Annotated in this window: 54 protein-coding genes (1 of these 54 running past the window's edge); 27 read left to right on the top strand and 27 right to left on the bottom strand. The window is 71.6% G+C overall.

The features are described from left to right. The 3 genes in view from BLU79_RS21380 to BLU79_RS21370 are tightly spaced (each overlapping or abutting the next) and all read left to right on the top strand, a layout consistent with a single transcriptional unit that may run on beyond the window. A protein-coding gene (locus BLU79_RS21380; protein WP_093907451.1) for a GntR family transcriptional regulator crosses the window boundary here: on the top strand, positions 1–424 show its 3' portion. 20 nt of this gene lie to the left of the window's left edge; 424 of the gene's 444 nt are visible here — the last part of the coding sequence; its start codon lies off the left edge, out of view; it ends in the stop codon at positions 422–424. Beyond that, positions 421–711: an ATP-binding cassette domain-containing protein gene (locus BLU79_RS50025; RefSeq protein WP_371131904.1), complete on the top strand. Its 291-nt coding sequence runs from the start codon at positions 421–423 to the stop codon at positions 709–711. The genes BLU79_RS21380 and BLU79_RS50025 overlap by 4 nt, the downstream gene beginning before the upstream one ends. After that, positions 597–1373, top strand: a complete 777-nt coding sequence (locus tag BLU79_RS21370; protein WP_093907450.1) for a class I SAM-dependent methyltransferase — start codon at positions 597–599, stop codon at positions 1371–1373. The genes BLU79_RS50025 and BLU79_RS21370 overlap by 115 nt, the downstream gene beginning before the upstream one ends. Positions 1374–1386: 13 nt before the next feature. On the opposite strand, the gene BLU79_RS21365 is transcribed toward BLU79_RS21370, so the two are convergent. The 11 genes from BLU79_RS21365 to BLU79_RS21315 form a co-directional block, all read right to left on the bottom strand. Beyond that, the gene (locus tag BLU79_RS21365; RefSeq protein WP_093907449.1) at positions 1387–1965 is read right to left on the bottom strand and encodes a hypothetical protein; all 579 of its coding nucleotides are present in this window, start codon (positions 1963–1965) and stop codon (positions 1387–1389) included. After that, the gene (locus BLU79_RS21360) at positions 1962–3344 is read right to left on the bottom strand and encodes a hypothetical protein (RefSeq protein WP_093907448.1); all 1383 of its coding nucleotides are present in this window, start codon (positions 3342–3344) and stop codon (positions 1962–1964) included. Before BLU79_RS21360 ends, BLU79_RS21365 begins: the two co-directional genes overlap by 4 nt. Beyond that, positions 3341–4150 carry an ABC transporter ATP-binding protein gene (locus BLU79_RS21355; RefSeq protein ID WP_256333410.1) on the bottom strand — a complete coding sequence of 270 codons (810 nt, stop codon included), beginning with the start codon at positions 4148–4150 and terminating at the stop codon, positions 3341–3343. Before BLU79_RS21355 ends, BLU79_RS21360 begins: the two co-directional genes overlap by 4 nt. A gap of 29 nt (positions 4151–4179) precedes the next feature. Beyond that, the gene (locus BLU79_RS21350; protein ID WP_093907446.1) at positions 4180–5001 is read right to left on the bottom strand and encodes a hypothetical protein; all 822 of its coding nucleotides are present in this window, start codon (positions 4999–5001) and stop codon (positions 4180–4182) included. Continuing rightward, on the bottom strand, positions 4998–5501 hold the full coding sequence (locus BLU79_RS21345) for an RNA polymerase sigma factor (RefSeq protein WP_371131911.1): 504 nt from the start codon (positions 5499–5501) through the stop codon (positions 4998–5000). Before BLU79_RS21345 ends, BLU79_RS21350 begins: the two co-directional genes overlap by 4 nt. A 132-nt stretch (positions 5502–5633) precedes the next feature. Further along, positions 5634–7361, bottom strand: coding sequence for a dolichyl-phosphate-mannose--protein mannosyltransferase (locus BLU79_RS21340; protein WP_093907444.1), 1728 nt, complete (start codon positions 7359–7361; stop codon positions 5634–5636). Positions 7362–7370: 9 nt separating this feature from the next. After that, positions 7371–7712 carry a hypothetical protein gene (locus BLU79_RS21335; RefSeq protein WP_093907443.1) on the bottom strand — a complete coding sequence of 114 codons (342 nt, stop codon included), beginning with the start codon at positions 7710–7712 and terminating at the stop codon, positions 7371–7373. Positions 7713–7722: 10 nt separating this feature from the next. Continuing rightward, positions 7723–8238: a SigE family RNA polymerase sigma factor gene (locus tag BLU79_RS21330; protein ID WP_093907442.1), complete on the bottom strand. Its 516-nt coding sequence runs from the start codon at positions 8236–8238 to the stop codon at positions 7723–7725. 101 nt (positions 8239–8339) lie between these two features. Next, a complete protein-coding gene (locus BLU79_RS21325; protein ID WP_143052515.1) occupies positions 8340–9323 on the bottom strand; it encodes an RNA polymerase sigma factor in 984 nt (327 codons plus the stop codon). Positions 9324–9406: 83 nt separating this feature from the next. Continuing rightward, a complete protein-coding gene (locus BLU79_RS21320; protein WP_093907440.1) occupies positions 9407–11086 on the bottom strand; it encodes a hypothetical protein in 1680 nt (559 codons plus the stop codon). Beyond that, a complete protein-coding gene (locus tag BLU79_RS21315; RefSeq protein ID WP_177001118.1) occupies positions 11083–11460 on the bottom strand; it encodes an ATP-binding protein in 378 nt (125 codons plus the stop codon). Before BLU79_RS21315 ends, BLU79_RS21320 begins: the two co-directional genes overlap by 4 nt. A 353-nt stretch (positions 11461–11813) precedes the next feature. Here BLU79_RS21315 and BLU79_RS21310 point away from each other — a divergent pair, with 353 nt between their 5' ends. Together BLU79_RS21310 and BLU79_RS21305 are read left to right on the top strand one after the other, a co-directional pair. Beyond that, positions 11814–14654 (top strand): ATP-binding protein, encoded by a 2841-nt coding sequence (locus BLU79_RS21310; protein WP_093907438.1) that lies wholly within the window; start codon positions 11814–11816, stop codon positions 14652–14654. 320 nt (positions 14655–14974) lie between these two features. After that, entirely contained in the window at positions 14975–16801 is a 1827-nt protein-coding gene (locus BLU79_RS21305) for a S8 family peptidase (RefSeq protein ID WP_256333409.1), read from the top strand. Between the two features lie 135 nt (positions 16802–16936). Here BLU79_RS21305 and BLU79_RS21300 read toward each other — a convergent pair whose 3' ends face one another. Then, positions 16937–17416 (bottom strand): MarR family winged helix-turn-helix transcriptional regulator, encoded by a 480-nt coding sequence (locus tag BLU79_RS21300; RefSeq protein ID WP_093907437.1) that lies wholly within the window; start codon positions 17414–17416, stop codon positions 16937–16939. A gap of 45 nt (positions 17417–17461) precedes the next feature. Here BLU79_RS21300 and pip point away from each other — a divergent pair, with 45 nt between their 5' ends. Continuing rightward, a complete protein-coding gene (gene pip / locus BLU79_RS21295) occupies positions 17462–18421 on the top strand; it encodes a prolyl aminopeptidase (protein WP_093907436.1) in 960 nt (319 codons plus the stop codon). Between the two features lie 22 nt (positions 18422–18443). On the opposite strand, the gene BLU79_RS21290 is transcribed toward pip, so the two are convergent. Then, a complete protein-coding gene (locus BLU79_RS21290) occupies positions 18444–19598 on the bottom strand; it encodes a L,D-transpeptidase (RefSeq protein WP_093907763.1) in 1155 nt (384 codons plus the stop codon). Positions 19599–19884: 286 nt separating this feature from the next. On the opposite strand from BLU79_RS21290, the gene BLU79_RS21285 reads away from it, so the two are divergent. The 5 genes from BLU79_RS21285 to BLU79_RS21265 are packed head-to-tail and all read left to right on the top strand — an operon-like array spanning position 19885 to position 25513. Further along, on the top strand, positions 19885–21096 hold the full coding sequence (locus tag BLU79_RS21285) for a lipid II:glycine glycyltransferase FemX (protein ID WP_093907435.1): 1212 nt from the start codon (positions 19885–19887) through the stop codon (positions 21094–21096). A gap of 8 nt (positions 21097–21104) precedes the next feature. Next, positions 21105–22715 carry a murein biosynthesis integral membrane protein MurJ gene (murJ, locus tag BLU79_RS21280; protein ID WP_093907762.1) on the top strand — a complete coding sequence of 537 codons (1611 nt, stop codon included), beginning with the start codon at positions 21105–21107 and terminating at the stop codon, positions 22713–22715. A 58-nt stretch (positions 22716–22773) separates the two neighbouring features. Next, entirely contained in the window at positions 22774–23457 is a 684-nt protein-coding gene (locus BLU79_RS21275) for a response regulator transcription factor (protein WP_093907434.1), read from the top strand. Beyond that, the gene (locus BLU79_RS21270) at positions 23454–24932 is read left to right on the top strand and encodes a sensor histidine kinase (RefSeq protein WP_177001116.1); all 1479 of its coding nucleotides are present in this window, start codon (positions 23454–23456) and stop codon (positions 24930–24932) included. Before BLU79_RS21275 ends, BLU79_RS21270 begins: the two co-directional genes overlap by 4 nt. Beyond that, a complete protein-coding gene (locus BLU79_RS21265; RefSeq protein ID WP_093907432.1) occupies positions 24929–25513 on the top strand; it encodes a hypothetical protein in 585 nt (194 codons plus the stop codon). Before BLU79_RS21270 ends, BLU79_RS21265 begins: the two co-directional genes overlap by 4 nt. 28 nt (positions 25514–25541) lie before the next feature. Here BLU79_RS21265 and BLU79_RS21260 read toward each other — a convergent pair whose 3' ends face one another. The 3 genes from BLU79_RS21260 to BLU79_RS21250 all read right to left on the bottom strand — a co-directional run bounded on the left by BLU79_RS21260 (position 25542) and on the right by BLU79_RS21250 (position 31045). Further along, on the bottom strand, positions 25542–27293 hold the full coding sequence (locus tag BLU79_RS21260; RefSeq protein WP_093907431.1) for a SulP family inorganic anion transporter: 1752 nt from the start codon (positions 27291–27293) through the stop codon (positions 25542–25544). Then, positions 27293–30022: a cation-translocating P-type ATPase gene (locus tag BLU79_RS21255; protein WP_093907430.1), complete on the bottom strand. Its 2730-nt coding sequence runs from the start codon at positions 30020–30022 to the stop codon at positions 27293–27295. Before BLU79_RS21255 ends, BLU79_RS21260 begins: the two co-directional genes overlap by 1 nt. A gap of 63 nt (positions 30023–30085) precedes the next feature. Further along, on the bottom strand, positions 30086–31045 hold the full coding sequence (locus BLU79_RS21250; RefSeq protein ID WP_093907429.1) for a polyphosphate kinase 2 family protein: 960 nt from the start codon (positions 31043–31045) through the stop codon (positions 30086–30088). Positions 31046–31200: 155 nt separating this feature from the next. On the opposite strand from BLU79_RS21250, the gene BLU79_RS21245 reads away from it, so the two are divergent. Beyond that, on the top strand, positions 31201–31788 hold the full coding sequence (locus tag BLU79_RS21245) for a hypothetical protein (RefSeq protein ID WP_093907428.1): 588 nt from the start codon (positions 31201–31203) through the stop codon (positions 31786–31788). After that, on the top strand, positions 31785–34475 hold the full coding sequence (locus BLU79_RS21240; protein WP_093907427.1) for a hypothetical protein: 2691 nt from the start codon (positions 31785–31787) through the stop codon (positions 34473–34475). Before BLU79_RS21245 ends, BLU79_RS21240 begins: the two co-directional genes overlap by 4 nt. A 27-nt stretch (positions 34476–34502) precedes the next feature. Here BLU79_RS21240 and BLU79_RS21235 read toward each other — a convergent pair whose 3' ends face one another. The 3 genes from BLU79_RS21235 to BLU79_RS21225 all read right to left on the bottom strand — a co-directional run bounded on the left by BLU79_RS21235 (position 34503) and on the right by BLU79_RS21225 (position 36379). After that, entirely contained in the window at positions 34503–35024 is a 522-nt protein-coding gene (locus BLU79_RS21235; RefSeq protein WP_093907426.1) for a DUF5994 family protein, read from the bottom strand. A 111-nt stretch (positions 35025–35135) separates the two neighbouring features. Then, positions 35136–35549: a DUF5994 family protein gene (locus tag BLU79_RS21230; protein ID WP_093907425.1), complete on the bottom strand. Its 414-nt coding sequence runs from the start codon at positions 35547–35549 to the stop codon at positions 35136–35138. 251 nt (positions 35550–35800) lie between these two features. Next, the gene (locus tag BLU79_RS21225; RefSeq protein WP_256333408.1) at positions 35801–36379 is read right to left on the bottom strand and encodes a DUF5994 family protein; all 579 of its coding nucleotides are present in this window, start codon (positions 36377–36379) and stop codon (positions 35801–35803) included. 881 nt (positions 36380–37260) lie between these two features. Between BLU79_RS21225 and BLU79_RS21220 the strand changes: the two genes are divergently transcribed. From BLU79_RS21220 to BLU79_RS21195, 6 genes are all read left to right on the top strand, one after another. Continuing rightward, entirely contained in the window at positions 37261–37806 is a 546-nt protein-coding gene (locus tag BLU79_RS21220) for a hypothetical protein (RefSeq protein WP_177001115.1), read from the top strand. Positions 37807–37948: 142 nt separating this feature from the next. Then, the gene (locus BLU79_RS21215) at positions 37949–38293 is read left to right on the top strand and encodes a MerR family transcriptional regulator (RefSeq protein WP_093907760.1); all 345 of its coding nucleotides are present in this window, start codon (positions 37949–37951) and stop codon (positions 38291–38293) included. A 238-nt stretch (positions 38294–38531) separates the two neighbouring features. Further along, complete coding sequence (locus tag BLU79_RS21210; protein WP_093907424.1) at positions 38532–38735, top strand: cold-shock protein; 204 nt, start codon at positions 38532–38534, stop codon at positions 38733–38735. Positions 38736–38908: 173 nt separating this feature from the next. Beyond that, a complete protein-coding gene (locus BLU79_RS21205; protein WP_093907423.1) occupies positions 38909–39202 on the top strand; it encodes an SCO5918 family protein in 294 nt (97 codons plus the stop codon). Between the two features lie 106 nt (positions 39203–39308). Next, the gene (locus BLU79_RS21200) at positions 39309–40469 is read left to right on the top strand and encodes a ferredoxin reductase (protein ID WP_093907422.1); all 1161 of its coding nucleotides are present in this window, start codon (positions 39309–39311) and stop codon (positions 40467–40469) included. Continuing rightward, on the top strand, positions 40466–41554 hold the full coding sequence (locus BLU79_RS21195; protein ID WP_371131903.1) for a fatty acid desaturase family protein: 1089 nt from the start codon (positions 40466–40468) through the stop codon (positions 41552–41554). Before BLU79_RS21200 ends, BLU79_RS21195 begins: the two co-directional genes overlap by 4 nt. A 28-nt stretch (positions 41555–41582) precedes the next feature. Here the strand turns inward: BLU79_RS21195 and BLU79_RS48305 are convergent, their stop codons facing one another. Beyond that, positions 41583–41996, bottom strand: coding sequence for an STAS domain-containing protein (locus tag BLU79_RS48305; protein WP_177001114.1), 414 nt, complete (start codon positions 41994–41996; stop codon positions 41583–41585). A gap of 220 nt (positions 41997–42216) precedes the next feature. Beyond that, on the bottom strand, positions 42217–42966 hold the full coding sequence (locus BLU79_RS21185) for an SDR family oxidoreductase (RefSeq protein ID WP_093907420.1): 750 nt from the start codon (positions 42964–42966) through the stop codon (positions 42217–42219). 149 nt (positions 42967–43115) lie between these two features. Here BLU79_RS21185 and BLU79_RS21180 point away from each other — a divergent pair, with 149 nt between their 5' ends. After that, a complete protein-coding gene (locus tag BLU79_RS21180) occupies positions 43116–43994 on the top strand; it encodes a helix-turn-helix transcriptional regulator (protein WP_093907758.1) in 879 nt (292 codons plus the stop codon). Between the two features lie 26 nt (positions 43995–44020). Here the strand turns inward: BLU79_RS21180 and BLU79_RS21175 are convergent, their stop codons facing one another. The 3 genes from BLU79_RS21175 to BLU79_RS21165 form a co-directional block, all read right to left on the bottom strand. Continuing rightward, the gene (locus BLU79_RS21175; protein WP_256333407.1) at positions 44021–45787 is read right to left on the bottom strand and encodes a SpoIIE family protein phosphatase; all 1767 of its coding nucleotides are present in this window, start codon (positions 45785–45787) and stop codon (positions 44021–44023) included. A gap of 205 nt (positions 45788–45992) precedes the next feature. Further along, positions 45993–46265, bottom strand: coding sequence for a hypothetical protein (locus BLU79_RS21170; protein ID WP_093907757.1), 273 nt, complete (start codon positions 46263–46265; stop codon positions 45993–45995). A 140-nt stretch (positions 46266–46405) separates the two neighbouring features. Continuing rightward, the gene (locus BLU79_RS21165; protein ID WP_093907418.1) at positions 46406–46930 is read right to left on the bottom strand and encodes a DUF5994 family protein; all 525 of its coding nucleotides are present in this window, start codon (positions 46928–46930) and stop codon (positions 46406–46408) included. A gap of 342 nt (positions 46931–47272) precedes the next feature. Between BLU79_RS21165 and BLU79_RS21160 the strand changes: the two genes are divergently transcribed. From BLU79_RS21160 to BLU79_RS21145, 3 genes are all read left to right on the top strand, one after another. Beyond that, entirely contained in the window at positions 47273–47887 is a 615-nt protein-coding gene (locus BLU79_RS21160) for a DUF5994 family protein (protein ID WP_093907417.1), read from the top strand. A 427-nt stretch (positions 47888–48314) separates the two neighbouring features. Further along, positions 48315–48695, top strand: a complete 381-nt coding sequence (locus BLU79_RS21150; RefSeq protein ID WP_093907416.1) for an STAS domain-containing protein — start codon at positions 48315–48317, stop codon at positions 48693–48695. Then, the gene (locus tag BLU79_RS21145; RefSeq protein ID WP_177001113.1) at positions 48692–49372 is read left to right on the top strand and encodes a hypothetical protein; all 681 of its coding nucleotides are present in this window, start codon (positions 48692–48694) and stop codon (positions 49370–49372) included. Before BLU79_RS21150 ends, BLU79_RS21145 begins: the two co-directional genes overlap by 4 nt. Before the next feature lie 30 nt (positions 49373–49402). Here the strand turns inward: BLU79_RS21145 and BLU79_RS21140 are convergent, their stop codons facing one another. Beyond that, positions 49403–52729, bottom strand: coding sequence for an AfsR/SARP family transcriptional regulator (locus BLU79_RS21140; protein ID WP_256333405.1), 3327 nt, complete (start codon positions 52727–52729; stop codon positions 49403–49405). A 106-nt stretch (positions 52730–52835) separates the two neighbouring features. Between BLU79_RS21140 and BLU79_RS21135 the strand changes: the two genes are divergently transcribed. Both BLU79_RS21135 and BLU79_RS21130 read left to right on the top strand, forming a co-directional pair. Beyond that, entirely contained in the window at positions 52836–53168 is a 333-nt protein-coding gene (locus BLU79_RS21135) for a hypothetical protein (RefSeq protein WP_093907415.1), read from the top strand. Then, positions 53165–53893 (top strand): Crp/Fnr family transcriptional regulator, encoded by a 729-nt coding sequence (locus BLU79_RS21130; protein ID WP_177001112.1) that lies wholly within the window; start codon positions 53165–53167, stop codon positions 53891–53893. The genes BLU79_RS21135 and BLU79_RS21130 overlap by 4 nt, the downstream gene beginning before the upstream one ends. Positions 53894–53964: 71 nt before the next feature. On the opposite strand, the gene BLU79_RS21125 is transcribed toward BLU79_RS21130, so the two are convergent. Further along, positions 53965–54621 (bottom strand): TetR/AcrR family transcriptional regulator, encoded by a 657-nt coding sequence (locus BLU79_RS21125; RefSeq protein ID WP_093907414.1) that lies wholly within the window; start codon positions 54619–54621, stop codon positions 53965–53967. Positions 54622–54727: 106 nt separating this feature from the next. On the opposite strand from BLU79_RS21125, the gene BLU79_RS21120 reads away from it, so the two are divergent. Both BLU79_RS21120 and BLU79_RS21115 read left to right on the top strand, forming a co-directional pair. Next, on the top strand, positions 54728–55759 hold the full coding sequence (locus BLU79_RS21120; RefSeq protein ID WP_093907753.1) for a medium chain dehydrogenase/reductase family protein: 1032 nt from the start codon (positions 54728–54730) through the stop codon (positions 55757–55759). A gap of 51 nt (positions 55760–55810) precedes the next feature. Next, a complete protein-coding gene (locus BLU79_RS21115) occupies positions 55811–56470 on the top strand; it encodes an SRPBCC family protein (RefSeq protein WP_093907413.1) in 660 nt (219 codons plus the stop codon). Here the strand turns inward: BLU79_RS21115 and BLU79_RS21110 are convergent. Further along, a partial coding sequence (locus tag BLU79_RS21110; protein WP_143052513.1) for a polysaccharide deacetylase family protein occupies positions 56464–56951 on the bottom strand: 488 nt, incomplete at its 5' end. The genes BLU79_RS21115 and BLU79_RS21110 overlap by 7 nt on opposite strands.

The raw sequence follows: 56951 nt of genomic DNA, 5'->3' as shown, positions 1-56951 counted from the left end.
TGGCATCCCCTTCCTCATTGGCATCGACCGTGGCAGCGGCGTACCGGCCTACGTGCAGATCGTCGAGCAGACCGAACGGGCGCTCCGGATGGGCACGTTGAAGGTCGGGGACAAGTTGCCCACGGCCAAGGAGGTGGTGGCCGCGACCGCCATCAACCCCCACACCGTGCTGCGGGCCTACCGCGACAGGGAGCAGGCCGGACTGGTCGAACTGCGCCGCGGGCTGGGAACTTTCGTGACGCGGTCGCTGGCGCGGCCCGAAGCGGAGGACGACTCGCCCCTGCGTGCGGAACTCGGCGACTGGACAGCACGCGCAAGGGCGGTGGGTCTGGAGCGGGCCGACATCCTGGCCCTGGTCACAGCCGCTTTGGACGCCACCGACAGCGAGCAGGACAGCGGGGACGGAAAGAGGAGGACGCGATGACCGGGCCTGACGCGCCGGCCGCGCTGCGCGCCACGGGACTCGGATTCCGGTACCGGGCGCGGGGCGCCTGGACCCTGCGGGACTGCGGGTTCACCGTGCCCGGCGGCCGGATCACCGCTCTCGTCGGGCGCAACGGCGCCGGCAAGAGCACCCTGCTGCAGCTGGCCGTGGCCTGCTGCACGCCGGTGCCGGGGAGCTGCGCGTACTGGACGCCGACGCCCTACGGCACCCCGGCCGGGTCACCCCGTACATCCGCCGGGCCGGCCGGGACGCCTGGCTACGCCTGAAGCACGCCGACCACGTCGGCTCCTACCGCGCCGTGATGGCCTCGGACACCCGCCGCAACCCGGAGGCCGCCGTCGGCAGCCAGACCCACGAACGCTGGCTGGCGCTCGGGCAGACGCAGTTCGACTACCTCGTCGAGCACGGGCTGCGCCCCGAACACCGCATGCTCGACATCGGCTGCGGCAACCTGCGCGGCGGCTGGCGGTTCATCAACCACCTCGACACCGGCGACTACTACGGCATCGACATCTCGCCCGACATCCTGATGGCCGCCAAGAAGACCCTCGCCGAGCGCGGCCTCCAGGCCAAGCTGCCGCACCTGACCATCACGAACGACCTCACCCTGGACTTCCTGCCCAGCGACCACTTCGACGTCATCCACGCGCACAGCGTCTTCTCCCACTCGCCGCTGGACGTCATCGAGGAGTGCTTCGCCCACGTCGGCCGGGTGCTGTCCGACACCGGGTACTTCGACTTCACCTTCGACCGGACCGAGGGCACCGAACACCAGGTGCTGCGCGAGGACTTCTACTACCGCACCGAGACCCTCCTGGCCCTGGCCGAGAAGCACGGCCTGCACGCGCGCTTCATGGAGGACTGGGAGGAGCGCCCGCACGGCCAGTCGAAGATACGCGTCAGCCGCTCACTCATGGCCGTCGTGTAGGCCGGTCACGGTCCTACGGCCGTCTCGGCCCCGCGACCGCGTAGGCCGCGGTGCCGGCGATCGCGAGGACCAGGGCCGTCCAGGTGCCCGCGGCCGTGCCGGGCGGCAGCATCATCCAGGTCATCACCTGCGTCGGCACATCCGTGGGGGACGGGGCGAAGAGGGGCAGCGCCAGCCAGCCGACCGGCAGCGTCCACGCGTGCTGTGCCCCGCAGATCGTCGCCCCGATGGCGCAAAGGCCCGTCAGGCCCGCGCAGTTGCGCACGACGAACGCGGTGGTGGCCAGGTCCTCGCCCAGCGTCTGCACCGCCAGCAGTACGGCGCCGACGACCGTGCCGATGAGCAGCACGTGGACCGCCCTGCGGGGCATCCAGCGGATCGCGGCCGTGCGGTCCAGCGCGAGGTCCTGACCGCCGAGCCCGATCGAGGCCGCCATCGCCCCGGCGGCGAGGACGAGCGTGGGCAGCCGCGGATCGGCGGGCCCCGCGCCGTTGCCCCGGGCGAGTGCCCAGACCGCCACGGCGCTGGTCACGACCACGGCGAACGCGGCGGGCACCTGCCGCGAACGCGCGTACAGCGTCAGCCATCTCACCGGGACGCACCGCCGTCCAGGATGTCGAGGGGGTCGCCCTGGCAGGAGAGCGCGGCCGTGTGCATCGCGTTGATCCGAGCGCGCTGCTCGGAACGCGGCAGCGCCTTGAGTTCCTTCCACACCGGGCGGGCCACGTCGAGCTGGTCGCGCGCGGAGTGGACACTGCCGTCGAGCGGTTCGAGGTCCCCGAGGACCCAGCCCGCCGCGACGCTCTGCCCGGCGATCTCGCCGAGCGTGCCGCTCTCGTTGGCGCTGCGGGCGAAGCAGACCGGGGCCATGCCCTGGGCGAGCAGGGCCCGGGTCAGGTCCTGGCCCTCGGCGCCGGCGATCACCCGGTCGTCGAAGTCGATGAGGACGGTGTCGCGCGGCCGTTGGGGCGTATCGCCGAGTCCCCGTACGGCGGTGCTCTCACGGATCGCGTCCGGCGCCCGGTCGCCCAGCGCGTCGTGCAGCAGGGCCAGCGCCTTCCGGCCAGGGCCCGCGAGGTCGTCGAGCTGTGCCTGGTGCGCCTTGGTCACGCACACCGGGCCGTCGCACACCATCGCCGCGGCGGCCTCGTCGACGACGTACGTCCGGCGTGGGTCGGAGGGGACGACCAGCAGGGCGAGCGCCGCGCCTGCCAGGACGGGCGTCAGGGCGAGCAGCCGGGCGCGCCAGGTCGCGACGGCCAGCAGGGCGAAGCCCGTCGCGGCCATGCCGAGCAGCCAGAGCGTCTGCCCGAGGTGCACGGAGGCGGGGAGCGTGAGGAACACGTCGCGCACCTCTGACACCGCCGGTGACAGCAGCGCGATCCGGTTCGGCACGATGGACGTGGGCGTCCCCGACTCCAACGACATCCGCAGCAGGTTGACGAACACGAAGGCCGTCACGGCCAGCGCGGGCGGGGTCAGCGGGGACGGCAGCATCCGCCCCATTCCCATGCCCAGCACGGACCCCGCGACCAGGGCGAGTGCCCCCACCAGCGAGATCGGCAGCCATCCGAGGTGCGTGTACGCGGTGTCGCCGAGCATCACCTGGGCCGCGCCCAGGAGGACCAGGAGCGCGAAGGCCGAGGCAAGCGTGAGGGCGAGGGTGCCCGCCAGTGTGGCCGCGCGGTGCCAGGCGGGCCGCGGCGTGCTCGTCAGCAGCTCGGACATCTTCGAGCGGTGGTCGCGCAGCCCCTGGAGCGCCCCGAGCGCCACGACCAGCGGCCACAGATAGACCAGCAGGAGGCGCGTCCACAGGGCCATGGACGTCCACTGGGCCGTCCACAGGGCGGTGCCCTTCCACCACGGGCCGCTCAGCAGGTACAGGAACGCCAGTGCGGTCGTCAGGACCACCGCCCCGGCCCACGGGGCGACGGAGCGCCTCAGTTCGATGCGCAGGACGCGGACGTTCACCAAGTACCCTTTCCCTGCTTCGGGTTGAGAAGCATGGCCGAGTAGCCGCGCTCCAGCGGGCTGTCACCCACGTGCTCCGGGCCGCCCACCGAGGCCAGCTCGTCCGGCGGGCCCTGGAAGACCAGCCGGCCCTCGGCGAAGAGCACCACGTCGGTGCAGGCGGCGGCGACGTCCTCCACCAGGTGGGTCGAGACGACCACGCAGGTGTCCGTGCCCAGTTCCTGAAGCAGTCCGCGGAAGCGGAGCCGCTGCGCCGGGTCCAGGCCGACCGTCGGCTCGTCGAGGAGCAGGATCGCCGGGTCGTTGACGATGGCCTGGGCGATGCCGACGCGTCGCACCATGCCGCCCGACAGGGCTTTCATCCTCTCGTCGGCCCGGTCCGCGAGACCCACCCGCTCCACGGCACGCTGCACGGCCGCGGGGATGTCCGCCTTCGGCACCTCCTTCAGCCACGCCATGTACTCGACGAACTCGCGCACCGTGAAGCGCTTGTAGTAGCCGAACTCCTGCGGCAGATAGCCGATCCGGCGGCGCAGCGCACGGTGCTCGCCCATGCCGCCCGCGGGCTCGCCGAGCAGTTCCAGGGTGCCCTCGGTGGGACGGAGCACGGTGGCCAGCGCCCGGATGAGGGTGGTCTTGCCCGCCCCGTTGGGCCCGAGCAGACCGTGTACGCCGGTGCCCAGCGACAGGTCGAGCCCGTCCACGGCCATCCGTTTCCTTCCGACCCTGACCTTCAGCCCGGTGGCCCGGATCTCCCAGGCGTACCGCGTAGGTGCGATGTCGGCCGAGCTCACGGCGGACGTCATGTGGTGGTCCTTTCCGACCTTTCGGATGGTCATCGATGGGCTCCCAGCACGGCGTACGCGTCCCTGCGGACGATCACGACACCGATGCCGAGCGCGAGGATGAGCCCCCATACGGGCAGCCCGTCCGTCTGCAGGGCGAAGGCGGTACGGCCGGCGGCCAGGCTCGGCGCCACGATCACCGCGGCCCATACGGCCACCAGCGCGACGGCGGCGCGGGTCACGCCGACGACACCGCCGAGCGCCAGGGTCGTCGAGGTGAAGGCCAGACAGGGCAGCAGCCACTGCGCGGCCGTCACCCCCGTCACCCAGCCGCCCGCCAGCAGCGCGGGGACGACCACGACGAGCACGGAGGCGGTGCGCCGCAGCACCAGGTGGAGCCCGGCCCTGGGCACGGAGGCCGTCAGTTCGTACGCCGGGTCCAGACCGCGCGACCACGACGCCGCGACACCGAGCACGGGCAGGACCGGGGCGAGCAGCAGCACCAGCGACACCTCGCCGGTGCCGCTGTCGACCACGTCCAGCAGCAGTGCGAGCAGCGTCACGCTCATGACCATGGCCAGCCACGGCACCATCACCGGCGTCATCCACACCGACAGCCGCGCCGACCAGCGTCGGCGGGCCGGCACCGGACCGGCCGTGGCCAGCTGCGGCTCCAGGTCCGACCACACGGTGTCGACCAGCGCCGCCACGCCGGGCACTTCGGCGGCGACGACGGCCGCCAGCCGCTCCCGGCACATCCCGCACGCCTCCAAGTGGGCCTCCAGGGCCCACACTTCGTCGGCGGCGAGGCCCGTGTCGTCACCGCGTGCGTAACCGTCGATGATCCGCATCGACGCGTGCTCCCCACTCATGCCAGCGCCTTCCGCATCGCGTGCCGGGCCCGCCGGGCCCGGGTCTTGACCGTGCCCTCGGGCAACCCGAGCAGGACCGCGGTCTCCCGGACGGACAACCCGTCGAGGACCATGGCCTGCAGTACCTGCCGGAGCTCCGGCGCGAGGCGCCGCAGCGCGTCACCGACGTCACCGCCGACGGTCGCCGCGAGCGCCTCGTCCTCGGCGGCGGGCACCGCGTCGGGGAGAGCGGCCGCCGCGGGCGGCTCGGCATGGTGGGCCCGGCGCCGGAAGGCGTCGACGAGGCGGCGCGCCGCGATCGTCCACAGCCAGCCGACGGCCGTCCCGCCCACCGAGGCCCCCGCGAACGCACCCGCCGCGCGCCACACCGCGAGATACGTCTCCTGCATGACCTCGGCGACGATCTGCTCGTCCGCGCAGCGCCGCCGCAGCCGCACCGCCATCCACGGCGACGTACGCCGGTACAGCTCCTCGAACGCGGCACGGTCGCCTCTTGCCACGAGCCGGACGAGACGCTCCTCGTCCAACTCGCCCGCTGCCTTCCTGACTGATCTCACACCCTCTAGACGCCCGCCCCCGACGGCAGGTTTTCCCTTCGGTGTGATCCCCGTCATAGCGTGCGAGCGGCTGGGCTAGCCCCAGGTGTCGAGCCACATCCGGGCTCGCCAGGCGTCCACGGGAAGCGTGCCGGCCGTGTACAGCGGGAAGAAGTAGATGAAGTTCCAGACGATCAGCAGCACCAGGACGCCCGCGCCGACCGCGCCCCGCATCCGCCGTTGCCCGTCCGACCCCGGCGGGCCGAGGATCGCTCCGATCATCATCGCGACCGCCAGGCAGAGGAACGGTACGAAGGCGACCGCGTAGAACAGGAAGATCGTGCGCTCCTGGTACAGGAACCACGGCAGATACCCGGCGGCGACCGCGCACAGGACCGCGCCCGCGCGCCAGTCGCGACGCAGGCCCCAGCGGTAGAGCAGATACAACAGCGCGAAACAGGCCGCCCACCACAGCAGCGGTGTGCCGATGGCCAGCACCTCGCGGACGCAGCCGGCCGGCGCCGTGCAGCCGTCCTGGCCGTACTCGGGGGTTTCGCGGTGGTAGAGGACCGGGCGGCCGAGGACCAGCCAGCTCCAGGGGTTGGACTGGTAGCCGTGCGGTTTGGTCAGGCTGACGTGGAACGCGTAGACCTGAGACTCGTAGTGCCACAGGCTGCGCAGCGCGGCGGGTACCCAGGTCAGGTCGAACTGCGGAAGGTCGAACCGCAGGCCGAGCAGCGCGAGATGGTCGGGGGAGCGGCCCTGGCGATCGGCGGCCCACTGGCGGCCGTATCCGTCGCGGGACGCGAACCAGCCGGTCCACGACAGGAGATACGTCGTGATCGCGACGGGTATCAGCGAGAGGAACGCGAAGCCGGCGTCCTTGCGCAGAGTGGACAAGTAGGGGCGCTCGGCGCCGGCCACCCGACGTGCGCCGATGTCCCACAGCACCGACATCAGCCCGAACGCGGCCAGGAAGTACACGCCGCTCCACTTGGTGGCGCAGGCCAGCCCCAGGCACACCCCGGCGGCGATCCGCCATGGTCGAAGGCCCATTCCGGTCCGGTCGCCGGCCGCACGGTCGGGGACCGCCTTCCCGTCCCCGCCGACCGGCAGCGCGGCGGCCAGCCGGGCTCGCGCCCGGTCACGGTCCAGCAGCAGACAGCCGAACGCCGCCACCACGAAAAAGCTCACGACCAGGTCGAGCAACGCGGTCCGGCTCATCACGAAGTGGAGACCGTCAACGGCCAGTAGGACACCGGCCAGGCAGCCGAGCGCGGTGGAGCGGAACAGCCGCCGGCCGATCCGGCACAGCATCAGCACCGACAGGGTGCCCAGCAGGGCGACCATGAACCGCCAGCCGAACGGATCGAGGCCGAAGGCCCACTCGCCGAGACCGATGACCCACTTGCCCAGGGGCGGGTGGACCACATACGCGGGATTCTCCGACAGCGGAACGGCCTGCGGATGGGCGAGCAGCTGCGGATTGGCGACCTCGGGCGGGGGCCAGACGCCCTCGTAGCCGAGCTTGAGGAGCGACCAGGCGTCCTTGGCGTAGTACGTCTCGTCGAACACCACCGCGCGCGGACTGCCCAGGTGCCGGAAGCGGATCAGCCCGGCGAACAGCGCGACCAGCAGCGGACCGCCCCAGCCGGACCAGCGGCCCAGCAACTGCCCCGCAGCAGGGCTGAGTCCGAGACAGCGCCAGAGGCGGTCACCTCCCGGTTCGGGGAACGGCGGGACCAGCCGGTCGCGGGTATCGGTGCGCGGCTGCCCGGCGTAGCCGAAGCGGCGCAGCCGAAGCATCCATGGCGTGGGGGTCATCCCGCTCGTCTACTCGGCGGTCGAGGAACTGGTCACTCGGGGACCGGGCTCGGGCGGGGTGGGCTGCCGCCAGGGAGCCGGCACGATGCTCGTCGCCGGCACCGGCGTGGCGGAGGTGGGACGGTGCTCGCGGCCAGGGGGCCCGTCCTGTGCCAAGGCGCCCGGGAGGAACACCAGCCCGACCCCGCATACGAGAACGGTCAGTGCGGAGCCGGTGACCATCCAGACCGTACGAGCCTCCCGGCGCGCACGGATACCGGCCCGCAGCCGGCGCCGATCCCCGTCCTCGAAGGGGGTGTCCTCCTCGGTGTCGCGCATCATCCGCGCGAGTTCCCGTTCGAAGTGATCCATGGCCTCTCCTTCACTTCACCGGCTCGGCGGCCTCGGACAGGAGCTGCCGCAGTCGCGCCACGCCCCGCGACGCGAGGGAGCGCGCGGTGCCCACCGGGCACCCCAGTTCCCCGGCCACCTGCCGCTCGGACAGGTCCTGGTAGTAGCGCAGCACCACGGCGGCCCGTTGCCGTGCCGGCAGGAGCGCCAACGCGGCCTCCAGCCGGGTCCGTTCATCCACGGCAGCCGTGACATCGCCCGCCTCGGGCAGCTCGGGCAGCCGGTCCACCGGGCGTTCGCCCCACCAGCGGCGCTGCGCCGAGCGGGCCGCCGAACGTGCCAGTACTTTGCGCACATACGCCTCCGGTGCCTGCTCGGCCACCTTCGGCCAGGCGAACCAGAGTTTGACCAGAGCCTCCTGCAGCAGGTCCTCGGCCCGGTGCCGGTCTCCGCCGACGAGCAGACGCGCCAGATGGAACAACGCCGACCATCGAGCCGTCACGAACCGGTCGAAGGACGCCCGGCCCTCGACCCGTGACTGACTCATCAACGTCGTCCTTCACCTCGACATGCGCCTACACCCTCACAAAGACACTGACCCCCACCCCGCTATGCACCCCCTGTGTGTGAGCTGCCTCACGCCCCCGGTCATCGCAGAGCGGTCAGCAGGAGCATGCCCACGCTGATGCCGGCCAGGAAGCCCGCGACCGCGACGGCGGCTCCGGTTTGGTGCGGAACAACCACCCGTCTCCTGCGTCGATGCCGCCCCGGTGCTGTGGCCTGCGCGGCCTTCGTGGTCGTAGGCCCGTCCGAGCGAGCGGGGGCATCGGCGCGGACCCGCTCCAGAAGCCTTGCCAGGAACGGGGGTTCGCCCATCGGTACGGGGATGGCGGCCTTCGCCCGCAGGTACGGTTCGCCGGTCCACCAGCCCAGCATCCGCACCGGCAACTGCGTCTCCACCTGTTTGTCCAGACGGGCCAGGTCCTTGTAGACGCCCCAGCAGGAGGGACAGAAGCCGAGATGGTCCGTGAGTTCCGCGTCCGGCGGAGTCTCGGGCCGTGCTGCCAGCCGCCTGATCGCATCCCTGCAGTCCTGCCGCTCCAGCCGGTCGAGATACAGGTCCATGCGGGCCTGCCGCAACGCGCCTCTGGCCTCGTCGCACGCGGCCGGAACCGCATGGGGGGCCAGTCCTGTGATGCGGGCGGTCAGTGCGGGGGCGTCCCGTTCCACCACCGAGTGCCACAGCAGACGCTGGGTGCTCGCCGGAAGACGCTCGAAGGCGAGAGCCAGCTGTCCGTCCTCACCCCAGGGCCAGCGGGATCCCGCCGCGACCCATTCCCGGAACTCCGTTGACAGGGCTTCCGGTTCCCGGTGCCAGCGCATGACAGCGGTCGTACGCACGTTGCCCAGTAAGTGGGGGCGCAGGCAGCCGGGATAACGGCGCTCGACGAGGGACTCACCGGCGAGCGTCTGTTGCAGCAGGCCGGCGAAGACACGCGCGGTCACGTCCTGCGCGTGCAGCGGTCCCGCCATGCACTGAAAGGCGTACGCCTGCACGGCGGCGTAATGGCGGCGGTAGAGCTGTCGAAAGGAGTCGACCTCCCCCTTGCGTACCGAGAGCATCAGGGCCATGTCGGAAAGAGGCTGCTGGGGCGGACGCAAGCCCAGGAGCAGGTGCATCGAGGAGCCTTCCGGTCACATGTTCCGGTGACGTGTCAGGGAGTCACGGCTGCGGCGAAGTACCGGAGCTGGGGGCTGTTGTAGTAGTTGAACGTCAGCGCGACCGGGGCGTTCGTCTCGGGCGGCGGGCCGCCCTCCACGTACCAGTCCAGCATCCCGAGTTGCATCTCGTTCCAGGGCTTTCCGGGGGCGCGTTCGGCGCGAACGAGGAAGCTGTGGTCGCCGCCGGTGAACGGGTCGAAGCGGAACAGCTGTCCTTCTCCCGAGCGTCGGCAAGGCCCCATCACCACGGCCACGTTGGCGGAGTTCCCGTACATCCGCTGAGGGCTGTCGAGGTAGTCGACGCACTCGCCGGTGGCGCCGTTGCGCAGCCATCCGTAGCCGGGCTTCCCCTCGAACGCCACGGACTTCCAGACCTGCCCCGGACGGCCGTCGCAGGTGTTCTGGACGACTGTCGTGCCGAGGGACTCGACGCACTTGGTGGCGAGTCCCGCATTGCGGAGGGTGCCCGTCCAGGTGACGGTGCCGAGGGGAGCGGGGTGGGAGGCGGACGGGGCGTGCGACGTCCGTGCTGTGGGCGGCTCGGTCGGGTGCGGCGAACGGGGCGCGGAGGGCCTGGCCGTGACGGTGACGGTGACGGGCGGCTGTTCGGTCTGCACCGTGCGGGTCCGCACGGCCACGGGCTGCGCCGACGAGGGTTCCTCACTCCGATCGTCCGGCCGGATCGGCAGGACCAGGACGGCGAGCCCGACGGCGGCGACCATGCCGCCGGCCACCGCGCCCGAGCGCAGCGGGGAGGCCGTGGTCCAGGACCGCCACCTCGTATCTCCGTCCGTGGGGACGCCATCGCCGGGTGCGTCGGACGCCGCGCCGACGGCCCCCGCACCGGCTTCGGTCATCCTGGCCGCCCCATACGCCGTGCTGCCCCAGGGCAGAACCGCCGCGGACAGCACCGGGCCCAACCCCTCGTCGAGGGCGTCGAGTTCGTCCAGGCCCGTGCGGCAGCGTGGGCACCGGGAGAGATGCCGGTCGAAGTCCTCGGTCCGGCGGCGCCCTGTGCGGCGTACGACCGCGCCGAGCATGGGGCCGTAGCGGCGGCATTCATCCGTACCCGCCTGGTTGGCGATCACGGCCAGACAGGCTTCCCGCAGGCCGCTCCGGGCGCGGGAGGCGAACGGGGCGACATCGTTCTCGTCCAGGCCGAGCAGGCGACCGACGAACCGGGCCGGTTCCCCCTCCACCTCGGTGTGCCACAGGACGGTCTGCCGCCGTTCCGTCAGCGACCGGAACGCCCGCAGGACAAGGCTGCCGTCCTCCATGCGGCGCATCCGCGCCTCAACGCTGTCGGACTCCGGGCTTTCGGGCAGGTCGGCGAGCCAGCGCTCGAATTCGGGCGACAGTCCGGTGCGGCCTTCCGCGTCCGCCCACTCGGCGGCCCTACGGCGGACGGCGGTGAGCAGATACGGCCGCCAGGCAGCCCTGGGGCCGCTCCCGGACCGTACGGCGATCAGGGTTCGGGCGAACACCTGCGAGGTCAGCTCCCCGGCGCTGTGCGGAGTGCGGCAGCAGGCGTAGGCGTAGGAGAGAACCGCCGAACGATGCCGTCGGTGCAACTCCGCCACCGGGGCGTCGGATCCCGGACTCCGCACCAGGTCGGCGAGTTCGGCGTCGGAGGGGTGGCCGGCGGTGCTCGGGTCCGTTGGTCTGCCTCTCACCGATCGGCTCCGGACTCGACGACGGGGAGCCGGGCCACCACGCTGGTACCCGCTGGCGAGAGGTGAATCGTGCACCAGCTGGTGCAGGCCCTGACCAGGTCGAGTCCTCGTCCGAAGGCGGCGTCCTCGTCCTCCGCCATACGGCGGTCGGCGTCCCGGCCCAGCCAGCGGCCGGAGTCGGTGACCTCGACGGTCAGCGCGACGCCGTCGAAGACGATGCGGGTCGTGATGTCCGTGCTGCCGCTGTGGAGCACGGAGTTCGTCACCAGTTCGCTGACGACGAGCGCCAGCGTGTGGCTCACCTCCTCGGGAACGGCCCACTGCCGGGCGGTACCGCGTGCGAAGCGACGTAACTCCGGCACGCTCTCGGTCACCGCCCTGGCGGTGCACTGGGCCCGTAGCTGGGTCGGTCCAGGTCTTGTTGCCCGGCTCTGCCGTGGGCGGTCGGTGGTGGCGGGGAAAAGGCCGTCGATGAGGGCCATACCGGTTTCTCCCGGAGTGGTCGCTGATGTGCTGTGCGAGGCATCGCTTCGACCGTGGCCGCCGTCGTACCGCGGGGACAAGCAGGGGACCCGACCTTACCTATACGTAATAACTCTGAGTACGCACCCTGTGACCCCGGTCTCTGCTTCGATGAGACCGGGGCGCCGCGAATCGGCCAAGGTGTTGAACCAGCCGTGGCGGGACAGCGTCCTGCAAAGCGCCGATCAACACAGGGGGACCCGTGATGCGTGAGCGGGAGTGGGAGACGGCCGTACGCGGGCCTCTGGCGTCGACGCCGCCGGACGCGACGGTGCTGGTGCTGGTCGACGGGGCGGCGGGGACGGGCAAGACCCGGTTCGTGAAGTGGCTCCTCGCGCTGCCCGAACTCGGCGCGATGCCACGCCTGAAGGTGACGTTCTCGGCCTCGGGCAACGTTGTCCTCCAACAGCAGGCCCCCCTCAAGGGGCCCGCATCCGAGCTGCCGAGGACCGGGGCCGTACGCCGCCCCGCGGTTGCCCGGCCCATCACTCTGGCGCAGCCGGGGCCCGCCGCGCTCGCGGCCTCCTCCCTGGGAGAGTTGGCGGCCCCGCTCGAAGCCGGCGGCCCGGTGCTGCTCGTGGCCGAGAACGTGCACCGCGCGGACGAGCCGGACGCACACGCGTTGCGTACCCTCCTCGCTCACCCGCCGGCCGGGTTACGCGCCGTACTGACCCATCGCCCCGAGGAACTGGCCCGTCCCGGACTGGTGTTGGGCGCCCCCGTGGGCTACCCCGCCGAGATGAGCCTCGTCCGGCTTCGGCTCGGGCCGCTCGACGAGGCGGAGGTCCACCGGATGGCGGTGGAGGCCTTGGGCGAGGACCGCTGTTCGGCCCAGTTCGTCACCAGGCTGTACGAGCGTTCGGGCGGCATAGCGCAGGCGGTGGCCGATCTCGTCACCGAACTGAAGGCGGCCGGCGCGCTCCCGGCCGGCCCCGACGCGGCCGGCCCGGCCCGGCTCACCGCCCGGCATGTGGACGAGGCCGCGGTGCCCGTCCGGCTCACGGAGCTGGTGGTCGGCCGGATGGCGGCGCTGGACGTGGAGACACGGCGTCTGGTGTGGGCGGCGGCCGTGGTCGACGAGGCCGCGACGGAGGACGAGTTGGCGTCGGTCGCCGCCTTGTCGGCGGAGAGCGGGCGGGCGGCGCTGACGGCCGCGTTGTCCGAGGCGGTGCTGCACGAACTCGGGCTCGGTCGGTACGGGTTCCGTATGCCCATGGAGGCCGCGGCCGTGTATCAGCTGCTGCCCGGCCCGGTGCGGCGGGAACTGCACGCTCGCGCGGCCGAGGTGTCGGCGGTCCGGCGCCCGGTGCCGTGGGCGCGGCTGGCCCGCCACCAGTTTGCGTCCGGCCGGATCGCCCAGTGGCTGGAGAGCATGGAGAAGGCCGCGTCCGAGGCCGTCGAGTCCGGGCGCCACCAGCCGGCGATCTCGCTGCTCGAAGAGGTGCTGGCACATCCCGAGGTCCGGCAGGCCGATCGGGTCCGGCTGACGTTGATGCTGGCCCGCAGCGCCTACAGCGGGCTGCGCTCGGACCAGACCGTGAGGGTTCTGCGGCGGCTGGTCGACGACCCCGAGCTCCCCGCCGCGGTCCGCGGTGAGATCCGGCTGGACCTCGGGCTGCTCATCGGCAACCAGGTGGGGCGGCCCAGCGAGGGACGTACCGAACTCATCAGAGCCGTACGGGAGTTGGGCGCACACCGAGCGCTGGCGGCGCGGGCGATGTCGGCGCTGGCGCTGCCCTACTGGCCGGCCGGCCCACTCGCGGAGAATCTTGCCTGGCTGGCGCGGGCCGAGGCGACGTCGGTCGAGAGCGGGGACGCGGCGATCCGGGCGGCGGTCGCCGCGAACCGGGTGACCGTGCTGCTCAGTGTGGGTGAACCGGACGGCTGGCGGGAACTGGAGGACTTGCCCCGGGAGAGCGACGACCCGCGGATTCTCCATCACACGGCCCGCGGCCTGTTCAACGCCGCGGATTCGGCGGTCTGGCTGGGCGAGTACACGCGGGTGCGTGAGCTCCTGGCCGAGGCTTCCGATCTGGCTGCCCGAAACGGGGACGTGTACCAGCAACAGGGGACACAGGGCACGGCGCTGCTTCTGGACCTGGCGACCGGCCACTGGGCGGGGCTGGCCGCTCGGGCCCGCACGTTCGCCGCGGAGGCGGGCGAGATGCCGTACATCGCCTGCGACGGCATGATCGTGCTCGGCCGGCTCGCCGTGGCGAAGGGCAACTGGAGCCAGATGCGGGACTGGCACTCCGGCTTCCTGGCCGGGGACGACTGCCCCGTACCGGTGGCCGCGGCCACCGCGGGCTGCCGGATCAGGGTGGCCCTCGCTCGCGAGGACACCGAGGGCGCGGCCCGGGAGGCGGCCGACGCGTGGGCCAGGCTCCGGGCCAAGGCGGTGTGGGTATGGGCCGCCGAGCTGGCTCCGTGGGCTGTCGAAGCGACCGTCCGCGCCGGGGAGTCGGACCTCGCACGGGACATGGTGGACGAGTTCGCCGCGGGCATCGAGAGCAGACGGGCACCCGCCGCCACGGCGGCACTCACCTGGTGCCGGGCGCTGCTGGCCGAGGCGGACCGGGCGCTGCCGGAGGCGGCCGACGGCTTCCGGCACGCCCGGACCCGCTACCAGGAGCTGCCCCGGCCCTATGAGGCGGCCCTTGCCGCGGAGGCGGCCGGCCGCTGCGCCGTGGCCGGGAGTCCGGGGACGACAACCACGGGAATCGCCGAACTGGCTGCAGCCGCCCATGAGTTGGAGAACCTCGGGGCGACCTGGGACCTGGCGCGGGTACGGGCGGAGCTGCGCGCCCATCCCGGCGCCGAGCGGCGCCCGCCGGGCCGCCCCCGATACGGTGAGCGGCTCTCGCCCCGCGAGCAGGAGGTGGCCGAGCTGGCCGGCGCCGGGCTGAGCAACCGCGAGATCGCGGCCACCCTGCATCTGTCCCCACGCACCGTGGAACAGCATGTCGCCCGTGCGCTCAAGAAGTCGGGTGCGACGTCCCGGCTCGACCTGGCGGTCCCGGACCGTGGCGGCAAGCCGGGGCGGTGAGCGGGCCGGGCGCCCCTGATCCGCGTGGTCCATCCGTGGTCCGCGCGTTTATGTACGTACCCGTAATGCGCCGCCACGGATAGGTAACTCCCTTTCAGCGAGCCTAAGTTCGTCACTGTTCACCGCACCCGGCGACGCGGGGCGGGGGACACACCCACCCGGTGCGGTCACGGTCACCCCCCTGTCCGCCGGCAACGGCGGAAGCCCGACCGCGCCGGGTGGCCGGCAGTCGGCTCTTAGCCGGACATCGCCTTCACATCCCGGCTCTTCACGCCCCGGCTTTCGGCATGCCCGAATCAGGTACACGCGAAAGGCACACAGTGCAGCAAACGCATCGAAAATCCCGCCGCGGCCGCATACTCGTCGCCGCCGCACTCGGCACCACGCTCCTCGGCGTCAGCGCCGTAGCCATGGCAGGGCAGGACCCGTCGGCGCCATCGGCTACCAACTCCCCCGCCTCGCCGAAGTCCGGATCGCAGACCGCACTGCGGGCCGAGCGGACGTCCGGTCTCATCGTCGGCTACAAGTCGAAGGCGAAGGAGACGCGTTCGGCCGAATCGGTACGCGAGGGCATCGAGGCCGCGGGCGCGGGGACGGGCGAGAAGCCGTCGTACCAGCGCCGTCTGGGCAATGGCGCGGCGCTGGTGGACCTGGGCGGAGTACGGCCCGCCGAGCGGGTCGCCGAGCTCATGGACCGGTTCCGGGCCGATCCGGACGTCGCCTATGTCGTCCCGGACCGCCGGATGCAGGCCCAGTCCGTCACCTCGCCCAACGACCCGCGCATCCCCGAACAGTGGAACCTGTCCGAGGCCGGGGTGGGTTTCGATGTGCCGGACGCATGGGGGATCTCCACCGGCCAAGGGGTGACGATCGCGGTGCTGGACACCGGCATCGCAAACCACTCCGACCTGGCTGCCAACATCGTCCCCGGGTTCGACTTCGTCTCCGACGACTTCGCGGCGAAGGACGGCGACGGCCGCGACAGCGACCCCTCCGATCCGGGCAACGCCACCAAGGCGGGTGAGTGCGGCACCGACGCCGAGGGGAAGCCGGTTCCGGAGCAGGACCTCGGCTCCAGCTGGCACGGCACGCACATGGCGGGCATCGCGGCCGCCGCGTCCGACAACGGCCAGGGGATCGCGGGTGTCGCGCCCGGCGCGAAGGTGCAGTCGGTACGCGTGCTGGGGCGGTGCGGCGGGGCGAACTCCGACATCATCGACGCGATCACCTGGGCCTCCGGCGGAAACGTCCCCGGCGTCGCCGACAACGAGACCCCCGCCGAGGTCATCAACATGAGCCTGGGCGGCCCGGGCTCCTGCGACCCGGCCACGCAGAGCGCCATCGACGGAGCCGTTCAGCGCGGGAGCACCGTCGTCGTTTCCGCCGGCAACAAGGGCGGTGCGCCCGCGCCGCGGGACGCCGCCGAGTTCACTCCGGGCAATTGCCGGAATGTCATCACCGTGGCCGCCACCGATCGCGAGGGCGACAGGGCCGAGTACTCCAACTTCGGCAGCGTGGACGTCGCGGCCCCCGGCGGTGACACGAGGACCAACCCCGCGGACGGCATCCTCTCCACGTTCAACTCCGGCGGTGACGCGCCCGCTTCCGAGAGCTTCGCCTTCGAACTGGGCACCAGCCAGGCCGCCGCGCATGTCTCCGGCCTCTCCGCCCTGTTGATCGCCGCCGATCCCGCGCTGACACCGGCGGACATCGAGCAGGCCGTCAAGGACAACGCGCGCCCTGTGCCCGGCACCTGCCCGGGCGGTTGCGGCGCCGGGCTCGCCGATGCCGCCAAGACCGTCGAGGGCGTCTCGAAGGGCGAGGCACTCCCGGCACCCGGCTCGCCCTCGACACCGCCCGGCACCGGACAGCCGACGGACGGCACGGACCTCGGCGCGTGCCTCGACAACGCCTGCGAGGTCGAGGTGACGGGCGGAGACACCATCCGGCTCGACGGTACGGCAGGCGTCGGCGAACTCAAGATCGACAGCGTCGCCGACAACACACTGACCATGACCGGGTCCTCCGACAACGGCACCCAACAGTCCACCGCCAGCCAGACCGCCCCGGGCCGGTCGACCATCAACGACCTCGTCGTCGACCTCATCAGCACCGACGGGGACCGCGCGGTCATCCGCCTTTCCTGATCCGGCTCGTTGACCCAGCTCGTTGCGGGGAGACACCACGGTGACGTCGACGTACGGAAATCCGCCCCTGAACGAGCTGGGTCCTGCAAGGACCTGGACAGCACCGCCAAGGACCTGGACAGCGCCGCCGGACGGTCACAGGCGCCGGGATGCCGCCACGATCCGATCCCGGAACGGACGTCGACGCACCGCTTCCACCACCTCCGCCAGCAAGGGCCCCAGCGGCAGCGAGAGTTCCGCGTCCAGCTCCGCCATCGCCGCCGCCGTCGCATCCCACTCGGCCTCGATCACCGGGAGCAGGGAGTGGGCCTTGGGTGTGAGCTCGATCAGCCGGCGGCGTGCGTCTTGAGGGTCGGGGGAGTGGGTGACCAGTCCCGCGCGGGCCATCTGGGCAGCGGTCTGGCTTGCGGCCGAGTGTGTGACGCCCACCGCTGCGGCGAGGTCGCGGACGGAGAGCGGACCATCTGTCAGGAGTGCCCGTACGGCCGGGGAGAAGCGAGGCCGGTACTCGGCGAGCCCCTGCTCTTCGTAGAACTTGGCCACGTCGCCGTCGAGGAGGTCAAGGACGTGGCGGAGCAGGGTACCGACGGCGACGGGGTCCGGGAGGTTCTTCACCCTGATAATCTAACAGCGCTGTTGGATTACGGAGGTGCACCCGGCATGGCCGAGCTCTACCCCCTCATCGAGCCGTACGAGCACGGCACTCTCGACGTCGGCGACGGCAACCACGTGTACTGGGAGACCTGCGGAAACCCCGCGGGCAAGCCCGCCCTCGTTCTGCACGGTGGACCGGGATCCGGCGCGGGACCGTTCTGGCGCAGGCTGTTCGATCCCTCGGCGTACCGCATCGTGCTCTTCGACCAGCGCGGGTGCGGACGGAGCACCCCCGATGCCGCCGATCCGCAGACCTCGCTCGCCGCCAACACCACCGCCCATCTGATCGCCGACATCGAACTGCTCCGGCAGCGCCTCGGCATCGAGGAGTGGTTGGTCATCGGCGGTTCCTGGGGCGTGACCCTCGCGCTGGCCTACGCCGAGCAGTACCCGGCTCGCGTGTCCGAGCTGGTGCTCTTCAGCGTCACCAACACCACGCGCCCCGAGGTGGAATGGGTCACCCGACAGATGGGGCGGATCTTTCCCGAGGAATGGGCCCGCTTCCGTGACGCCGTACCGGAGCGCGAACGCGACGGCAGCCTCGTGGAGGCGTACGCCCGGATGCTCGCCGACCCCGACCCGGCCGTACGGGAGCGGGCGGCGCTGGAGTGGTGCCGATGGGAGGACGTGCACGTGTCCACCCACCGGGGCCACAAGCCCGACGCGCGCTACGAGGACCCGCGCTTCAGGCTGCGCTTCGCCCGCCTCGTCACGCACTACTGGCGACACGCCGGGTTCCTGGAGGACGGGGTGCTGCTCCGCGACGCCGGGAAGCTGGCCGGCATCCCCGGCGTGATGGTCCACGGACGGATGGACATCAGCGGTCCCCCCGACGTCGCATGGCGGCTGGCCCAGGTGTGGCCGGACGCGGAGCTCGTGCTGATCGGCGAGGAGGGACACGGGCTGTCCGGGGACGCCACGACGGATGCGGTGCTGGCGGCGACGGACGGGTTCCGGCCTTCCTAGCCCGACTTCCGTGGGCCCCTCCTCAGCCCAACGCGCTCTTCCCCTGCCACTCACCCCACGAGAGGTTCCACGCCCCGAAGCCGTTCCCGGGCGCCACCACGCCCTTGGTGTCCTTGCCCGTGATCTCGAACGGGTCGCCCGGCCGCACCTGCCCGTAGAACCAGGCCGCGTTCGCGTCGCTCATTCCTATGCAGCCGGAACTCCGGTTGGCGTTGCCGAAGTAGCGGGCGTTCCACGGGGCGGCGTGTGCGTACATGCCCGACCAGGTCAGCCGCATCGAGTAGTCGACCATCTTGTTGTACGCGTCGGCCAGGCCCACCGTCTCGGAGTTCATGTTGATCGTGCCCTCCTTGGCCATGAGGACGGCGGTTCCGCGCCAGGAGCGCTTGTCGCCGCCGGGTGTGCCGCCGGAGACCGGTATGCGGCGGACCGTCTCGCCGTCGCGGACGAGGGTGAGTTGGTGGCTGTCGAGGTCGACCTTGACGATCTGCCGGGAGCCGATGGTGAAGGTGGTCGTGTAGTCGCGTACGAACCAGCCGCCGTCCGTGCCCGAGTCCGTGCCGTTCAACTCGGCGTTCAGCGTGACTTTCGTCCCCGGCTTCCAGTACGTCCTGGGCCGCCAGTCCACCCGGTCCCGGCCCGACCAGTCGGAGATCCAGCCCCAGGAGCCCTCGGTGTCGTTCGAGGTGGTGATCTTGAGCTGCTTCTCCACCTCGGCCCGGTTCTTCACCGGGTTGTCGAAGACCAGGGAGATCGGCTGGGCGATGCCGACGGTGGCATCGGCTCCCGGCCGCCAGTCGACCTTGTTGACCTTGTCCGCCGGGGCCGTGGTGAAGGCCGCCTTCGTGGTCTTGGCGGTTCCGGCCTCGGTCCGGGTCGCCGCCGTCACCGCGTACGACGCGCCGGGTACGGCCTTGCGGTCGGAGATCCACGACCGGCCGTCGGCGGCGACCTTGCCGGCGAGCCGGTGGCCCTCGGCGTCGGTGACGGTCACCGAGGTGAGTCTGCCGCCCGAGGCCGTGACCCGTACGGGCTTGCCCGCCGGGACCCGTTCCCCCTCGGGCGTGACGGTGACCGTGACCGGGCGGTCCTCGGCGCTCGGCTTCCCCTCGTTGTCCGGGGCGTTGGAGGAGCCGTTCGACGAGCAGGCGGCGAGCAGGCCCAGCAGGGCGGCCATGGCGGTGGCCACCACGGCGGCCCGGACGGCCCGGACGCGGGGATGGGCGAGTGCACGAGTGCGCGACAACAGGACCTCCGGGAGGGCGATTACGGGTTGGGCGAGTCGGCGATGTCGTGACTGTAGAGCGGGAAAACCCGAGGTCAGCCGCTATGGGGCTGTGTGACGGCGTCTGGTGAGGAACGGTCATGGTCCGGTCACATTCGCCGCGCGGAGCGGTCATGGGCCGCTGTGAGCCTGCTGTGTGTCCCCGCGACAGGTCCGGGGAGAAGGAGAGGCTCAGACTGTGTCAGCGCTGCTCGTGCCGCCCAGCCGTGTGTGCCAAGCACGGGACCGGGGCGTGGTCCTGCGAACCATCACCGCGGAGACGTACCGCGCCTTCCTCGCGTCCCCCGACGGCGCGGCCCTCGGCGCCGGATTCCTGCAGTGCCCGTCCTGGGCCGAGGTCAAGGAGGGCTGGCGCGCTCAACTGCTCGGCTGGGGGCCGGATCCGGAGGCGGGCGCGCTGACGGGCGTGGCGCTGGTGCTGCTGCGGCAACTGCCCGGCACCCGCAAGTACTTCGCCTACCTTCCCGAAGGGCCCGTCGCCGACTGGAACGACCCCGACATCGACGGCTGGCTCGGTCCGCTGCTGGAACACCTGCGCCGCGCGGGCGCCTTCGCCGTGCGCATCGGCCCCTCGCCCGCCTACCGGCGCTGGGACGCCGCCCTGCTCAAGCCGCTCACCGGTCCGGGCCGGCGTCTGGGCGACGTCCTCGCCAGTGAGGTCGACCCGCTCGGCACCGCCGTCGCCGAGCGGCTGCGGGCCCGGGGCTGGCGCCGCTGCGGTGGTGACGGCACCGCAGGGGAGGGGACCGGAGGGGACGCGGACGCCCAGCCCCGGCACGTCTTCCACGTGCCGCTCGCCGGACGGACCACGCAGGACCTGTGGTCCGGGCTCAACCAGGAGTGGCGACGCAATGTCCGCCGAGCCCAGAAGGAGGGCGTGGAGGTGGTGGTGGGCAGTGCCGCCGAACTCCCCGAGTTCTACCGGCTGCTCGGCATCACCGAACGACGCGACGGCTTCCGGCTCGGCCGTTCGCTCGCCTACTACGAGCGTCAGTACGCGGCGCTCAACGCCGAGGAACCGGGCCGGATGAAGCTGTACCTCGCCCGTCACCAGGGAGAGATCCTCGCCGCCCACACGATGATCACGGTGGGCCGCCGGGCCTGGTACCAGACCGGCGCCTCGGCCGACCACCGCCGCGAGGTCCGCCCCTCCAACGCCCTGCAGTGGCGGATGCTGCAGGACGCCCATGCACTCGGCGCCGACGTGTACGACATGCGCGGGGTACCCTCCACCCTCGATCCAGGCGAACGTGCGTACGGACTGCTGCGGTGGAAGCTCGGCACCGGGGGACGGGTCGTCGAGACGTTGGGGGAATGGGAGAAACCCTTGGGCGGCAGCGCCAACCACACGCTTTACCGCGCCTTCCAGGCGTACCTGAACCGCCGATGAAGCAGCAGATGACGAAGGAGGCCCCTGAGGCCTCCTCCGCGGCGCGCGGCACCGCCGTCATGGCCGCCGGGTCCATCGTCGGCCGGGCCACCGGTTTCGCCCGTTCCGCCGTGGTCGCCGCCGCGCTCGGCACCATCGGGCCCACCGCCGACGGCTACGCGGTCGGCAACGCCCTGCCCACCATCGTCTACATGCTGCTCCTCGGCGGCGCCCTGAACGCCGTCTTCGTGCCCGAGCTGGTCAAGGCCGCCAAGGAGCACGACGACGGCGGTACGGCGTACACCGACCGGCTGGTCACCGTCTGCGTCGTCGCCCTGCTGGCGATCACCGCGACCGCCGTATGGGCGGCCCCCGCGATCGTCGACGCGTACACCGACTACACCGGCCCGCAGGCGGCCATGACCACCGCGTTCGCCCGCTACTGCCTGCCCCAGATCTTCTTCCTCGGCCTGTTCACGCTGCTCGGGCAAGTACTCAACGCACGGGGCCGGTTCGGCGCGATGATGTGGGCGCCGGTCCTCAACAACCTCGTCGTCATGGCCGTGTTCGGGCTGTACCTGGCCCTCGCCATGGGCGGCGGCGACACGCTCACCCCGACCGAGACAGCCGTCCTCGGCTGGGGCACGACCGCCGGTATCGCCGCCCAGGCACTCGCCCTCGTCCCCGCCCTGCGCGCGGCCCGCTTCCGCTGGCGGCCCCGCTTCGACTGGCGCGGCAGCGGACTGACCCGCCCCCTGCGCGCGGCCGGCTGGCTGGTGCTGCTGGTCCTGGCCAACCAGGCCGCCTACTGGGTCACCACCCGGCTGGCCACGACCGCGGGCCTCGACGGCGGCCCCGGCTACGGCGCGTACAACAACGCCTATGCCCTGTGGGTCGTACCGCACGGCATCATCACCGTCTCCGTGGTGACCGCGCTGCTGCCCCGGATGAGCGCGGCCGCCGCCGACGGGGACACCGCCGCCCTGCGGCGCGACGTCTCGCACGCCCTGCGGGTCTCCGCCTCCGCCGTCGTACCCGCCGCCTGTGCGCTGTTCGCCCTCGCCCAGCCGGTGATGGCCCTCGTCTTCGGATACGGCAGGACCAGCGCCGCCGACACGGCCGCCATGGCCGGGATCCTGATGGCCTTCGCGCCGGGACTCGTCGCCCTGTCGGGCCAGTACGTCCTGTCCCGCACCTTCTACGCGCTCTCCGACACCCGTACGCCGTTCCTGCTCAACCTCGTGATCGTCGCCCTCAACGCGGGACTGTCCCTGGCCGCCGCACACCTGCTGCCGGCCCGCTGGGCCGTGACGGGCATGGCGGCGGCGTACTCGCTGGCGCTGTGCGTGGGCTGGGCGGTGACCGGCCTGGTGCTGAGCCGCCGGCTCGCCGTCGCCCGCCCCCTGCGCTCGTCCGCGGTCGGCGCCCACGTGCGGCTGATGTCGGCGGCCGTCCCCGCCACCGTGCTGGGTTACTTCGCGGTCCTGGGAACCGCACCGGCGGGGGCGGTGGTCTCCGTGGTTGCCGGTGCGACCGCCGTCGTCCTCACCTTCGCCCTGCTCGCCCGTCCGCTGCGGCTCGCCGAACTCGAAGCGCTGCTCTCCGGCGCACGCCGGCGATGGACCCGGACCCGGACCTGACCACCACCGCCGGACCCGACCACCGCCGGACCCGACCATCACCGAGGGAGAACCACCGATGCCCCGCGTGCTCCTCATCGAGGACGACCCCTCCGTACGCGAGGGGGTCGAGCTCGGTCTGCGCCGCCGCGGCCACGACGTACGTGCGGTCGCGACCGGCGAGGCCGGCCTCGCCGCGATGGCCGAGTTCCGCCCCGATCTGCTGTTGCTCGACCTGATGCTGCCCGGCATGAACGGGGTGCAGGTCTGCCGCCGGGTCCGTGAGCGCAGCCAGCTGCCGATCATCATGCTCACCGCGCGCGGCGACGACTTCGACGTGGTCGTCGGCCTGGAGGCTGGTGCCGACGACTACATCGTCAAGCCCGCCCGCACCGAGGTGATCGAGGCCCGCATCCGTGCCGTACTGCGCCGCCTGGACGACGGCGGCGCGGGCCGCCCGGCCATCGAGGTCTACGGCGAACTCACCATCGACCGGGTCGGGCTGACCGTCACCAAAGCCGGCCGGCCGCTCGCGCTCGCTCCCTCGGAGCTCAAGCTCCTGCTGCACCTCTGCGCCGCCCCCGAGCAGGTGTTCAGCAGACAGCAACTGCTGGAGCACGTCTGGGAGCACAGCTACCACGCCGACGCCCGGCTGGTCGACGCCTGCGTCCGCCGTCTGCGCGGCAAGATCGAGGACGAGGCCGGCAGCCCCCGCTACGTCCAGACACTGCGGGGCTTCGGCTACCGCTTCGGGCCGCTGTGATCACCGGCCCTCGTCGGTCGCGGTTCCTGGCGTTCGGCCTGCGTAGGCGGCTGCTCCTCGCCTTCCTGCTGGTCGCCGCCGTCAGCGCCGGCACGACGGCCGCGCTGACCTACCGTGAGGCCCGCACCGCGGTGCTGCAGACCGCCCAGGACACGGCGGTCACGTCGTTCCGTGACCAGGTCCAGCAGACGGGCTTCGACCTGCCCGTGCAGGGAGGGCAAGACCTGGAGGAAGTCCTGCGTTACATCGCTCGCAAGGGCAAGCCGCACCCCTGGGTGGTGTTCGCCGAGTACGGTTCCGTCCGCGCCTCCTCGGGCGAGAACCCCGTCTCCACCGTCATCACACCCGAACTGCGCCGCGCAGCACGGGCCAACCCCCACGGCAGCTTCGAGCGGGTCGTCAAGGACGGCGTTCCCTACCTGACCATCGCCATGCCCATGGTCTTCAAGACAGGCCCCTACAGCGAGCTGCCCAGCGGGCTCGTCCTCTACGCCGTCATGCGGATGACCGACGAACAGGTCAACGTCGACGCCCTCCTCATGGCCGCCCGGGACGGCGCCCTGCCCGGCCTCGCCGTCGCGCTGATCCCCGGCCTGATCGCCGCCCGCAGCGTGCTGCGCCCGGTGCGGGAACTGCGCCAGGCGGCCCGGAGCATGGGCAGCGGCCGACTGGACACCAGGATCGCGGTACGCGGCAGCGACGAACTGGCGGACCTGGCACGCACCTTCAACGAGTCGGCCGCCCAACTGGAGAGGTCGGTGCGGGAACTGCGCGAGGCCGAGGCCCGCGCCCGCCGCTTCGCCTCCGACGTCTCGCACGAACTGCGCACCCCCCTCGCCGGAATGCTCGCCGTCACCGAGGTCCTCGACGAGGACGCGGATCACCTGGACGCCGACACCGCCCGGGCGGTCCGGCTGGTCAGCGCGGAGACCGGAAAGCTCGCCGTACTCGTCGAGGACCTGATGGAGATCTCCCGCTTCGACGCCCGCGCGGCCGAACTGAACGCCGACGAGGTCGACGTGGCCGAGGCCATCCGTAAAACCCTCGACAACCGGCACTGGACCGACGACCGGGTCCGCACCGAACTCCCCGACGGCATCCGCGCCCGGCTCGACCCGCGCCGCTTCGACATCGTGATCGCCAACCTCGTGGGCAACGCCCTACGGCACGGCAGCGAGCCGGTCACGGTACGCCTGCGCACCGAGGCGCCCTCCCCGGGCGCACCCGTGCTGCTGATCACGGAGGTCGCGGACAGCGGCCCCGGCATCCGCCCCGAATCCCTCCCGCACATCTTCGACCGCTTCTACAAGGCCGACGCGGCCCGCACCCGGTCGGCGGGCAGCGGCCTCGGACTGGCGATCACCCTGGAGAACGTGAAGCTGCACGGCGGAACGATCCATGCGGGGAACCGGCCCGGGGGCGGCGCCGTCTTCACCGTCGAGATACCGCTCCAAGCGGAGGAGACCGGCGGATGAGGCGTGCGCGGACGCGCGGACGTGCGGCGGCGGTCGTCGTTGCCGTCGCCTTCGCGGCCGTACCCCTGTTCGCCGGCTGCGGCATTCAGGAGACCGACGTCATCGAGGCGGGCGGTCCGGCCAGCTTCCAGGCCTTCTTCGACCGCGACTACGAAATGCTGCTCTTCTTCCGTTCCCCCGACGGACAGCTGACCCCCGTGATCCGGTCGACCGAACCCCCGGCCGGGTTCGGCGACGGATACAGCGAGTCGGGCTCAGGGGACCAGAACTCCGACGACCCGGCCGGACCGGTGCCGACGGAGAAGGTCGTCCTGGCACTGCTCGGCGGCCCCCAGCAGAAAGACCGAGCCGCCGGCCTGACCACCGCCCTCCCCACCGCCCGCCCCGGCGCAGCCGTCAAGGTCGAGCGCGCTTCGGGCAAGGTCACGACCCGCCTGCCCCTCGCCCTGGAGGGCCTGTCCAGCACCGCGCTGCGCCAGCTGACCTGCACGATCGCCTACAGCCAGGAAGCCGACGGCCAGGTCGTCGTGCACCTGATGGGGCAGGACGGGGCATCGAGGTCCGGCACGTGTGGACAGTGACGGGTGCCCACTCCGTCCTCTCTGCCCTCTACGCTCTCTCCTCCCTCTCCGTCCCCTCCGTCCCCTCCGTCCCCTCCGTCCACTCCGCCCCGGTCCGCAGCCGGAACGCGGCAACGGCCGCCTCCACGGTGGGGAAGAAGTGCCGAGGATCGATCGTCCGGGTGAGCCCGTACCGTTCGATCTTGCGCCGCACGGGGTCCTTCAGCTCGGCGAACACCAGGTGCACGCCCTTCGCGTTGAGGTGCTCGTCGAGTTCCTCCAGGACGTCGGCGGCGGTGGTGTCCACGTCGGTCACGGGCTCCGCCGCGATCAGGATCCAGGTCGGCCGCGGGTCCGCGTCGGCCAGTCGCCTGATCTCGTCGCGGAAGGTCTTGGCGTTGGCGAAGAAGAGCGGGGCGTCGAACCGGTGGATCACCAGGCCCGGCAGCTGTCGGGCCTGCGGGTAGGAGCGGATGTCGTGGTAGCCCTCCAGGCCCTGCACCCGCCCCAGCACGGTGTTGTACGGCCACCAGGCGCGCCGGAAGACGTTGAGGACGGACAGGGCCACGGCGATGGCGATCCCGGGCAGTACGCCGAGCAGCGCCACCCCGGCGAAGGCCGCGAGGCACAGGAGGAACTCCGCCCGGCGCTGTCGCCACAGCCGTACCACTCCTGGGATGTCGGCGAGGGAGAGTGACGCGGTGATGACCACGGCCGCGAGGGCCGGCTGGGGGAGGTTGCGGAACAGGCCCGGAGCCAGCACGAGCATGAGGACGATGAGCGCGGCTCCGACGACCCCGGTGAGCTGGCTTCTGGCCCCCGCGCGCTCCGCGACCGCCGTACGGGACCCGCTCGTGCTGACCGGGAAGCCCTGGAAGAGGCCGGCCGCCAGATTAGCGACACCGACTCCGGTCATCTCCTGGTTGCCGCGGACCTCCTGCCCCGTGCGGGCCGCGAAGGCCGACGCGTTGGAGATCGTGTCGGCCAGGGACACCAGGGCGATGCCCAGCGCACCGGCGAACAGCGGTGCGAGGTCCGAGAGCCGGATCTCCGGGATGGTGAACGGCGGGAATCCCTCGGGCAGTTCACCGACCAGGCTGACGCCGTGCTCGCCGAGGTCGAAGACGGTGGCCGCGGCGATCGCCAGGACCACCATCGCGAGCACGGCCGGGATCTTCGGCATCAGGCGCTGCAGGACGAGGATCACGACGATCCCGCCGACGCCCACCGCGGCGGCGGCCGGCACCGCCGCCCCGTCGGAGAGTTTCTGCACGAGGCCGACGCACTCGCCGATCAGGTTGTCCGCGTCGACCTTGAAGCCGAGCAGCTTGGGCAGCTGACCGATCAGGATGGTCAGGGCCAGGCCGTTCATGTAGCCGATCATCGTCGGTTTGGAGATCAGATCGGCGATGAAACCGAGCTTCGCCACCGAGGCCAGGATCATGATCGCGGCCACCATGAGCGCGAGCACCGACGCCAGCGCGACAGCCCGTTCGGGATCCCCGTCGGCCGCCACCAGGGGCAGCACGGTGGCGGCGATCATCGGCCCCAGCGAGGAATCCGGGCCCAGCACCAGGATCCGGGACGGCCCGCACACGGCGTATCCGAGCAGGCAGAGAATCGACGTGTACAGGCCGGTGATGGGCGGCAGGCCCGCCAACTCGGCGTACGCCATGCCCTGCGGGACCAGCAGCGTGGTCAGGACGACTCCCGCGACCAGGTCCTTGACCAGCCATTCCCGCCGGTACGACGACACCGCACGGATCCCGGGAACGGCCCGCAACCGCCCCGCTGCTCGCATCAGGTGCCTCTCGACCTACGTGCCAGGAGCTTGCCCAGTTCCCACAGGAGCAGAAGCGCCAGGGCGGCCAGCACCGCCCAGCCGAACTGCCGCGCGTTGATCTCGGTCGTCCCGAGGACGCGGCGGAAGCCGTCCATCTGGGTCACCAGCACCGCGAGCACGAACTGGGTCAGCGCCACCCAGTTCATCTGCCTGCTGTCGAAGGTGGACGTCGTCAGCACCGACTCCGTCTCGCTGCGGCACTCGAACGCGGCCACGACCAGACAGAGGGCGAAGGCGGTGAACGCGATCGACTGACCGATCTCGACGCTGTCGAACAGGGCCTGACCGAGCTTGATCAGCCCGAGCAGGAGGACCGTGATCGCCAGCCCGCCGAGTCCGACCGTGACCAGGACGGGCCGGGTCAGGACCGACTCCCCTCGCGGGCGCGGCCTGCGGCGCATGAGCCCGGGGCTCTCCCGGTCGAAGCCCAGCGCGAAGCCGAAGGAGGCGTTGACCACGAAGTGGATCCAGAGCACCTGCGGCGGGGTGAAGGGCTCACCGGCGGCGATGTTGAAGACGGTGGCCCCGAGAAAGGTCAGGACGAACGTGACCAGCAGGAGCAGGACGAACCGGATGTACTTGGTGAGGTTGTCGTAGAGCCTGCGGCCCTGTTCCACGGCGTAGACGATGGTGGCGAACCTGTCGTCGGAGAGGATCATGCGTCCGGCGTTCTTCGCCACGTCCGTTCCGCTGCCCATCGCGATACCGATGTCGGCGGCCTTGATGGCGGGCGCGTCGTTGACGCCGTCCCCGGTCATCGCCACGACATCGCCCTTCTTCTTGAGCGTGTCGGCGAGCAGCACCTTGTGCTCCGGCGCGACGCGCCCCACCACGCCGATGCCGTCGATGCGGGCGAGCTGCTCCTCCTCGCTCAGGGCGGCGAAATCGGCGCCGAGGACCGCCTCGCCGGGGATGCCGAGCTGCCGCGCTATCGCCGCGCCGGTGGTGACGTCGTCACCGGTCACCATGCGGACCCGGATGTGACCCGCCTGCGCGTCGGCCACGGCGGCTCTGGCGTCCTCCCGGGGTGGATCGACCATGCCGACGAGGCTGGTCATCCGCAGGTCGGTGACGTACGCGAGCAGGTCGCCGTCCGGATCGAAGCCGGCCGGGTCCAGATCTCGGGTGGCCGCGGCCATCACCCGGCGCCCCTCGCCGCCCATCCGCTCGGTCTGCGTCTCGGCGCGCGCGACCAGTTCGGCGTCCCACGGGATGGTCTCGCCCGCCGCGAGCGCGGTGGCGGCACGCGCCACCACCGCCGGGACCGCGCCCTTGACGAAGCACCGGACGACCTGCCGCCCTGAGGCGTCGACCACCGAGTTGAAGGTGGCCATCAGCTTGTACTCCGGGTCGAACGGCAGCGTGGCGAGCCGGGGAAGACCTTCCCTGGTGGCGTCGACGTCCAGCCCGGCCTTGTGCGCGAGCACCAGCAGCGCGCCCTCGGTGGGATCGCCCACCACCTCGCCGTCCACCAGCTTCGCGTCGCTGGCCACCACATACGGCAGGATCGCGTCCTCGATGCCCGCGGCGGAACCCGCGGCATGGTGGACCTTCCCGGCGAGCCCGTAGCCGGTGCCCGAGACGGTGTACCGGTCGGTGGGACTCACCACTTCGACGGCGGTCATCTGGTTCATCGTCAGGGTGCCGGTCTTGTCCGAATTGATCGCCGACGTGAACGCCAGGGTCTCGACCGACGGCAGTTCCTTCACGATGGCGTTCCGCTTCGCCAGGTTGAGGCTGCCGACGGACAGGATCGCCTGGGTCACGGTCGGCAGGGCCTCGGGGATGGCGGCGATGGCCAGCGAGACCGCGCTGACGAACAGGACGTCCCAAGCCTGGTCGCGTTGGCGTCCCAGAGCGAACATCACGATCATGGTCAGAGCCGCCGCGCCCGTGATCCACAGCGTCAGGGTGTCGAGCTCCTTGGTGAGCGGCGGTACCTCCTTCTCGGTGGCCGACAGCATGCCGGAGATCTTGCCGACCTCGGTTCCGGCGCCGGTCGCGGTGACGACGAGTACGCCGCTGCCGTGGGTGACCGGGGTGTTCATGAACGCCATGTTCGTCCGGTCGCCGGGCGCGGGCAGAGGGCCCTGCAGTGTGCCGGCGTCCTTCGCGGCGGGCACGCTCTCGCCGGTGAGCGCCGACTCGTCGATCTGCAGGGCACTGGCCTCGATGATGCGTCCGTCCGCCGCGACCTGGTCCCCGGCGGCGATGAGCACGATGTCGCCGACGACAAGCTGCTCGGCGGGGATCTCGGCCTCCGTCCCGTCCCTGCGCACCCGCGCCGTCGCCTTCATCATCGACTGCAGCGCGTTCATCGCGCTCTCGGCCTTGCCCTCCTGGCGTAGGCCCACGACCGCGTTCAGCAGAGTCAGGACGATCAACAGGATCGCGGTGGTCCACTCCTTGATGAGCAGCGAGACGACCGCCGCGACCACGAGGACGATCTGCATGTAGCTGCGGTACTGCTGGAGAAACCGGCGCCAGGCCGGAGTTCGCTTCTCCTCGGGCAGCGAGTTCGGGCCGCGCTCGGTCAGGAGCTGTGCGGCCCGTGCCGTGGAGAGACCGACCGCCGGATCGACGCCGAACGCCGCCACGACCTCCTCGGGAGCGCGCGTGTACCAGGCGTCCTCCGAAGGCCGACGCGGCCGAGCTTGTTCTCCCACGGGATTCGAACGCGTCGTCATCGTTCTGCCTCCGATCCGTGGCCACGGACGGGTCCGGGGCGGTCGCGCACCGGTCCGACAGGTCTAGCCGCGCTTCTTCTTGGCCGACGGATGCCGGTCGGCGTACGGATCCGCCGGCGCCCCGGCGGGGGCTTCACGCTCCAACTCCCGTTTGGTGACGAGCAGTTCCTTCCGTGCCGCTTTCCCCACGTCGGGGTACTGCGGATCGATGTCCATCAGGGTGTGCGCGAGGATCGCCGCTGCGCAGATCCGCGCGAACCACTTCCGGTCCGCCGGTACGACGTACCACGGTGCCCACTTCGTGCTCGTGGCCGACAGCATCTCGGAGAACGCGTGTTGGTAGTCGTCCCAGTGGCGCCGCTCCCGGACGTCGGCCGCGGAGAACTTCCAGTTCTTCTCCGGCAGGTCGATCCGCTTCAGGAAGCGGGTGCGCTGCTCCTCCTTGGACAGGTTGAGGAAGATCTTCACCACCTTGAACCCGTTGTCCGTGAGGTAGCGCTCCCAGTGGTTGATCTCCCGGTAGCGCCGCTCCCAGATGCCCGGCCCGCGCGTGTCGTCCGGCAGCTTCTGCCGGACGAGGTTCTCGGGGTGGACCCGCACGACGAGGACCTCCTCGTAGTGCGAGCGATTGAAGATGGCGATCTCGCCGCGCCTGGGCAGCCGGGCGGCGTAGCGCCACAGGTAGTCGTGGTCGAGTTCGTCGACGGAGGGCACCTTGAAGCTGCTGACCCGTACGCCCTGGGGGTTGACGCCGCTCATCACATGGCGGATCGTCCCGTCCTTGCCACCGGCGTCGAGGGCCTGGAGGCAGAGCAGCACGCCGTACGTGTCCTGGGCGGCCAGCCGCTCCTGGTACTCGGCCAGCAGCGACACCCCGGTCCGCAGCAGCTCGATCCCGTGCCGCTTCTTCAGACCGGCCTTGTAGCGAGGGTCGTAGTCACGCTCCAGGCGCACCTTCGACCCGGGTTTCACCCGCAGCGGCCCGATGAAGTCCGCGATGCGTTCGGCTCGCTCGTCCGACATCACGATCAGTCCTTCTCACTGGCACCTGCCCGGCCGCGACAGAATCCCTCGCGCTCATTGTCTGCGCGCCTGGCCAAGATCGCTCCTTGAGGCGTCGACATGCCACACTGAGCGCCGCCGCGACCGTTCGCTCCGTCTGCCCGGAGGAGACCCGTATGGAACTGCTGGCCACCCTAGGCACCACCGCGCTCAGCGAAGGCATCAGATTCCTCTTCGACCAGGCCAGAGTGCTGCTCGACCGGCGCCGGGGCGACCAGGAGGGCGACGGGGCGGCTGCGGACGAGTCGGGTGACGGCGTCGTACGGCTCCCCCCGGAGGCGTTCGCCGGCACCCTCGACACCCGTCGGCTGGACGAGGCGGCGCTCACGGACTCCGTCGCCGCGCTGCGGCAACTGCGTACGGCCCTCTTCCCGTTCGTCGACGACGCGGACGCCGTCCAGCCGGGCGACGCCGAGTTGCTTCAGCGTGTCGACCAGCTCAGGCGGGTGCTGGAGGCGGTCTACGGGCAGCGCATCACGTTCGTCACGGAGGTCGGCGAGCGGCCCGCCTCCGGCACCGTCATCGACACCAGGATCGACATCGACGAGATCAACGCGGAGGTCATCGGGGTCAGTGTGGGCCGGGTGAGCGGCGGCAGCTTCAGCACCGAGATCCGCAGCAAGAACGTCGGTCCGGGCGGCCGTGTGGTGGGGTTCCGGGCGGACAGCGTCGGCGGTCCGGGCGGGGACGGGGACACGGAGTGACCGTACCGGCGCAGCGGGACGACGCACCCGGGGACCCCGCATCGGACGACCTGTTCAGCACGGCCTTGATCAACCGCTACCTGGCGGAACCGTTCATCCCCAGAACCTGGCTGGCGGAGCGGATCGAGGCCGACTTCGCCGCGGCGTCCTGCCGCATCGTGCTGGTCACCGGCCCGGCCGGGGTGGGCAAGTCCGCACTGGCGGCGTGGATGACACAGCGGCACGGGCTGTCCCCGCGCTACTTCCTGCGTGTCGACAGCCGCGTCGGGCACTCCTGCGGTGACACCCATGACCTGCTGATCTCCCTCGGCAGACAGCTCGCCGCACTGCGGCCCGACCTCTTCGACGACCCCCGGATCCGGATCGACATCGAGTCGGAGATCGGCCAGGTGGCCGCAGGCGGCAGCCACGCCGGGCTGGAGGCGCGGCAGATCACCGCGAACCCCTTCAAGCCCCTCTCCGTACGGGTCCGTCAGCGGGTGGAGCGGCTGGAGGGCCGGTCGGCGGGAGTCACGGTTGACCGGCTGGACGCCGATCCCGAGCTGATGGACCCGAGGCAGCTGCAGCGCCTGGCGCTCATCGACCCCGCCAGGGCGCTGCTGAAGAAGGACCCGGGCGCCCGGATCGTCGTGATCATCGACGCGCTGGACGAGCTCGACGAGCCGGGCGTACCCGGGCTCCGGCCGGACACCGTCACCGGCTGGCTGGCCAACTGCCCCACGCTGCCGGACAACGTCCGGATCATGGTGACGAGCCGACCGCACACCAAGCTCCGCGAGATCGTGCTGCATCAGGGGGAACGGCTGTGCGAGATCCGGCTGGAGCCGGACGCGGTCGAGGCGGTGGATGACGTACGGGCGTACGCGGAGGCCGTCGCCGGGGACACGGAGTTCGGCGCGGCGTTACGCGCCCGGGCGGTGAACCTGCGTCACACCGTGCATGCGGTCGCCGAGCGGGCGGCGGGAAACTTCCTGTTCCTCGTCTCCTGGGTGCGCGCGGTCCGAGGCGCCGTGGAGGACGACCGCCCCGACGCCCTCCGGGCCCTGACCGATCTCAGCCGGCTGCCCGCGGACCTCGACGGCCTCTATGAGCATCTGCTCTCCCAGATCCACGCTCACGCGAACGACGGGCAGTGGGACGAGATCCGGCACCCGCTGCTCGCGACGCTCGCCGTCGCCCGAGCGCCGCTGACGGAGGCCCGGCTGCTGCACTGGGCGGGTCTCGCGGGCCGCCGCACGGCCGCCCGCCTCGCACTGCGCGATCTCCGCCAACTCGTCGTGCGCGACCCGGACGACGGCGCCCTGCGCCTCTTCCACGCCTCCGTCACACGGTTCCTGACCAGTCCGGAAACCGACGCGGACGAGGACCGCTGGCTCTACTACGTTGATCCTGTGATCCACAACCAGCGCATCGCCGACCGGATCCTGGACACCTACGGCGCCGACTGGACGACCTGCGAGGACGATTACGCCCTCGCCCATGTCCTCGGCCACCTGATCTCGGCACTGGACGCCGGCCTCGACGACGCCCGTGACTCCGCGGACCGCACGGCCCTGGCCGCGTGCGCCGACTCCCTCGCGACCGTGATCGAGGACCCGGCGTACGCCGATGCCCGGGCCGCCCGGCTGGATCCCCTGGACCTGTTCACCGACTGTCTCGCGGCCCACCGTGCGCTGACCGCGGCCGCTCCCGGCCTGGCACCCCGGGTGGCGCGGGCGGTCGCCGCCCATGCGGTGCGGGCCGAGGCGCGGGACACCCCCGGCCCGTTGGGCGCCGCCGCGCTGCACGCCGCGCTGGTCTACCGGACCGACGCGGACGCGTTCTACGCCGCGGTGCTGACCTCCGCCGCCGATCGCGGCTTCCTCTCCGCGCACATTCCCGGGCGCCGAGTGCCGCACGTACGCGGCGAGTTCCTCCGTACGCAGGCGGGCCGGATGCGCCGCAACGGAGCGGTCACGGAGGCCGAGGAGCTGCTGGCGGAGCTGGCCCGGGACGACACGGCGACGACGGCACAGCGCTCCACCGACCTGTACGACCAGGGGTACGCGGCGTTTCTGCGCGGGGAGATCCGTCCGGCGTACGAGCTGATGGTCCGCAGCGCCGACGCCGCACGGGAGGCGGGCAACGAGGTCTCGGCGTGGGTGTCGCGGAGCATCGCCGCCCAGTTCGCCTACTACGAGGGCCGGTTGTCCGCGGACGACTACGAGCGCGAACTGCACGAGATGGACGCCTTCCTGGAGACCGTGCCGCGCCCGGCCGGCTCGATGGCGGAGCGGTTCCGGATGAACTGCCACGCCCATCTCTTCGACCTCGCCCTGCTGGAGGGCAACAGGTCGCTGGCCGAGCGCGAGTGGCGCGTCCTGGACGCCGACCCCTGGATCCGGCGCGCCCAGAACCCGCTGTGGCACCTGCGCTTCGACGCTCGTCTGGCGTTGTTGCGGGGTGAGGCGACCCGCGCCTGCGATCACTACGAGGCGATGTTGGGCGCGGATGTGCTGGCGGCAGCGGAGCCGCCGCAGGGCGAGGGCACGGCCCGCGACCTCCTGGACTACGGCCGCGCCCTGTCCGCCGCGGGCCGCACGGCCGAGGCCGTACGCGCCTGGCGCCTGGCCATGCGCACCCCCGACCACACGGCCGCCTGGCTGTGGAAGCCCCGGGTGCAGCGCCTGCTGGCCGAGGCGGAGTGAGCCGGCCCGGCAGGGGTGCCGCGGGAGTCACCGGCCTTCCCGCCGCCGGCTGTCCGTAGGGCCCGGGTCGGTAATGCCGGCCTGAGCCGTGCCGGTGTCGAGCAGGATCTGCACGGCCTGCTTGGGGTTGTCGGCACGGACCGCCTCGGCCATCGCGGCCCGCGCCGCATCGAGCGGAGTGTCCGGCGGTATCACGAGCAGGGAGAAGTAGTCCTGGTCTCCTCGGGTCACGAGCGCGGTGTCGTCGCCCACGGAGAACGCGTCGATGTGCACGACACGGTCGTCGACGGTCATCCGCGTCGGCACTTCGTCCCAGGCCGCGGAGTCCAGGCCGATCCGGGTGACCGGCCCGAGGCGCTCGGTCAGCGCGGTGATCAGGCCGGGCAGTTCGGTGGCGACGTGCCTCGAACGGGGCCACCAGGCGCCGTCGAGTATGCCCTGGCGGTCGTGGGTGGTGGTGAGCCGCAGAAGAGCCGTACCGGGACGCAGCGACTCGTGTACGCCGTCCGCCAGGAGTCCTTCTGGGTGCGGAGGAGGGGAGTCGGGCATCGCGCTCACCTGCCAGGTCGGGTGGGGCAGGCCGCTGACTGCCGGTGCCGACGGTGGCGGGGCGGCTGCCTGAGGAGAGCGTGCTGTGCCGTCGCTCTCCTCGTGTCCACGCTACTCCTGCCGGTCTCGGGCGCGGTCGTTCAGCGCCGCGGTCATGAGTGCCCCGGCCGCCTCCGCGGTGGTGTCGGGCGGCACGACCAGCAGATCCCAGCGACCCTGGCCGGGGGCGAGCAGGACCACGGAGTTCTGCCCATGCGACGTGAGGGTCCTGCGCAGCCGTACGACCTGGTTGCACACGAACATCCGGCCCGGTGCCGCGGACCAGGCCGCTGAGTTCACCGTGACGCCGGTGATGTGTCCCCAGGCGCGCGGCAGCGCGGCCAGCAACTGGGGCAGCTCCGCCAGGAGATCGTAGGAGCGGGGCCACCACACGCCGTCGAGGCGGCGCGGCAGGGTGCTGTAGGGCGCGAGGCGCAGCCGGAGGAGGGGGTGGGCGGGCGGTTCGGGCGGGACTGTGCTGATCATGAGTTTCCTTGGGTGGGCACGGCGTACACCCCGACGAGGCGTTCGAGGAGGCGGATCAGAGTGCGTCAGGTGGGGCCGCGTCCGGATCGGAGGCGTCGAGGGCGGCCGGCGGGGGCTGTCATGATGCGGCACCTGTCCCGGGCGACGAGCCGCCCGGTGTCGTCGTGCGCCGGGAGCGAAACCGGTGCGGTCACCGGTATGCGGTGGGCCCTCGGTCCTTTCACCCTACCGGGCGCAGCGCGATATGGGGGTCACGGACCGTAACAGTCGTGGAAGAAGGAGAGATCGGCTGAAGGGCGCCTCGTTGTACCGCCCTCGCCTTCCCACTGCTCCACCCGCTCCCGCTCGCTCCGGGTGCCGTCCGCGTCGAGCCGATGCCGTTCGGCCGCGACGAGCGCGCTCGCGGTGAGGTGGAGCGCGGGGTCGGACGCTGCCGTCATCAGCCGGGCGGCCGCGGCCGCCTCGGTCCGGGGCGGCACGACCAGCAGGTCCCAGCGGCCGACGCCGTAGGAGTAGAGCCGGATCGTGTACAGGTCGAACCCGGACGCGAACCACGCGGCCTTCACCGTGTGACCGGTGGTGGGCAGGTCGCACGGCGCCTCAGGCCAGGTGCCGCGGCGAGAGGCGATACTCGTCACCCTCGCCCGCAGCGCGTCGAACGCTTCGGTGAGGAGGGGCAGTTCGACCGTCAGATCGTGCGAGCGGGGCCACCAGGCACCGCACACGGGGCCGGGTGGAAAGGTCGGCGGGCGCAGGGTGAGCCGGGCGGGCATGGGCGGGGAGGCCTGTTCCTGCTGGGGGGTCGCACGTTCATCGGCGCGCGATTTCATGTCGCGGTCCTGTCCCCGGCCGCCGTGCGACGGACCGGTGCCGTGGTGCGCCAGGAACGACGCCAACGGGCAGCGGGCGTACGGAGAACTCCCGGTGCCCGCCACGCTACTCCGCCCCGATGGTTCCCGGACCGGTCCACTTCCGCCGCGTCCGGCACACGGCGGAAGGCGGCTCTCCCCTCGGGGTTCCCACCCCGGAGAAGGGCGCTTAGGCTGACGCCGTCCGGCCGTGCGCAGGATTCCGCCGGAGCGTCCACCGTGTCGGCAGCCCATGGGCTGCCCCCTCCCGGCATACCGGGCAAGGACCGATTCGCCGCCGCCGCAGGACAGTTGGCCGTCGCTCCTTGCTCCTCGCGCTTTGCCCTCCGGCCTCGGTCACCTCTACCACCCCTCGTCGCGAGACCCGCGCGGTGATTTCCCGCGTGCCGTTGTGGGTCCGATGTGGGGCACCCGGCTCCTGACCGCGCGCCCGAGTAAGGGGGAGCGGCCGCGGCAGGAGCCTCGGGCGGCCGCCGTCGGGGCCGGACGACCGACGGCGGCCGTCGGAGCGTGCGGAGAGTGAACGGGACTGGATCCCGTGCCCCGCAGAGCAGATGGCGCCTGAGCGCCCGGGCGTAGGGTGAAGGCACCGAGGGTTCCTCGCGCGTCGGCCACACGCCGGTGCCGTTCTCGGTGAACGACGACGCCGGGCCGGGTGCGTCCGGGCCCGGGGCAGAGGTCGTCCCATGACTGAGAACGTGCCGGACCGGCCGAGGACCTCGACCCTGGGGCCACATCCCGTCCCGGATCCCAGGCGTCAGGAACGCCCCGCCCGGTCCAGGGGCCGGCGGGCCCCGTCGCCCCTGGCGGGCGAATGCCTCCGCCCGCTGACGCGCTGCCAGGTGGAGGACCTCACGCCGGAACTCGGTGATCTGTACGCGCAGACCTCCGGCGGCGACCCGTGCGCGTGGAACCGGGCCCGCTCCGCCTTCCTTCAGCGGCTCGCGACCGACGTACGGCGGCCGGGGTTCGCCCTGCTGATCGCGGAGACCACCGTGTCGTCGGGCACCACCCTGCTCACGGGATGCGCCCACGGCTTCCCCGTGCGCGGCGACGGGCCCCGGTGGGAGGGCCTCGACGGATACCTTCCGCAGCATCTGCTCCGTGTCGCCGCGTCCGGGCGACTCTTCGCGATCTCCGAGATCCTCGTCGGGCACCAGGTGCGCACCCAGAACCAGAGTCGCGACTGGAACCTCGCCCGGCGCCTGCAGAGACGACTGCTGACCGACCACGCCGCCGCGCTCGGCGTCATGCTGGTCAACCGCGGCGACGTTCGGATGCTCGAGGCGCTGCGGTCCTGGGGATGGCAGTACGTCCTGGCGGACGTGGCGGAAGCCCGGGGGACGCCCCTGTGGGCTCCTCCCTGCCGAGTCCTGGTCCTCCGGTGACGGGGAGCCGACCGGGAGCCGAGAGGCGGAGGACATCTGTGTCGGCGGCGGCAGGATTTCCGCCAGGGCGACTAGAGTTCCCGTATGGGGAAGCCACTCCCCGGGGCGGGCCGTGACTTCGGCGGTCCGCGGGAAGGCGCAGATGCCCTCGCAGGACCGGTCGCATGCCGCCGACCGACTCGACGACGACGATCACCCGGCGTACACCATGGGCCGTGCCGCCGAAGTGATCGGTGCGACACCCAGTTTCCTCCGGGCCCTCGGAGAGACGGGTCTGATCACGCCGACGAGGTCGGAGGGCGGCCACCGCCGGTACTCGCGTCACCAGCTGCGCCTTGCCGCCCGGGCCCGCGAGATGGTCGATCAGGGGACCCCGATCGAGGCCGCCTGCCGGATCATCGATCTCGAGGACCGGCTGGAGGCGGCCCTGCGCGCCAACGCTGAACTGCGCCGTCCGGACGGGGGCGCCGACGGTGGCGGCGAGTGAAAGTCTGATGGCGCCGGAGCATAAATTCGACCGGTGCCATTAAGGTCTTTTCCAATCGCGCTGCCGGTGTTTTACGGGTGGTTTTTATTTCCTCTTGTTGCTGATTATTTCCGGTGCTATGCTGACCGTAAATTGCAGTTGTGGTTGCCATTTTTCGGGATTCCCGGGCGGGCGATCATCGCAGCGATGAGGGGGCCCGCGAGGTGTGGGTCTCCAGCACTGCCTCAGGAGAATTAGCATGGCCAGCGGTACCGTTAAGTGGTTCAACGCGGAAAAGGGCTTCGGCTTCATCGAGCAGGAGGGCGGCGGCCCGGACGTGTTCGCTCACTACTCGAACATCGCCACCCAGGGCTTCCGTGAGCTGCAGGAAGGCCAGAAGGTGACGTTCGACGTCGTGCAGGGCCAGAAGGGCCCGCAGGCGGAGAACATCGTTCCCGCCTGATCCCCGCGATCGAACCTGTCTGAACGCGTCTGACGTATTTCGTACGCGCATACGACGAAACAGGGGCCCGCACCTTGGGTGCGGGCCCCTTTTCTGATTCCCGGGTCCGGATCCGGATCCTCCGAAGAAACCCGCCGCTGTTCCACCCACCCTCGACTCCCTGGTGAGGCGCCATGCGCTGCGTGATCGCCCGTTATCCCTTCGACCTCTTCAAGACCGACGTGGAGACATCGATGGACGGTGTCCGACCCGAGCCCGTCACGGGGGCTTGCGTCGTCATCGACGGCCGCGTGTTTCCGGTCAAGCAGGTGGGCGAGGTGATCACAGGCCAGGACCGCCGTGATTTCACCATCGGTGAGGTGGCCAGGGCACTGATCCGGCTCGGCTTCACCTGCCACGCCGCGCCCCCTGTGCCATCCTCCGGCGCCGGCCCGGCGTACGGACGCCCAGTCCAGTGGGACGGCTGACGGACCCGGCCGACGGGGACGGCGTCGCGGCGCATGGCGGAAAGGCGCCGCGGTGCCGGGTGCGCCTCGGCCCGGTGTGCTTCGCTCACGGCGAGGGGGTACCCGCATGCCCGTGTCGCGATGGCTGCTTTCGTCCTTCTCCGCCCGAGGACTCACCGCGTCGTGGCGCGGGCGGGCCACGGAAAGAGCCCTGTCGGCCGCTTCCTGGCTGACCAGTCCGCTGTCCCCGGACGACTACCTCGGTCTGCTCGACCCGCTGCTCTCCGCCCGGCATCCCGCGGGCCGTGTCGTCGCCGTTCGGGCCGAGGGGCCCGCCGCGGCGACGCTGGCGATCCGGCCGGGGCGGGGCTGGGCGGGGCACCGGTCCGGGCAGTATCTGCCGGTGGGGGTCGAGATCGACGGCGTACGGCACTGGCGTACGTACTCGATCACGTCACCACCCGGCGCACCCGACCGCCTGGTCACCCTCACCGTCAAGGCGGATCCGCGGGGCCGCGTCTCCCCGCACCTGGTGCACCGGACCGCGCCCGGAACAGTGCTGCGACTCGGCCCGGCCCAGGGGGAGTTCGTCCTGCCGGAGCCCCCACCCGCCCGGACGCTGTTCGTGACGGCGGGCAGCGGTATCACCCCCGTCATGGGCATCCTGCGTACCCTCGGCCACCGCGGCCCCGCCGCCTGTGACGTCCTGCTCCTGCACAGCGCACCCGAGCCGGGCCAGTGCCTCTTCCGTGCCGAACTGGCCGGCCTGGCGGCCCGGTCGCCGTGGCTGCGGCTCTCTCTGACGTACACGCGCGCGGACGGCAGGCTCACCCCGGAGCGGATCGAGCGACTGTGCCCCGACTGGCGTCGACGGGACACCTGGGTGTGCGGCCCCGCGGGCCTGCTCGACGCGGTGGAACGGCACTGGAGCGCCGCCGGTCTGCGGCAGCGGCTCAGCGTGGAACGCTTCCGGCTCACCTCGATGGGGCCGCCTCGCTCGGGCGCCACGGGCGGCCGGGTGCGGTTCGGCCGCAGCGGAGTCGAGGCCGACGCGCCCGCGTCCGAGCCGCTGCTGGTGACCGGAGAGACAGCGGGCGTGGCGATGCCGTACGGATGCCGTAGGGGCGTGTGCCACGGCTGCCTCGTCCCGCTCGTCGAGGGCCGGGTCCGCGATCTGCGGACCGGCGAAGTGCACGGAGAACCGGGCGAGTTGATCCAGACCTGTGTCAACGGTGCCGCAGGCCCGCTCGTCCTCGACGTACAGGACCTCCCGAGGAGGCTTCCGTGACCGCAAGTACCCTGCCCGACAAATGCGTTGACGCCAAGGGCGTCGACCCCGAGTGCGGTGCCCCCGCCGACGAGCTGGGGCGGGAACTCGATCGCATCCGCTCCGAAGTCGTCGCGGCACGAGGCGCGAACGACGTCCGCTACATCCGCACGGTGATCGCCGTCCAGCGCGGCCTGGAGACCGGCGGCCGGCTCGCGCTCTCGGTCTCGCTCTTCCCGCCCGCCTGGTGTGCCGGCACCGCGATGCTGGCCGTCGCCAAGACGCTGGAGAACATGGAGCTGGGCCACAACATCCTGCACGGCCAGTGGGACTGGATGGGCGACCCGGCGATCCACTCGACCACCTGGGAGTGGGACTTCGCCACCCCCGCCGATGCCTGGAAGCGCACCCACAACCACCTGCACCACACCTACACCAACGTCGTCGGACGCGACCGCGACCTCGGCTACACCATCCTGCGGATGAGCCCCGAGCAGCCCTGGCGCCCGGTGTATCTCGTCCAGCCCCTCTACGCCGCGCTGCTCGCGCCCGTCTTCGAGTGGGGCATCGCCCTGTACGACCTGGAGGGGGACGCGGTCGCCGACGGCCGCAAGAGCGTACGGAGCTTCCTCGGGGACGTCGCCGGCCTGGCGCGCAAGGCGGTCCACCAGTTCGCCAAGGACTACGTCCTCTTCCCGCTCCTCGCGGGCCCCTCCGCCGTACCCTGCCTCCTCGGCAACCTGACCGCGAACGCCCTGCGCAACGTCTGGGCCCACACCGTCATCTTCTGCGGGCACTTCCCCGGCGAGGTGCGGACCTTCACGGAGGACGAGCTGGAGGGGGAGACCCGCGGCGAGTGGTACGTCCGCCAGATCCAGGGTTCGGCGAACATCGAAGGCGGCCTCCTGCTCCACACCCTCTCCGGCAATCTCAGCCACCAGATCGAGCACCACGTCTTCCCGGACCTGCCCAGCAACCGCTACGCCGAGGTCGCGCCCCGGGTGCGGGAGATCTGCGCCCGGTACGGACTGCCGTACGTCACCGGGCCGCTCCGGCGGCAGTACGCGTCGATGTGGGGGCGCGTACTGCGCCATGCGCTGCCGTAGGCGGGCTGCGGGCGGTTCGCCGGACCTGTCATCCGGTGCCGAGCCGCCGTGTCCAGCGGACCGCTGCCCGTCGGGTGGCGGCCGTTCCCCGCCAGGCGTCCTGGGCGCTGGCATAGGCGGGGAAGCTGGCGAGCAGGCCGCCGGCCAGCAGGACCAGGTCGATCACCGAACTGGTGTGGACGACGCGGACCCAGCCCTGCCGGTCCCGGCAGTCGTCCCACGCCTCGCGCAGCGGTTCCAGGATGCTGCCGTCCGTGAAGGTGACCTGACTGAGGTCGACTATGAGAAAGATGCGCCCGCACCCGGCGCGGGCGCCTTCCAGGGCGTGCGCCAGGGGTGTCACGGTGGTCAGGTCCAGCTCGCCGTGGGCGCGGACCATTCGGCATTCGTCGAACAGTGCGGGTGCGCGGGGAGGCTCGGGCGGGTCGGGATGAGGGCACATGCGCCCCATCTCCTCTGTCGGGTGGAGTCTCACAGTGCGCAGAGCCTCTGTTGCGCGGAATGGGCTGCACGGGGAGGGCCGAGGCCAAAGGCGACCGCACGACGAGCCTACTGCCGTGGTGCGCCGTCCGGGGTGCCTTGCGGGAACGGGGCAGGAGTGAGGGGCGTGGTGCGCAGGCCTGGGTCCCTCTCCATCGTGCTCGGCCGGGGGCGGGCGTCGCTCAGACGCCGCTGAGCATGGCGAGGACGTTGTCGTACGTGCCGTGGGCCTCCGCGTCGCGCACGAACCGGGCGCGCTCGACCACGAGCTCCTTCGCATCGGGCTGCTCGCGCAGCAGGTCCAGGGTCTCGGTGAGGAAGTCGTCCAGCGGCATGGCGTTCTCGTCGTCCTGCTGTCCGAGCAGGGTCGTGCGTACGCCCGGCGGGGCCACCTCGATCACCTGGACGCCGGCGTCGGCGCCGGCGAGCTGCACGCGCAGGCTCTCGGAGAAGGAGTGCAGCGCGGCCTTGGTCGCGTTGTAGGTGGGGGTGATCGGCAACGGTACGAACGCCAGCGCGGAGGTGACGTTGATGACGGCCGCGTCGCCCTTGCCCACGAGCAGCGGCAGGAAGGCGTACATCATCCGGATCGTGCCGAGCAGGTTGACCGTGACGTGGTCCTCGGCGACCCGGAGGTCGGCCGGGTCGAGGAGGTTCTCCCGCAGCATGATGCCGGCATTGTTGACCAGGACGTTCAGCTCCGGGTGGGCGGACGCCACCGTCTCCCGGGCCTGGGCGATCGACGCGGGGTCCGTGACGTCGAGGACGAGCGCGTCGATGCCCGGGTTCCCGGCCGTGATCTCGTCGAGCAGGTCCTTGCGCCGGCCGGCGACGATCACCTTGTTGCCGGCCTCGTGCAGGCGCAGGGCCAGGCCGAGCCCGATGCCCGAGGTGCCGCCGGTGATCAGGATCGTGTTGCCGGTCATCTTCATGGGGGTCTGTCTCCATTCACTGGCCGCGGACCGGTGGGCGGCCCGCGGCCTCGACCGTAGGAGCGCCTGCGCCAGGGCGGGAGAGGAAGGTTCATCCATGGATCGGCGGTCCCTGGCTGGGACGACGGAGAACGGCGACGATGGACGGCATGGACAAGAAAGAGCTGGCCGCGTTCCTGCGCCGGCGGCGTGAGACGCTGCGCCCCCGCGACGTCGGACTGGTCGAGGGCCCGCGTCGGCGCACCCAAGGCCTGCGCCGCGAGGAGGTCGCCCAGCTCGCCGGCATGTCCACCGACTACTACGCCCGCCTGGAACAGCAGCGCGCCCCGCAGCCGTCCCTCCAGATCACCACCGCCCTCGCCCGGGCTCTACGCCTGACCCCGGACGAACGCGACCACCTCTTCGCCCTCATCGGCCACAACGCCCCCGCCCGCTTCCAGCGCTCCGAGGACGTCAGCCCGGCCCTCCTGCGGGTCCTGGAACGCCTGAACGACGACACCCCGGCCCTGGTGCTGTCCGACATGGCCGACACCCTCGCGATGAACCCGATCGCCACCGCACTGCTCGGCGACCAGACGTGCCACACCGGCCTGGCCCGCAGCGCCTACTACCGTTGGTTCACCGACCCCGCCGAGCGGCTGGTGTACCCCGAGGAGGACCACCCCCGCCACAGCCGCACCCAGGCAGCCCGACTGCGGGCCGCGCTCACGACCGGCAGCGGTGACCCCCGGGCCGCCCGGATCGTCGCCGAGCTCCACGAACGCAGCCCCGAGTTCGTCCGCTTGTGGGAACTCCAGGAGGTAGCTCAGCGCTACGGGGAGAGCAAGACCATCGTCCACCCCGACCTCGGCCGCATCGACGTCGACGCCCAGGTCCTGTTCACCGAGAACCGCGCCCAGACCCTGGTGGTGATGACCGCCCGCCCCGGCACGGAAAGCCAGGGGAAGCTCGAACTGCTCTCCAGCGGCCATGCCGTGCCGACGGTGCGGCAGCAGGACGCTCACCGCTCTCCGCTGGCGTCTCTCTGACGGCGTCTCTTTGACGGCGTCTTCTGTCACAGCGCGGGCAGCCGCACGGCGAGCAGAGCCACGTCGTCGGTGCTGCCGGGCGGCATACGGGCGAGCAGTTGGTCGCACAGCGTGTCCAGCGGTGCTTGGGCGAGCGTGAGGGCGTGGCGGCGCAGCCGGTCCAGGCCGGTGTCGAGGTCGCTGCCGGGGATCTCGATCAGGCCGTCGGTGTAGAGCAGCAGGGTGGACCCCAGGGGCAGGGGCTGCGTGGCGTTCGGCCGGCCCACGCCGGTGTCCAGCGGGGCGCCGAGGACCAGCCCCTGTCCGGCTTCGAGGTACTGCGCGTGTCCGCCGGGGGTCAGGAGGAGGGGCGGCGGGTGTCCGGCGCTGGTCCACCGCAGTGTCCACGGCCCGGTGTGCGGGTGGCCTTCGACCCGGGCGAGGACGAGGGTGGCCATCGGGACGGTGGTGATGGCGGGCATGGCGTTGTCGAGACGGTCGACGACGGCGCCGGGCTCGCCGGGGTGGTCCCAGGCCAGGGACCGCAGGATGCCGTGCAGTTGGGCCATCCCGGCCGCCGCGGTCAGGTCGTGGCCGACGACGTCGCCGATGACCAGCGCGAGCGAGCCGTCCTTCAGCTCGAACGCGTCGTACCAGTCACCGCCGACCTGAGAGCCGGCCGGGGCGGGCTGGTAGCGGGCGGCCAGTTGCAGGCGGCCGGGCTGGGGCAGCGGGGCCAGCAGGTTGCGCTGCATGGCCTCGGCGACGGCGCGCTGGCGGCCGAACCGCCGCGCGTTGTCGATGACCAGACCGACTCGGCGGCCGATGTCGCTCACCACCTCCAGGTCCTCGGTGTCGAAGGGGTGCAACGGGTCGGTGCGCACCAGCGTCAGGGCGCCGGTGATCTGGCGCCTGGCGCCCAGCGGCACCGTGATGGCGGACGTCGCGTGCACCGTCCGCAGGAAGTCGCTGTGTACGGCGGCCAGGGGAGAGCCGGGCGGTACGGCCGTCTCCGCCTCGTCCTGCTGATCCTGCTCGTCCCGCTCGTCCTGCTCGTTCCGCAGCACGGGATCACCTCCGCTCAGCACCCGGACAAGAGGTGAGCGGTCCGCCTCCCCGCTCTCGGGAAGTCGCTCGCGCCCGCCCTCCAGCCCGGCCGCCCGCCCGGCGGGACCGGCCACCGTCACCCGGTGGACCTGCCCGGAACCGGTCCGGAGGTCCACCGCCGCCCAGTCGGCCAGGCGGGGGACCAGCAGGCGGCCCAGCCGGGCGAGGGCCTCGTCGGTCTCCAGGGTCTGCCCCAGTACGTCGGTGATCTCCGCGACCAGCGTCAGCCGCTCGTTGAGGTCCTCCAGAGCGCTCGTATAGGCCGCACGTTCCCGGCGCGCGCTGCGGTCGCCCGTGATGTCGGTGAACAGCACGGCCATGCCCTTGAAGGAGCCGCCGTCCGTCAGGGGAGACGCGGACCAGGAGATCGTGACCAGGCGACCGTCACCGCGCAGATAGCTGTCGCCCTCCCCGCGCGCGGGGGCTCCCTCGGTCAGCACCTGCAGCAGCGGGCACTGCTCCCGCAGGAGCGTGCCGCCGTCCGTGTCCCGGTGCAGCAGCTCGTGCGCGTCCTTCCCGCGCATCGCGGCGGCGGCCCGGCCGAGCAGCCGTTCGGCGGCCGGGTTGACGGCGTGGATCCGTCCGGCCGGATCCACGACCATCAGGGCTGTGCTCAGCTGCTCGACGACCTGCCGCCAGAAACCCGGCTCGGCCGTCGGCCACGACCGCCCCTCACCTCCCACACCGGGCACCGCATCCTTCACCACACCGCCCTCCAGCCATGGCAGCCACCCACCGAAGACCGCGGGCGCATCAGGGGAGCCTGCGCACCAGTGGCCGGGTGGTCTCCATGAACCGATGGTCTCCCGAGAGGAACCCGCTCGCATGGCTGCCACGAGGACCTGCCCGCCCACCTGTGCCGGGCCGCGTCGTCGAAGGGGACGAAGACCAGGTGGTGGCGTACCCCACCGGTCAGCCGCGATCCTCCTCCTCGGCCTCCATGAGCCGAATTCCCTGATGCGTCAGCATGACGGTCGCGGGTGTGTCTCCATGGGCCCAGCGGACCGTGACGAGCCCTTCCTCCACCAGATAGGTGCAGGCCGCGGCCAGATCATGCTCGGGGATCGCCAGATCGTCACGCAGCTTGGCCCCGGAGACGTCAGGGAGGCCGCTGCCTTCCATGCCCTCGTACAGGGTCTTCATGATCGCTTCGCGGTGGTTCTTCCGCTGGTGCAGTGTTGCCATGGTCGCCGCCACTCGTGCCGGCCTCAGTTCACTCTACTCCGGGCCGGGACCCGAGTACCCGCTCACGACCAGCGCCAACGACCAGCGGACTTTCGTATGCCGGAATTCCGGTCGGCTCACATCAGGTGCCTCGCATTGCCTCACATCCCGACAGCGTGCTGCTGATTCCGGCCGTGTGACGAGAGGGCACCGCCGCTTCCGTGGCGGGCCCGTTCCGCCGTGATGAGCGCGGTCGCGGTCATCGACGGGCCGGTGTCCGCGCTCGCGGTGGCCATCAGCCGGGCGGCCGAGGGGGCGTCGGTCTCCGGGGGGATCACCAGGAGGTCCCAGCGGCCCGCGGTGTAGGACAGCAGAACGATCCCGTGCGGATCCAGCTCAGAGGTGAACCAACCCACCTTCACCACATGGCCGTTGACGAAGATCCTGGGCGGGAGGATCGGCCAGTGGCGGGGGTTGACCCCGATACGGGTGATCCGCCCCCACAGCGGATCCAGCACCTCCGCCAGGGCGGAGAGCTCGCTCGGCAGGTCACGTGAACGGGGCCACCAGGCGCCGTCCAGTTCGGCGGGCCCGGCGGAAGGGCTCTCGGTTCTCAGCGCGAGGCGCGCGGTGGGGGCTCTGAAGGGAACGGCCCGTAGCGGGGGATGAGAGTCGGTCGCGGACATCGCGCAAACCCGTCTCCGGACTTCTGCGCGAGGGCAGCGCGGCCCGGTGTCGTCGCTCAAAGGGAACGACACCGGCGTCGGAGCCGATGTGCGAAGTGCTCCCGATGAGTTCACGCTACTCCCCGGCAGCTGGCCGTGCGTGTCCTGTTGCCTGTGGGACGAGGGTCCCGGGCAGGGGCGCACGGGACCGTTTCTCCGTCGGCCGTACGGTCCGTGGGGCCTGCCTGAGGAGTACGCTGAAAACACCGAGGATATTTCGCGCACCGGCTTCCATGCTCGTGTCGTTTTCGGCGATTGAATACGCCGGGCCGGTTGTGGCCGGCCCGGGGCAGGGTTCGCGTCATGACTGCGACCATTTCCCTCCCGCCGACAGCCGAAGCCGATGACCGTTCGTTCTCCTCGTCCGCTCTCCGCCTGTCGCTGGCTCCCGCCGGCCCCGCACCGGCTCTGCTGGACGGCGCCTGGTGGCCCCGCTCCCGCGATCTCGGGGCCGAACTCCCCTCCCTGACGGCCGTACTGGATCCGTTGTGGGGGCGGATCACCCGGGTCACGGTGAATCCCACCCACTGGCCGGTCGTTCCCCGCAGGGTGCCCGTCGCCGGGCACGTGGTGAAGGTGGGCTGGTTCCTGGCCGAGCAGGACCCGCACGAACTGCTGTTGCTCTCGTACCGCAGGGGTCGCTGGAACCTCCTGGTGGTCCCGCCACAGACGACTCCCGTCTCGGCCGCCTGGCTGATGGCCGCCGCGAGCGACCCACTGGGCATGTCGACCGCGAGCCGGTTGATGGAGGAGGCGGCGCGCCTGCGGACGGTGCACGAGGCCGACCGGGCCGTGGAAGCGGTCTGGGACTCCGAAGGGGGCCATGAGGCCCGCGATCCGGCCGCACGTCCCCGGATCCCGACCGTGACCGTCGATATGCCGCATCAGGCGATGCCGCATCAGCCGATGGGGAGGTGAGGACCGTGGAGACGTTCGTGACCGTGATCGTGATCTTTGCGATGATCGCGTTCGGGGTGCTCCTCATCCACCGGCTCAACTCGCAGCACAGTGACCAGATGGCCGCCTTCCATTACGGCCGGTCCGGGACACCTGTCCCGGGTCCGGCCCCGTCGGCTCGGCGGAAGGCCCGCGGCTGGGCGAGAGCCGGCGGCACCGCAGACAGCCGTGACCGTCGCGACGACGGGTCCCGCCGACCGAGCCGGTCGGACCAACCGCACCGCCCGAACTGACAGCACACCCGCAGCCCAAGACCCCGGCCGCAGCACCGCACATGACAGGCCGGGGTCTTCCCGTGTCCTGTGCCCCCGAGCCCGGGGACGGCCCGAACCCGGCCCGGCCACGCGCCACTCTCCGCCGAGTACCTCGTACCTCGAACCGAGGAGCCATGCCCCTTCCCCAACTGAACGTCCACCGGCACGACCACGCCACCCGCGCGCTGATCACCCTCGCGGGCGAGATCGACCTGGCCACCGCCCCGCTCGTGCGCGCCGCACTGGCCGCATGCCTGCGTGACGGCATCCGCACCGCCGACGTCGATCTCACGGCGGTCACCTTCTGCGACGCCAGCGGACTCAACGCCTTCCTCACGGCATCCGGGCTCGCCATTGATGCCGGAACGACCCTCCGACTGCACTACCCGCCGTCGGCCTTGGCCCGCATCATCGAGATCACCGGTTCCGGCTTCCTGCTCCACGAGCTCCACGTTCGACCACCGTCACCTCGGGTTCCCGCTGCCGCTGCCGCTGCCGTGGGCGGTGCACGGTGACGGCCCCGCTCCGCCGTGAGCGGCCAGGCGGTGAGGGAAGCACACCGGCCACCGACCAGGCGGTACGCCTCCGCCGGCTGAACCGCTGGCAGGCCGAGACCCTGCGGGAGGACCTGGCCGATCTGTACGTGGAGTCCTCCCGCGCGCAGGCCGGCCAGGAGTACCGGGGCCGGGAGGCGTTTCTGCGGCGGCTCACCGGTGACATCCGGCGGGCGGGATTCGCCCTGTTGATCGCGGAGGACAGTGCCTTCGCCGGGTGTGCCTACGGATTCCCCGTACCGCGCGAGGGGACGTGGTGGAGGGGGTTCGACGGGACCCTTCCGCAGAGCGTCGAACAGCTCACCGCGTCCGGCCACGTCTTCGCGATCACCGAGATCGTGGTGCATCCCCACACGGACGACCAGGACCTCGCCCGCCGACTCCAACAACGCCTGCTCGCCGACCACCACGCCTCGCTCGGGGCGACGCTGGTCGACCAAGCCGATGCTCCGGCCTGCGACGCCCTCCTGTCGTGGGGGTGGCAGGACATCGGGTCGATCCGTCGGCAGTCGGATCCCAAGGCCGTCCGGTCGTCGGCCCCGGTGCTGCTGCGGGCCCTGGTCCTTCCCCTCGGCCCACGCACGGCTGCCCGCCCGGACGGCCTCGCTCACGAGAACCGCACCCAACGGCCCGACTGACGACCAGGAGTGCGGGAAGTGGGTGACGAGTCACGGGCAGAGATCCCGGTACTCCTTCTCGGGCACGCCGACGTCCGAGAAGATGTCCCAGGCCTGCTGCCTCATCAGCGCGACGGTGGCGCCGTCGGTCTTCCGGTGGGCGCGGGCGAGTGCCAGGAGGGTGCGGGCCTCGCCGAGTCGGTGGCCGGTCTCGCGGTGCAGGGCGAGTGCTTGTCGGCCGAGAGAGACGGCCGTGGCATGGGCCGACTCGGACTCCGCCACCGAGCACAGGGCGGTCAGGGCCTGCCCTTCCACGACGCGGAAGGAGTGGTCGCGGGCCAGGGCCAGTGCCTGTTCGGCGTGGCTGCGGGCCTCGTCGTAGCGGCCCATGTCCTTGTGGGTGAGGGAGAGGCTGACGAGGCTGTCCGCTTCGGCGCGCTTGAACCGTGCCTCGCGAGCCAGAGCGAGAGCCTGCTCGTCGGTCTGCAGCGCTCGGTCCGGACGTGCCAGTTTCCGGTGGGCCGCTGCCACGGTGTTGAGGACGCCGGACTGGACCCAGTACCGCTTCGTGTCCCTGACCATGGCGAAGGCTCGCTCGCCCTGCTCCAACCCCTCTTCGTGACAGCCGAGTTCGAGGTTGATCTTCGCCATGGCGTCGAGCATCATCGCGTGGCCGTTGCGGTAACCGGCCCTTTTGTCGGAGGCCACCTCGGGGCCGAGGAGGTCGAGTCCGTCGGCGAGGCGGCCGAGTTCCCAGTAGACCGCGCCCAGGGCCTGCAGGGACGCGCCGGCGTCCCACCAGCTGAGCTCTTCCTCCAGACCGACGGCACGTTCGAGGTGGTCGGCAGCCTCGCGAAGCCGCCCCAGATCCCGGCAGGTCATTCCGAGGCCGACCATCCCGAACCCCTCGAAATAGCGATGCCCGGCCTTCCGGAAGATGCGCAGGCCGATGGTGAAATCGTCGTGCGCTGTGTGGAGGCGCGCCATGCTCCACTGCGTGAAGCCTCGGAGGCCGAGAGCCGACGCCTCGCCCGCCGCCCAACCGAGCTCCCGGCTGATGTCCAGTGCGCGTGCGGCGTGCTCCATCGCCTGTCGGACATGCCCCCGGTCCCACCGCGCCGCAGCCAGACAGGAGTGCATCGCCGACTGGCCGAACAGGTCGCCTTCGGCCTCGGCGGCGTCCAGTGCCGCCTGCGCGGTGGTCTGCCACGCCTTCCGTGACAGGTGGATCCAGAAGTGACTGAAGAGTGCGGAGGTCAGGTACCAGGCGATGGGGCGGGGACCGTGGCGGCCGGCATGGTGGATGACGGCCAGCAGGTTCGCCCGCTCCGCGTCCAGCCACTGTTCGGGTTCGGCGGTCGACGGTAGGCCCGGGCGCTCGCCGGGGCGCAGGCCGGCGGGCAGTTCCGGAAAGAGCCCGGTCCCCGCGGCGGCACGCGTGGCGTTCAGGTACCAGATCAGAAGCCGCTCCAGCGCGGCGTCCCGGTCCGCGGCACTCTCCTCCGCCAGCGCCCGTTCCTGCGCGTACTCGCGGAGCAGATCGTGGAAGCGGTACCGGCCCGCCGTCGCGGGTTCGATCAGATGCGCCGCGGACAGGGCGCCGAGCAGACGGCGGGCCTGCGGCATTGGCGCGTCCAGCAGGGCCGCCGCCGCCTCGGCGGTGAACTCCGCTCCGGGGAACAGGCCGAGCAGGCGGAACAGACGCCGCGCGCCGGGCGCCAGGACCCCGTACGACACCGAAAACGCCGTACGCAAAGGGGAGTGGGTGTCAGCGTCCGACTCCAGCGCCTCCAGCCTGTTTCCCTCGGTCATCTCGGCGACCAGGTCGGCCGTCCGCAGGCCCGGGTCGCCCGCCAGCCTGGCGGCGGCCACGCGCAGAGCCAGCGGAAGGGCGCCGCACAGCCCGATCAGCTCGTCGACCGCGCGCTCATCGGCGGCGACCCGGTCCGTGCCGAGTGCCCGGCTGAGCAGCGCACGGGCCTCGTCCCGCTGGAGGAGGTCCAGCGGGAGGGCGTGCGCCCCGTCGCGGGCGACGAGGTCGCCGAGCCGGTTGCGGCTGGTCACCATGACGCAGCAGGTCGGACTGGACGGCAGCAGCGGACGCACCTGTTCCGCGGAGGCGGCGTTGTCCAGGAGGACGAGCATGCGCCGGCCGGCCAGCAGGGTCCGGAACACGCGGCCCTGGGCCTCGTGGTGCGGGGGGATCTCCGACGCCGCGAGCCCCAGGCTGCGCAGCAGCAGTTCGAGTGCCTCGCCGGGTTCGAGGGGCTGCCGATCGTGGTCGAAGCCGTGGAGGTTGACGTACAGCTGGCCGTCCGGGAACCGATCACGCACCTGATGCGCCCAGTGCACGGCGAGCGCGGTCTTGCCGATGCCGGCGGCGCCGCCGATGGCGGAGATGACCACGGTGTTCGCCGCGCCGTTCTCCTGCTCGGGCGGGAGCGCGGAGTGGAGCAGGGCGTGCAGCCGGGCGAGTTCGTCGGTGCGGCCGGCGAATCCTGCGGCGTCGTGGGGGAGTTCGGCCGGCACGGCGTTCTCGCGCGGCCCGGAGGACGTCGGCGGACGCAGGAGGAAGGCGTCGTCCTGGTGCAGCACCGCCGCGTGGACCCCGCGCAGTTCCTCACCGGGATCGGCTCCGAGCTCGTCCCGCAGCCGAACGCGCATGTCCTCGAAGGCGTTCAGTGCCTCCGCCTGACGGCCGCAGCCGTACAAGGCGCGTATGCGCATGGCCGTCACCGATTCGTCGTAGCGGTCGGCCCTCGACGACGCCGACACCGCACCGAGGTCGTCGAGGGCCTCCCCGCAACGGCCCAGCAGGACCAGGCACTTGAGCCACTCCAGCCGGAGCGTCCGCCGACGCTCCTCCCATCGCCGTCTCTCCTCCTGCGCGAACGGTCCCGACAGGCCGGCCAGTGGCTCGCCCCGGAACAACTCGATGGCCGCGGACAACTGATCGGCCGCGGTGGCCGGATCGCCGGAGGCGACGGTCCGCATCGCCCGGCCGCCCCGCTCCTCCAGCTCCGCCGTGTCGAGCAGGACCCTCTCGACGGCGAAGCGGTACCAGCCCTTGCCGCTGCGGATCACCGACTCCGCGGGCGGGGTGCCGTCCGGATCGAGCGCCCTGCGCAGCGAGTTGACATGCGTGGGCAGCACCTTGCGACCGCCCGCGGGCGGCTCCGTGCCCCACACCGCGTCGAGCAGCCGCTCATGACTCACCACGGTCCCTTGGCGCAGCAGCAGCGCGGCCAGCACGGCCTGCCTCTTGACCGGCCCCAGCTCCAGTGGCGTCCCGCCCCGCCATGCCCGTAACGGCCCGAGCACCTCGATCCGAAGCCGCTCAGGAGATCCGCCGTCCACCCCGAAGCCTCCGCTTCCCACGTCGTCTGCGTCATCCGCGTCATTGAAAGTTCATCGGCATTGCAGCACGCCCGGCCACCGTGAGGGACACGACATCGCACAACCCGCACAACCCGAAGGGGCCCGAATGACCGAAGTGGAGTTGGTGGCCACCGCGTTGGCCACCGGAGCGGCGGCCGACCTCACCGACACCTCCCGTGGAGTCGTCCACGACCTCCACGCCGTGCTGAGGGAAGTGGTCCGCGCGCGGCTTGCCAATGGCGGCGACGGTGTGCGGGGCGGTTACGGCGTACGGGTTCTGGACGCGTACAAGACGGACCCCGACGTGTGGCGGACCCGGCTGCTGCAGGTCCTCTCCGCCGGCATGGAGATGGACGAGGAGATCCTCGGGACGGCCCGCGCCGTGCTCCGCGCGGATCGCCGGGCGGGACACCTCACCGTGGGGATGGCCGGTTCATGACGCAGCGGGCGACTCTTGTGGCCACGCCGTTGAGTGCTGATGGCCAGTGGCCGGCGCGCAGTCTGCTGGGGAGGCTGTCTCCCCCGGCGCGGCGGGAACTGCTCGGCCTGGGGACCGAGGTTCGCTTCGATGCGGATGCCTTGCTGCTGCGGCAGGGGATGAACGACCGGCACGTGCTCCTGCTGTTGTCCGGTCTCACGAAGGTCACGGCGGTCGTGGAGAACGGTGAGACCTCGCTCCTCGCCGTCATGGCAGGCGGTGACACGGTGGGTGAGATGGCCGCCATGGACGGATCCGCCCGGCGCTCGGCGACGGTGACGGCTTGCGGTCCACTGACAGCGCGGGTGTTGCCGTACGGCGTGCTGCGGGAACTGCTGGTGCGCCGCCCCGAGGTCTGCATGGCCCTGACCGCGGTCGTCGCCGACCGGCTGCGCTGGGCCAACCGCAGGCGGCTGGAATTTCGGGGGTATTCGGCGAAGGTGCGATGGGCGCGGGTGTTGGTGGAGCTCTGTGTGTCGTACGGGACTCCCGGCGCCGACGGAGTGGTGATCGACATGCGGCTGACGCAGCAGGAGCTGGCAACGCTGAGCGGCGCCGCGGAGACGACGATCCACAAGGTGGTGCGCGAACTGCGGGAAGAGGGCCTGTTGGAGACCGGCTACCGTGCCACCGTCATCAGGGACCTGCCCCGGCTCAGGCGGCTCGCGGACCTGGCGGACGAATGACCGCATCAGAAGTGGGCGAATGGGCATCCTTGGCCCAGTAGCGAACCTCCGCGAGCTCGGGCGCGACGCGTTCAGTCGGCCGGCGCCCCCGCCAGTCCCTCCAGCTCGGCCGCGAAGAGCTGCCCGGGATCGATCCCCATGCCGCTGAAGTGGCCGGCGAGTTCCAGTGACAGCACGCCGTGCAGCCGGGTCCAGAACGTCAGGGCCCGGTGGAGGGCCGCGGGCGGGGCGGGATGGCCGGCCGCCCAGTCCCGGTGGCCTTCGAGGTGCGTCTCGAACGGTGTCGCCGGTCCGTCCGAGGGCAGCGCGGCGCAGGCGTCCAACAGGGTCGCCATGATCTCGGACGAGATCGCGGTGGTGTCGTCGGGCGCGCGATAGCCGGGGACGGGCGTGCCGTAGATCAGGAAGTAGCGGTGGGGGTCCCGCAGGGCCCATCCCCGCAACGCGTGCGCGAGCGCGGTCACATCGGCACCGGACTCCGAGGCCGCGCGGAAGGTGTCGGCGAGGCTTCGGTACGCGTCTCTCACCAGCTCGGTGATCAGCTCGTCACGGCCGCCGAAGTACCGGTACAGCGCGGGTCCGCTCATGCCCATCTGCTTGGCGATCGCGTTGAGGGAGAGCGCGGACGCGCCCGCCGTGGCGATCTGTTCCCACGCGCGCTGCTTGATCTCCGTACGCACCTGGGCGCGGTAGCGCTCACGCGGGGTCTTCGCTTCCGAGTTCACCATGGTTAGAGGGTATCACTGAAGTTATTGACACTTTCGAACTCGTGGGGTTATAACTTCTAACGAACGCGAAGCCAAGTAACTCCCAACCGACCCTGTGGAGGTCGCCATGAACGTCGAAGGACTCGTCGAGGTCGTTCTGCCGGGCAAGGTCGAGCCCGAAGGACTCCAGATCCGGCAGGGAGCCGTACCCGTCGCGGGCCCCGGCCAGGTCGTGATCCGGATGGAGGCGACCGGCGTCTCCTTCGCCGAGCAGCAGATGCGGCGCGGCCGCTACTACGACCAGCCGCCCTTCCCGTTCGTGCCCGGCTACGACCTCGTGGGTACGGTGCTGGCGACCGGCGAGGGCGTCGAGCCCGGCCTGACCGGCACCCGGGTCGCCGCGCTGGTCAAGGTCGGCGGCTGGGCCAGCCACGTGCTCGTCGACGCGGCGGACGTGGTGCCGGTGCCCGACGGGATCGGCGCGGCGGAGGCGGAGACCCTCGTCGTCAACGGCATCACCGCCTGGCAGATGCTGCACCGCAAGGCCCGCGTCCGCGCGGGGCACACCGTCGTGGTGCACGGCGCGAACGGCGGCGTCGGCTCGGTCCTGGTCCAGCTGGCCCAGGCCGCGGGCGCGCGGGTGATCGGCACCGCGTCAGAGCGCCACCACGACGCCCTGCGGGAACGGGGCGTCACCCCGGTCGACTACCGCGCCGCCGACCTCGCCGCCCGCATCCGCGCACTCGCCCCCGGTGGGGTGGACGCCGTCTTCGACCACATCGGCGGCCGCGGCATCGTTGACTCCTGGCGCCTCCTCGCCCCCGGCGGCACGCTCGTCTCGTACGGCAGCGCCTCGACCCGGGACGACGAGGGCTCCAAGCAGTGGCCCGTCCTCAAGCTGCTCGGCCGGGTGTGGCTGTGGAACGCCCTGCCGGGCCGCCGCCGCGCGTACTTCTTCAACGTCTGGGCCGGCCGCGCCCTGGCCAAGAACCGCTTCCGCGCCCGCCTGCGCACCGACCTCACCCACGTCTTCGCCGCCCTCCAGCGCGGCGAGGTCACGGCCCAGATCGCCGCGCAACTGCCGCTCGCCCGCATCGCCGAGGCCCTGCGGCTGGCCGAGTCGGGCACCGTCGCCGGAAAGGTCGTCCTGAACCCGTAGCGAGCGCGCGAGTGCCCGACCCGTTCACACCAACCACCGAGGAGAACCCCCATGTTCAGCCACAGCGCTTCCAACTCCGCAGTCCAGCAGCCGCGTCGGGCGCGGTTCGGCACCGCCGCGGTCACCGTCGCGCTCGCCGTCACCGGCGTCCTCGCGAGCACCATCCCGACCGCCCAGGCGACCCCGCACAGCAGCGCGTCCCGGTGCGGCGGTCGCGGCGTCGATGAGAACGCCGTCATCCGCTACGAGTCCGACGTCCTGATCAAGGCGCCACTCAGCACCATCTGGAAGCTCCAGACGGACGTCGAACGCTGGCCGTCCTGGCAGCCCCCGGTCACCACCGCCGAACGTCTCGACCCCGGCCGCCTGAAGGCGGGTTCACAGTTCCGCTGGACGACCCCCGCGCCCGCCACCCCCACGACCCCCGCCACCACACTCACCATCACCTCCACCGTCCAGGAACTCCGGCGCCACAACTGCATCCTGTGGAGCGGACCCGCGATCGGTGAGGGGCTGCGCATCGACGAGGGCGTTCACCTGTGGACCTTCAGGAAGGTCAAGGGCGGTGTGCTCGTCCACACCGAGGAAACCTGGACCGGCGACCAGGTCGAGGCGGACGTACCCACCGCGACCGAGGCCCTCGGCGGCGGCCTCGAAGCGTGGCTCCGCGACCTGAAGACCACCGCCGAATCGTTGGCCCGGGCTCAGTGAACCGGGAAGCCGAAGGAGTAGCCCTGCTCCTTGAGCCACGGCAGGACTTCGCGCAGGGCGGCCACGGTCTGGGAGCGGTCTCCGCCCGCGTCGTGGAAGAGGAGGGTCGGGCCGTTGGAGATCTCGTTCTTGACGGTGGCGACCATGGCCTCGGTGCCGGGGAGTTCGAAGTCCTTGGAGTCGATGTTCCAGCCGAGCGGGCGCATTCCGTGGGACGCGGCGAGGTGGCGGCTGTAGGGGGTGAAGGCCCCGCCGGGGGCCCGGTAGTACATCGGCCGTACGCCCCCGGACGCCTTGGTGATCATGCGCTCGGCGTCCAGGATCTGCTGCGACTGGTAGGCCTCGGACTTGCGGTCCATGGTGGTGTCGTGGGACACCGTGTGGTCGCACAGCCGGTGCCCGGCCGCCACCACGTCCTTGACCAGGTCCGGGTGTGCCTGGGCCTGCGTACCCACCATGCAGAACGTGGCCTTCACCCCGT

Origin of the sequence: Streptomyces sp. cf386 (assembly GCF_900103585.1) — a bacterium.
In the GTDB taxonomy this organism is placed as follows: Bacteria; Actinomycetota; Actinomycetes; order Streptomycetales; family Streptomycetaceae; genus Streptomyces.
This window is presented reverse-complemented; position numbering and strand designations above follow the sequence as displayed.

Bases quoted from the DNA above. Each gene is read 5' to 3' on its own strand.
- BLU79_RS50025 (WP_371131904.1), top strand. From the start codon at position 421: ATGACCGGGCCTGACGCGCCGGCCGCGCTGCGCGCCACGGGACTCGGA.
- BLU79_RS21355 (WP_256333410.1), bottom strand. From the start codon at position 4,150: ATGACGTCCGCCGTGAGCTCGGCCGACATCGCACCTACGCGGTACGCC.
- BLU79_RS21350 (WP_093907446.1), bottom strand. From the start codon at position 5,001: ATGAGTGGGGAGCACGCGTCGATGCGGATCATCGACGGTTACGCACGC.
- BLU79_RS21340 (WP_093907444.1), bottom strand. From the start codon at position 7,361: ATGACCCCCACGCCATGGATGCTTCGGCTGCGCCGCTTCGGCTACGCC.
- BLU79_RS21335 (WP_093907443.1), bottom strand. From the start codon at position 7,712: ATGGATCACTTCGAACGGGAACTCGCGCGGATGATGCGCGACACCGAG.
- BLU79_RS21330 (WP_093907442.1), bottom strand. From the start codon at position 8,238: ATGAGTCAGTCACGGGTCGAGGGCCGGGCGTCCTTCGACCGGTTCGTG.
- BLU79_RS21325 (WP_143052515.1), bottom strand. From the start codon at position 9,323: ATGGCCCTGATGCTCTCGGTACGCAAGGGGGAGGTCGACTCCTTTCGA.
- BLU79_RS21310 (WP_093907438.1), top strand. From the start codon at position 11,814: ATGCGTGAGCGGGAGTGGGAGACGGCCGTACGCGGGCCTCTGGCGTCG.
- pip (WP_093907436.1), top strand. From the start codon at position 17,462: ATGGCCGAGCTCTACCCCCTCATCGAGCCGTACGAGCACGGCACTCTC.
- BLU79_RS21290 (WP_093907763.1), bottom strand. From the start codon at position 19,598: ATGGCCGCCCTGCTGGGCCTGCTCGCCGCCTGCTCGTCGAACGGCTCC.
- murJ (WP_093907762.1), top strand. From the start codon at position 21,105: ATGACGAAGGAGGCCCCTGAGGCCTCCTCCGCGGCGCGCGGCACCGCC.
- BLU79_RS21275 (WP_093907434.1), top strand. From the start codon at position 22,774: ATGCCCCGCGTGCTCCTCATCGAGGACGACCCCTCCGTACGCGAGGGG.
- BLU79_RS21265 (WP_093907432.1), top strand. From the start codon at position 24,929: ATGAGGCGTGCGCGGACGCGCGGACGTGCGGCGGCGGTCGTCGTTGCC.
- BLU79_RS21260 (WP_093907431.1), bottom strand. From the start codon at position 27,293: ATGCGAGCAGCGGGGCGGTTGCGGGCCGTTCCCGGGATCCGTGCGGTG.
- BLU79_RS21255 (WP_093907430.1), bottom strand. From the start codon at position 30,022: ATGACGACGCGTTCGAATCCCGTGGGAGAACAAGCTCGGCCGCGTCGG.
- BLU79_RS21250 (WP_093907429.1), bottom strand. From the start codon at position 31,045: ATGTCGGACGAGCGAGCCGAACGCATCGCGGACTTCATCGGGCCGCTG.
- BLU79_RS21245 (WP_093907428.1), top strand. From the start codon at position 31,201: ATGGAACTGCTGGCCACCCTAGGCACCACCGCGCTCAGCGAAGGCATC.
- BLU79_RS21235 (WP_093907426.1), bottom strand. From the start codon at position 35,024: ATGCCCGACTCCCCTCCTCCGCACCCAGAAGGACTCCTGGCGGACGGC.
- BLU79_RS21230 (WP_093907425.1), bottom strand. From the start codon at position 35,549: ATGATCAGCACAGTCCCGCCCGAACCGCCCGCCCACCCCCTCCTCCGG.
- BLU79_RS21225 (WP_256333408.1), bottom strand. From the start codon at position 36,379: ATGAAATCGCGCGCCGATGAACGTGCGACCCCCCAGCAGGAACAGGCC.
- BLU79_RS21215 (WP_093907760.1), top strand. From the start codon at position 37,949: ATGCCCTCGCAGGACCGGTCGCATGCCGCCGACCGACTCGACGACGAC.
- BLU79_RS21210 (WP_093907424.1), top strand. From the start codon at position 38,532: ATGGCCAGCGGTACCGTTAAGTGGTTCAACGCGGAAAAGGGCTTCGGC.
- BLU79_RS21205 (WP_093907423.1), top strand. From the start codon at position 38,909: ATGCGCTGCGTGATCGCCCGTTATCCCTTCGACCTCTTCAAGACCGAC.
- BLU79_RS21200 (WP_093907422.1), top strand. From the start codon at position 39,309: ATGCCCGTGTCGCGATGGCTGCTTTCGTCCTTCTCCGCCCGAGGACTC.
- BLU79_RS48305 (WP_177001114.1), bottom strand. From the start codon at position 41,996: ATGTGCCCTCATCCCGACCCGCCCGAGCCTCCCCGCGCACCCGCACTG.
- BLU79_RS21185 (WP_093907420.1), bottom strand. From the start codon at position 42,966: ATGAAGATGACCGGCAACACGATCCTGATCACCGGCGGCACCTCGGGC.
- BLU79_RS21180 (WP_093907758.1), top strand. From the start codon at position 43,116: ATGGACAAGAAAGAGCTGGCCGCGTTCCTGCGCCGGCGGCGTGAGACG.
- BLU79_RS21170 (WP_093907757.1), bottom strand. From the start codon at position 46,265: ATGGCAACACTGCACCAGCGGAAGAACCACCGCGAAGCGATCATGAAG.
- BLU79_RS21165 (WP_093907418.1), bottom strand. From the start codon at position 46,930: ATGTCCGCGACCGACTCTCATCCCCCGCTACGGGCCGTTCCCTTCAGA.
- BLU79_RS21160 (WP_093907417.1), top strand. From the start codon at position 47,273: ATGACTGCGACCATTTCCCTCCCGCCGACAGCCGAAGCCGATGACCGT.
- BLU79_RS21150 (WP_093907416.1), top strand. From the start codon at position 48,315: ATGCCCCTTCCCCAACTGAACGTCCACCGGCACGACCACGCCACCCGC.
- BLU79_RS21135 (WP_093907415.1), top strand. From the start codon at position 52,836: ATGACCGAAGTGGAGTTGGTGGCCACCGCGTTGGCCACCGGAGCGGCG.
- BLU79_RS21130 (WP_177001112.1), top strand. From the start codon at position 53,165: ATGACGCAGCGGGCGACTCTTGTGGCCACGCCGTTGAGTGCTGATGGC.
- BLU79_RS21125 (WP_093907414.1), bottom strand. From the start codon at position 54,621: ATGGTGAACTCGGAAGCGAAGACCCCGCGTGAGCGCTACCGCGCCCAG.
- BLU79_RS21120 (WP_093907753.1), top strand. From the start codon at position 54,728: ATGAACGTCGAAGGACTCGTCGAGGTCGTTCTGCCGGGCAAGGTCGAG.
- BLU79_RS21115 (WP_093907413.1), top strand. From the start codon at position 55,811: ATGTTCAGCCACAGCGCTTCCAACTCCGCAGTCCAGCAGCCGCGTCGG.